We start from the raw sequence: 53840 nt of genomic DNA on the forward strand, positions 1-53840 counted from the left end.
GGACCGCCATCCCACCGCATACGGAGGAACTTCCATGGGCGACATGGACACCGCACTCAAGGAAATCATGGAGATCGACGGCGCCATCGGCGTGGCCCTCGTGGACCACACGAGCGGCATGGCGCTCGGCACCGTCGGCGGCGGCAAGGAACTCGACTTGACGGTCGCGGCGGCCGGCAACACGGACGTGGTCCGGGCCAAGCTGCGGGCGATGGAGATGCTGAACATCTCCGAGAAGATCGAGGACATCCTGATCACGCTGGACACCCAGTACCACATGATCCGCCCGCTGACGAGCCGCGCCGGCAAGGGCCTGTTCCTCTATCTGGCCCTCAAGCGCGACCGCGCCAACCTGGCCATGGCCCGCCACCAGCTCAGGCGCATCGAGAACGACCTCGACGTCTGACCGGCCCGATGCCCACGCCGGGTGGGGAGGGCCTCATCAAGCCCTCCCCACCCGGCGGCAGCCCCGTCAGTAGGGCTGTGGGTTCTTGCGGGCGGCGTTGCCGAAGGTTTCCAGCAGCACCTCGCGTTCGCCGTCGGTGAGGTTGGTGGTGATCAGTTTGCTGTGGTCGCCCATGCCGTGGAAGCGTTCGCCCAGCCGGTCGAGGTTGCCCTGGTCGGTCACCAGGAACAGCGCCGACGTGCCCTCGGTGATCTCGGTGCGGATCGTCTCCAACTGGTCCCTGGTGATGCCGGCGTCCTCGGTGGCCTTGCTGATCGCGCCGATCGCGGCGCCGGCCGCGCCGCCGATGACCGGGACCAGGAAGAGCGTGCCGGCCAGCAGGCCCCAGAGGGCGCCCCAGCCCGCGCCGCGCCAGACCGTGTCGTGGCCGTGGTGTGGCCGCTCCGGCTGGGCGGCGCCGACCGGCCAGGTGACCACCGCGTGGTCGAGCAGCTTGACCAGGCCGTCGGCCTCCGCGTCCTTGAGCTGCTCGGACGCCCGCTGTGCGCCGTCGGGGCTGTCGAACTTCCACACCGTGAAGGTCGTCATGTCGCGCTCCTCGAAGAAGACCCGGGGCTGAGGCCCATGCTCGGCGGCGCCGATGTCCGATCCCTCATCCCGGGCGGACGAAATTCCGGCGGGCCAGCGCCGCGGTCAGCAGCAGGGGCGTCGTGGCCAGGGCGAACAGCAGCGGCAGCGGCGCCGGCAGCCCGAAACCGGCGTAGAGGACGACCGCGAAGACCTCCGCGCCGAAGCCGCTGACCGACAGGACGGTCGTCCGGGCGCGGCCCGTGATCGACTCCTGGAGGCCGGTCTCCGCGCGGATCATGGCGTACTGCAGCAGGCCGAACGCGGCGGCCACCGGGACCATGCCGATCAGGTGCGGCACGAGCGCGCCGGCCGCGAGCAGGGCCGCCGAGGCGGCCACCACCAACGGCAGGGACGCGGCGTAGCGTCCGGCGAGCGCGCTTCCCGCGGCCATCGCCAGTGCGACAAGGGCATACAGCAGCGGTACGCCGGCCGTCGGCGCGCCCTTGTCGCGGGCGAGCAGCGGCAGGTACTCGTCGAGCGCGGTGAACCCGGGCAGCAGCGCGGCGACCGCCACGAGCATGATCGTGCGCCGGTCCTTCACCGCGTCGCGCAGTCCCGAGCGCAGGAGCCGGCCGTAGCCGCCGGTGTCGCTTTCGTCGCCTTCCCCCGGCGTACGCACGGCATCGGGAAGGCGGAGCGCGAGGAGACCGCCCAGGGTGACCACGACGATGCTCGCGACGCCCACCAGGGGGTAGCCGCCGAGGGCGAGCGCCGGGGTGGCCAGCAGCGTGGCGGCGAGCGTGGCGAGGATGCCGACGGTGCCGGCCCGGCCCATGACCTTGGCGTAGTCGTCCCCGGCCAGGTCGTAGACGAGCGCCTCGAGCGTGCCGGAGGCGAGCGCGCCGCCCAGCCCCCACAGCACGAAGCCCAGCGCGAAACCCGGGAAGGCCGGCCAGATCAGCCACAGTGCGTAACCGGCGGCGGTGAGCAGCTCACCGATCGCGTAGAGCCCGCGGCGGGACCAAGCGTCGGCCAGCGCGCCGGAGGGCACCTCGAAGGCGAACGAGACCACCGACCAGATCGCGAACAGCACGGAGATCTGGCTGGTGGACAGGCCCGCGTCGGCGAACAGCAGCGCGTAGACCGGGTAGAGCAGCACACCATCCGCACAGGCACGGACGGCGTAGAGAAGGCGAGATCAGCGTCGCGGTGGATGCATGGGTCCATCCTCCCGGAGCGGTCAAGCCAATTCGGCCTCGTCGGCCGCCGCCCGGCCGGACTCCCAGCCCTCCAGGCTGTCGACGCGGCTGCCGCGGGCGCGGACCGTACGCGGGAAGGAACGCGTCACCGCCTCGCGGACCCGCAGGTCCCGCCCGCGCAGCACGGGCAGCAGGTCGCCGTGCTGGGCGATCTCCTGCCGGGTGGCCCGCTCGAGGCGTTCGCCGATGCGCACCGCGTACGCGACCAGGAAGCTGCGCCGGAACGCCTTGATCCGCGCCTTGCCCTTGACCGGCTCGTCCCGCGCCATCGCCCGGTTGGCCTGCACGAGCAGCGACGTGTAGAGCAGCTCGACGCCGTCGATGTCCGCATCGAACCCGAACACGGTCGAGAAGGCCAGCTCCGGCGACCACACGGTGTGGCAGTGGTTGGCCCGGGCCACCGCGTCGAGCAGGCTGGCCTTCTCGCTCTCGTACGGATGATCCACGCCCACCCGGCGGGCGAGCGGCGTCTCGTCCGGCGCCGCGGTCAGCACCTCCTCGATGCTGTGCCGGGCGATCAGCTCCTGCGCCTTGGCCGAGAAGGCCTCGGCCTCGGCCGGGAAGTCGGTCGACTCGGCCTTGGCGAGCAGCGCCCGGACCCGCTCGAGCACCCGGTTGTCGGCGCCGCGCAGCCGTTTCCCGGGCGCGTCGCCGGGGGCCGGGATCAGCTTCTCGATCGCGGGCAGCCGGCGCAGTTCGAGCAGGAGGCTCAGGGCGGCGTCCAGGCCCTTGATGCGGTCCGGGTGACCCTTCGCGCTCGGCAGCTCCTCGACCTGCGCCCGCCATCGAGGGTCTATGTTCGGAAATTTCGTGAAATATGATCTCGCTGCGTCGGTCACCCGATGGGCCTGCAGCGGATTGCCGAGCCGAGCCACCACCCGATACAGCTCGGCCGGCTGCCACCCGCCGCGGAACAGCTGATCGACGGCCTGGGACACGGCCGCGTCGAGCTCGGCGTCCACCTCGCCGGCGGGTGCCACCGTGAGCGCGTCCAGGCCGTCCTCGTAGCTGAGATCCCCCCGCAGCACGTCCTGGATGATGGTCATCCGCCGGACTCGTCGGTCTCGGCGCCCTCGGGGACCGTGTCGTCGTCGCGGCTGTCCAGCCAGCCGTACGGCAGGGAGACCTTGCCCGGCGAGTTGACCCGGCCGCGCGGCTGGCCCAGCGCCTCGACCGGGAACGGCAGCGACGGGTCCAGCTTCTCCAGCAGGTCGTCCAGCTCGGCCAGCGACGAGATCATGGCGAGGCTGCGCCGCAGGTCACCGCCCACCGGGAAACCCTTCAGATACCAGGCCACGTGCTTGCGGAAGTCGGCGCAGCCGTGCTTCTCGTCGCCGAGCGCGTCGACCAGCAGCTCGGCGTGCCGAGACATGATCTTCGCGACCTCGCCGAGGGCCGGCAGCACCGGGCGGTAGCTCGCGCCCTGGGTGAACGCGGCCTCCAGGTCGGCGAACAGCCACGGCCGGCCCAGGCAGCCACGGCCGACGACCACGCCGTCGACGCCGGTGTGCTCGACCATGCGCAGCGCGTCCGAACCCTCCCAGATGTCGCCGTTGCCCAGCACCGGCACGTCGAGGGCCTGCTTGAGCGTGGCGATCGCGTCCCAGTCGGCGCTGCCGGAATACCGCTGCTCGGCGGTGCGCGCGTGCAGCGCCACCGCGGCGACGCCCGCCTCCTGCGCGATCAGACCCGCTTCCACATACGTCAGATGGTCGTCGTCGATGCCCTTGCGCATCTTGATGGTCAGCGGAATGCCGTACTCCCGGGCCGCCTCGACCGCCTGCCCCACGATGCGGCCGAACAGTCGCCGCCGCCACGGCAGGGCCGAACCACCACCCCGCCGCGTGACCTTGGGGACCGGACAGCCGAAGTTCAGATCGATGTGATCGGCGAGCCCGTCCTCGCCGACCAGCCGGACCGCCCGCGCGGTGACCTCGGGATCGACACCGTAGAGCTGGAGACTGCGAAAGTCCTCGTCCTCGGCGAAGGCGATCATCTTGAGCGTCTTGGGAATCCGCTCGACCAGCGCCCGAGTGGTGATCATCTCGCACACGTAGACGCCGCCACCCTGCTCGCGACAGAGCCGCCGGAACGCCACGTTGGTGATCCCCGCCATCGGCGCCAGCACGACGGGCGGGTTCACGGCGTGGTCGCCGAGCAGGAGCGGTGAAGTCACGCCCTATAGCGTGACACGCCCGGCCCGGCGACCCCGAATCGCCCGCTCGCTACCGCCCGTCCTCCCGCGCGATCAACGTATCCAGCATGCCGACGATCTGCGTAACCCCGCCCTGAACCTCAGCGACTGTCGCGGTGATCTGGTCGACCTTCCCGTCAAGCTGGTCGACCCTCCCGGTGAGGCGGTCGACCTTCCCGTCAAGCTGGTCGACCCTCCCGGTGAGGCGGTCGACCTTCCCGTCAAGCTGGTCGACCCTCCCGGTGAGGTGGTCGGTCTTATCGTCAATCCTGCCGACATCCAGGACGAGGTGGTTAACAGTGCTGGCGAGCTGATCGACTCTCCCGGTGAGGTGGTCGACCTTCCCATTGAGTTGGTCCAGCTTCTGAGTGTGTTCCGACTGCGTCTTTCCAAGGGCTTGAATGGCTTTCTTATGAGCGCGAACGCCCTCGGCGATGTCAGACAGGTCGCGCTCCTGGCTGGCGCGTAGTCCTGATTCCTGGTCCAAGCGCTCCTCCACGGCGGTTAGGCGTTGATCAAGGTCTCCAAGGGTGGGGGTCATCGACGTCTCCAGAACAGGGTAAGGGGATCAGCCCTCATACTAGCCTAGTGACTACTAGTCGCGCGATGGCCGGTGGCTGTGTGGGAGGGATTCTTCTGGCAGAGTCGGTGACGTGAGTGAGGGGTTGAGCCCGCGACGACTGGTGGTCGTGTTCGAGTCGCCGACGGCGGAGGCGATGCTGCGGTTCGCCGTGGAGGCCGGCTTTCAGTCCGTGCTCGTCGAGCCGGATCAGTCACGCCTGCAGGGGACGCCCCGGCCGCATGGCGACCTCTTCGTGCACGATCTCGACGCCGCGCACCTCGACGAGCACACCGACGTCGTGCTCAGCGACCATCACCGGGCCGAGATCGGCGAGGTGCTCAAGGCCGCGCTGGCGAGCGAAACCCGGTGGATCGGCATCCTCGGCAAGCCCACCATCGAGGGGCCGCACGTCAAGATGCTGCGCGACCTCGACGTGCCGGAGGATCAGATCGCCCGGGTGCACCGCCCGATCGGCCTCAACATCGGGGCGAGGACCCCGGCCGAGATCGCCATCGCGACCCTGGCCGGGCTCATCGCCGACCGGAACGGCCGACCGGGCGGCTTCACCTTCTGAGACTCAGCAACCCGGCAGGCGCTGGATCAGGTAGTCCTCGATCTGGGAGAGACCGACCCGCTCCTGCTTCATCGTGTCGCGGTCGCGGACCGTCACCGCGTCGTCGGTCAGGGTGTCGAAGTCGACCGTCACGCAGAACGGGGTGCCGATCTCGTCCTGGCGGCGGTAGCGCCGGCCGATCGCCTGCGAGTCGTCGAACTCGACGATCCAGCGCTTGCGCAGCAAGTCGGCCAGGCCGCGGGCCTTCGGCGACAGCTCCGGGTTGCGGGACAGCGGCAGCACCGCCACCTTGATCGGCGCGAGCCGGGGGTCGAAGCGCATGACCGTGCGCTTGTCGACGCCGCCCTTGGTGTTCGGCGCCTCGTCCTCGTCGTACGCCTCGAGCAGGAAGGCCAGCACCGCGCGGGTGAGGCCGGCCGCTGGCTCGATCACGTACGGCACCCAGCGCTCCTGCTTCTCCTGGTCGAAGTAGCTGAGGTCGACGCCGGAGTGCTTGGAGTGCGTGGTCAGGTCGAAGTCGGTGCGGTTGGCGATGCCCTCGAGCTCGGCGAACTCGCTGCCGCCGAACTGGAAGCGGTACTCGATGTCGACGGTCCGCTTCGAGTAGTGCGAGAGCTTCTCCTTGGGGTGTTCGTAGTACCGCAGGTTCGACTCGGACAGGCCGAGCCCGCGGTACCAGTTCCAGCGCTCCTGGAGCCAGTACTCGTGCCACTGCTCGTCGGTGCCGGGCTCGACGAAGAACTCCATCTCCATCTGCTCGAACTCACGCGTACGGAAGATGAAGTTGCCCGGGGTGATCTCGTTGCGGAAGCTCTTGCCGACCTGCGCGATGCCGAACGGCGGCTTCTTGCGCGCCGCGGTGGCCACGTTGTTGTAGTTGACGAAGATGCCCTGGGCGGTCTCCGGGCGCAGGTAGTGCAGGCCCTCGGCGCTCTCGGTCGGCCCGAGGTACGTCTTCATCAGGCCGTTGAACATCTTCGGCTCGGTGAAGGTGCCCTTGTTGCCGCAGTTCGGGCAGTTCAGCTCCTGCAGCGAGGAGGGCAGCGAGCCGTGCTTGGCCTCGTACGCCTCCTCCAGGTGGTCGGCCCGGAAGCGCTTGTGACAGGACTGGCACTCGGTGAGCGGGTCGACGAACTCGGCGATGTGGCCGGACGCCTCCCACACCTGGCGCGCGAGGATGACGGCGGAGTCGAGGCCGACGATGTCGTCACGCTGCTGCACCATGGTGCGCCACCACTGGCGGCGGACGTTCTCCTTCAGCTCCACGCCCAGCGGACCATAGTCCCAGGCCGAGCGGGTTCCTCCGTAGATCTCGCTGGAGGGGAAGACGAAGCCACGGCGCTTGGCCAGGCTGACGACGGCATCGATACGGTCGGCGGGCATGTTCCTCCTACGCCGGCTGGGTGTCGGCGGGGACAGCTTGGTAATGGATCCGGACGAAGTGCGAGATTACTCCCCGATCTCGCAGACCTCGAAGGCGCCCGTGGTCCGATCGGACCCCAGGTACGCCTCGAGCTGGGCACTGCTGCCGTTGTCGTAGGTGGCCTCCACCGGCATGGAGAAGGTCAGCACGTCGAACTTCCCCATCGTGTACGACCGGACGACCGGCTCCCCGGCCACCCGCCGGCGGAACTCGGCCTGGCTCTCGTCCTCCCGCGCCTTGTCGCAGAGCAGGTCGTACGCCTTGTCGTACTTTCCGTCGCGCAGCGCGTTCAGATAGCCGCTGACCGCCGCGTTCGCGTGCTCCTGGGCGGAGCTCTGGGAGGAGGCCAGCACGCCGATCATCGCGCCCAGGCCGCCGCCGCAGACCAGGACGACCACGCCGACCGCGATGCCGATGCTCAGCCCGATCCGCTTGCCTCGCCCCTCGACCGGCGGGGCCGGGAACGGCGGCTGGACGCCCGGGCCCTGCGGCGGTGCGGGAACGTGCGGCGCCGTCGTCATATCGCCAGATTAGCGCCTGGGTCGGAGTGGGAGACGGGCTGCGGCGTGGCCCAGCCGCCGCCTGGGCGCACACCCAGACGATACCTGGACCTCGCCTCGCTCCGGCCCCCACTCCGACCCAGGCGCTCGTCAGCGCCACGGCTCGGCGGCCCGGTCGCTCGGGGTCACCACCACCTCGCCGCCGGGCTGGGCGCTGGCCAGCGTCTCGAACGCGGAAGGCTCGTCGACCGACTCGGAGAGCAGCGGGGTGGCGTGCACCTTCACGTCGAAGGCGCCCAGGGCGCGCCGGTAGGCTCCCACCGACTCCCACTCGGTCACCAGCGTCCAGTGGGACGGCTCCTCGATGGCCCGGGCGAGCCGGCCGGAAAGATAGCCGGGGCGCTCGGCCAGCGCGGTGAGGGCGGCGTGCGCCCGGAGCACGAAGCCGTCCTGCGTGTCCGGCGGGACGACGAAGCGGTTGAGCACGAGCATGCGACGAGCGTACGCAGCGCGAGGAGGCGACACGGTGGCACCGTCCGAGAACCTGTTGCGCCGGCTGGCCCGGGTGAACCCGACGACGGCGTTCCTGGTGGCGCTGGTGCTGATGCTGGCCGGGCTGTTCCTCCCCGGCATCGTCGGGGCGGCGGTGCTGTTCGTGCTGGGCGCGGGGCTGGCCGCGCTGACCTACACCACCTGGGCGGTGCAGCCGCCGGCGACCCGTGCGCTACGCGTGCTCATGCTCGTGCTGCTGCTCGCCGCGGTCGTCGCGAAGGCGCTGTGAGAGCGCGACTTCTGCCGCTGGCCGCGGTTGGTCGCGAAGGCGCTGTGAAAGCGCGACTTCTGCCGCTGGCCGCGGTCGTCGCGAAGGCGCTGTGAAAGCGCGACTTCTGCCGCTGGCCGCGGTTGGTCGCGAAGGCGCTGTGCGGCGCGACTCATGCGCTTTTGACAATCATTATCATTGTCGGAGACAGTTGGCGGTATGCCCCGCGCCCTGCTAGCCGTGCTCCTGACGCTCGCCGTCGCGGCCGGTTGCGCCGGGCGGGCGTCCGCGAACGGCTTTTCCGCCGGGAAGCTCACCGTGGTCACGGCGTTCTATCCGCTGCAGTTCCTCAGCGAGCGGATCGGGGGCGACGCGGTGACCGTCACGAACCTCACCAAACCGGGCGCCGAGCCGCACGACGTCGAGCTCAACCCGCGCCAGGTCGCCCAGGTGGCGGATGCCGGGCTCGCGGTCTACCTCAAGGGCTTCCAGCCGGCCGTCGACTCGGCCGTCGCACAGGAGGCGAAGGGCCGCTCGTTCGACGTCTCCTCGGCGGTCGAGCTGTTGCCGTACACCGGCGGCGAGTCCGAGGACGGCAGCAAGGATCCGCACGTCTGGCTGGATCCGGTGCGGTTCGCCACGATCGCCGGCGCGCTGGGCGAGCGGCTGGCGCAGGCCGACCCCGCGCACGCCGCGGACTACCGTTCCCGGGCGCGAGACCTTCAAAATCAACTTCAGGACCTGCAGCGGACGTACGCCGGAAGCCTCACCACCTGCCAGCGGCACGAGATCGTCACCAGCCACGAGGCGTTCAACTACCTGGCCGGCCGCTACGGCCTGACCCAGGTCGGGATCACCGGCGTCTCCCCCGAGGCCGAGCCGTCCCCGCGCAAGCTGGCCAAGGTCGCCGCCCAGGCCCGCTCCACCGGCACCACCACGATCTTCTTCGAGACGCTGGTCAGCCCCAAGGTCGCCGAGACCATCGCGCGCGAGGTCGGCGCCCGCACCGCGGTGCTCGACCCGCTCGAGGGGCTCACCGACAAGAATGCCGACTACTTCTCCGTCATGCGCGCCAACCTGGCCGCGCTCACCACGGCATTGGGGTGTACCACATGAGCGTCGTCGACGTACGCCATCTGGCCGTGGGCTACGACGGCCGGGAGATTCTGCACGACGTCTCGCTCGCGGTGCCCGTCGGCGAGGTGGTCGCGATCCTGGGCGCCAACGGCTCCGGCAAGTCCACCCTGATCCGCACGATCCTCGGCCTGGTCCCGATCGCGCGCGGCGACATCGACCTGTTCGGCACCCCGCAGAAGAGGTTCCGGGACTGGGCCCGGGTCGGCTACGTCCCGCAGCGGCTCGGCGCCGGCTCGGGCGTGCCGGCCACGGTCGGCGAGGTGGTCGCCTCCGGCCGGCTGGCCCGGCGCGGCATCTTCCGGCCGCCGGGCGCCGTCGACAAGGCGGCGGTCCGGGCGGCGTTGACCAAGGTCGGCCTGCTCGACCGGATCGGCGACCCGGTGGCCACCCTCTCCGGCGGCCAGCAGCAGCGCACGCTGATCGCCCGGGCCCTGGCCGGCGGCCCCGACCTGCTGGTCCTCGACGAGCCGACGGCCGGCGTGGACGCGGCCAGCCAGGAGGCGTTCGCCGCGGCGCTGGGCGAGTTCGCGGCCGGCGGCGGCACGATCCTGCTGGTCGCGCACGAGCTGGGCCCGCTGCGCCCGCTGATCGACCGGGCCGTCGTGGTGCACGAGGGCCGGATAGCGCACGAGGGCATCCCGCCCGAGCCGGCCGGCCACCACGCCCTTCCCGGCCACGACCACGTCCACCCGCACGCCACCCCGGAGCAGGACAAGATCTGCGTGTCGCCGACCGACCGGATCACGGCCCGCTCATGAGCCTGTTCGAGTACGACTTCATGATCCGCGCGCTGATCGGCGCGCTGGTGATCGGGCTGGCCGCCCCGGCGCTCGGCATCTACCTGGTGCAGCGGCGGCTGTCGCTGATCGGGGACGGGATCGGGCACGTCGCGCTGACCGGCGTCGGCGTGGGCCTGCTGCTGCACCACTCCCCGGTGATCAGTGCGGTGATCGTGTCGGCGGCCGGCGCGGTCGGCATCGAGCTGATCCGCCAGCGCGGCCGCACCTCCGGCGACCTGGCCCTGGCCCTGCTGTTCTACGGCGGCATCGCGGGCGGCGTGGTGCTGGTCGGGCTCTCCGACGACAGCAGCAACGCGAACCTGATGCAGTACCTGTTCGGCTCGCTGATCACCACGTCGCCGCAGGACCTCGTGGTGATCGTCGTGCTCGGCCTGGCCGTGCTGCTGGCGATGACCGCGTTCCGGCCGGCCCTGTTCGCGGTCTGCAACGACGAGGAGTACGCCCGGGTCAGCGGCCTGCCGGTGCGCACGCTGAACATCCTGATGGCGGTGACGACCGCGGTCACGGTGACGATCGCCATGCGTACGGTCGGATTGCTCCTGGTTTCCGCTCTGATGGTCGTCCCGGTCGCCGCGGCCCAGCAGGTCACGCGCGGTTTCCGCAGCACGATGGCGCTGGCCATGGTGATCGGCCTGGGCGCGGCCGGCGCCGGCGTGGCGGTCTCCGCCGAGATCGACACCGCGCCCGGCGCCACCACGGTGCTCCTGGCGCTCGGCGCGTTCGTGGCGATCTCGCTCGGCGGCGGCGTGGCCCGAGCCCTGAGAAGTCGCGCCCACCAGCCACGCGAGGTGGAGCCGCCCGATGTCGTCCTGCAGAGCTGAGAGATAAATTGGTTGGGAACCATGACGACGACCGGTTATGAGGCCTACGAGTCGGCCGGAGAGCTGCTGCGCGCCCTCTCCGCGCCGATCCGCGTCGCGATCGTCGCCGAGCTCGGCGTCGGCGAGCGTTGCGTGCACGAGCTCGTGGCGAAGCTGGGCGCACCCCAGCCGCTGGTCTCCCAGCACCTTCGGGTGCTGCGCGGGGCCGGGGTGGTCCGCGGTGCGCGCCGCGGCCGCGAGATCGCGTACTCGCTGGTGGATGATCATGTGGCGCACATCGTCGCCGACGCCGTCAGCCATGCGCGGGAGGTCCGATCTTGAACGTTGACGCCAACGCTCAGCGCAACACCAAGCAGCGCAGCGCGGTGAGCGCCGTGCTCAACGACGTCGAGGGCTTCAACAGCGCCCAGGACCTGCACGCCCTGCTGCGCGAGCGGGGCGAGCGGGTCGGGCTGACCACGGTGTACCGCACGCTGCAGGGCCTGGCCGACGCCGGCGAGATCGACGTGATGCGCCCGCCCGGCGGCGAGCACCTGTACCGCCGCTGCAGCCAGGGCCATCACCACCACCTGGTGTGCCGGGCCTGCGGCCGGGCGGTCGAGGTGGAGGGCCCGGCGGTCGAGTCGTGGGCCGAGCGGGTGGCCGCCATGCACGGCTACACCGACGTCTCGCACACCATGGAGATCTTCGGCACCTGCCCGGACTGCTCGGTCAAGCGGTAACACCGTCCACGTGCGACGCTTCCCCCGTGAAGCTCTACGCCGAGCGGCTCCCGACCGCCATCCGTCAACTGCTCACCGACCTCGCCGTGGTGGTCTGGGTCTACCTGTGGATCCGGGCCGGCCTCTGGGTGCACGACATGGTGGAGAAACTGGCCGTCCCCGGGCAGCGGCTGCAGTCCGCCGGCGGCGGCATCGCGGACAACCTGGCCGACGCCGGCGGCAAGATCAACCGAGTGCCGCTCGTGGGCGACCAACTGGTCAAGCCGTTCAACGGCGCCGCGTCGGCGGCCCGGGCGATCGCCGACGCCGGGCGGCAACAGCAGCAGCTCGTCCACCAGAGTTCTGTGGTCCTGGCGATCGTCGCGGTCGCGGTGCCGCTCGCGCTGGTCCTGTTCCTCTGGCTTCCGTTGCGGTTGCGCTGGATGCGCCGGGCCGGGGTGGCTTCGGCCGTACGCGCGGAGCCGGCCGGGCGAGATCTGCTGGCCCTGCGGGCGCTGGCCGGGCAGCCGCTCGACGAGCTGACCCGGCTCGGCCCGGACATCGCACAGAGCTGGCGCAACGGCGACGCCGAGGCGCTCGACGCGCTGGCCGCCCTCGAGCTCAGGCGGCTGGGCCTGACCGCGTCGGGTCGTCGCCGTTGAGCGTCTCCTCCTCGAGCTCGTCGGCCTCGTCGATCCAGCCGTGCCGGTAGAGCGGGATCCCGGCCCAGAAGGTCAGGAACCACAGCGCCGCGAGGGCCCCGAGCACGATCGCGACCGGGCGGCTGAGCAGGTAGTCGACGATCAGGAAGATGCTGCTGACCATCGCGACCAGCAGGAACGCCAGCCCGCCGGTGATCATCCGGTGCGCGTAGCGGACCAGTTCCGGCTTGCGGCCCTGCCGGAACAGCGCGCTGTGGAAGGCGACCGGCGAGATCAGCATGGCGGCCGCCCCGGCGGCGGCGAGCAGTGCGACCACGTACAGGTCGCGCTGCAGCACCGAGACGCGCGGGAACCCGTTGCTGAACGGCAGGGTGAGCAGGAAGGCGAACAGGATCTGCACGCCGGTCTGCGCCACCCGCAGCTCTTGGAGCAGGTCGGCGAAGTTGCGGTCCCACCGGTGCTTCTCGGTCTCGTTCGCGAGCCGGGGCCGTTTCTCCGGTCTCATGCCGGCCGGATGCGGGCCAGCGCGCAGTCGGCGACCGACTCCGGCGCCTGCTCGGGCGCCCAGTGGCTGACCCCGCGCAACACCACCAGCTGGAAGTCGGCCTCGACCCAGTCCCGGGTGCGCAGCGCGGCGGTCCGGCCGACGACCGGGTCGTGGTCCGGCCAGATGTACGTGGTCGGCACGGTGATCACCCGCGCGCCGCCGAGGTCCGCGCCGGACAGGGCGCGGTACCAGTTCAGGCCGCCGGTCAGCCGGGCCGGGTCGGTGCGCATCGCGTCCACGTACAGCCGGGCGCGGTCGCCGATCGGGCGCAGCATCCCCTTGAGCACGGCGCCGCCGCCGGCCAGCAGGGTGCGCTCGGCGATCGGCGAGCGGAACAGGAGGGTGTAGGCGAACCGGGCGCGCTGGGTCGGGCGTACCCGCAACGCCAGCTGCAGCGCCTTGGGGTGCGGGACGGAGATGGCGGTGAGCGTGCGGACCCGGGCCGGGTGCGTCGCGGCCAGCAGCCAGCCGATCTGCGCGCCCCAGTCGTGGCCGATCACGTGCGCCGACTCGATGTCGAGGGCGTCGAGCACGGCGACGGCGTCCGCGAGCGGCTCGGTGATCCGGTAGGCGGAGACCGCGTCGGGCCGCGCGCCGGACGAATATCCGCGCTGGTCCAGGGCGTACGTGCGCAGGCCGGCGGCGTGCAGCCGGGGCAGGATCGGATCGAACTCGCGGTGATCCTGCGGGAACCCGTGCAGCAGCAGCACCGGGTCGCCGTCCGCCGGCCCGCCCTCGTACACGTCGAAGGTGAGCCCCCGCGCCTTGATCTCCATGTTGTTGATCACTCCTCCGCTGTCGCACGCCTCCGACCAGTGTTAGCGTCATCGAAGCACATGTAATCCGACAGGGGAGCGCACAGCGCTGAGAGTGCGGGGTGACCCGCAGACCCTCGTACCTGATCTGGGTAATGCCAGCGCAGGAAGCTCGGTCTTTTCTCCAGCCGCGCCGTGGCACACACGGCGCTGCGTCTCCTCCCGGTACCTAAAACTGGGAGGTCAACTCATGGCAACCACCAACACCAACCGATGGCGCACGATCGACATCGTGATCGCCTCGATCGTCGCGGTCGCGTTCGGCGTCATCTTCTGGGCGTGGGGCCTGCTCTGGAACGGGCCGCTCGCCGGCATCACCGAGCCGGTCCGCTGCGTGATCTACGGCATGTGGCTGGTCCCGGCCGTGCTCGGCGCGCTGATCGTGCGCAAGCCCGGGGCCGCCTTCTACACCCTCACCATCGCCTCGCTCGTCTCGGTCGCGATCGGCACGAGCTGGGGGTGGACCCTGGTGGTCCAGGGCCCGCTGGAGGCGCTCGGCGCCGAGCTGATCTTCGCGGCGTTCGCCTACAAGCTGTACAACCTGCCAGTGGCCATGCTGGCCGGCGCCACCGCGGGCGTCGTCGCATCGGTCTACGACGCGTTCGTCTGGTACCCGGGCTACTCCTGGGCCACCTTCCGGATCCCGTACATCCTGGTCACCGCGGCATCGTCGCTGGTGATCGCCGGGATCGGCAGCGTGCTGCTGGTCCGCGCCCTGGCCCAGACCGGTGTGCTCGACCGCTTCCCGGCGGGCCGGGCGCGCGCGCTGGTCTGATTCCTGGTTGCATCTGAATCATGAGTCGGGTCGAGTTGCGGGGTTTCGGGTGGCGGCATGCCGGCCGCCGCGCATGGGCGATCCGCGACGTCGACCTGACCATCGAGCACGGTGAACGGGTGCTCCTGCTCGGCCCGTCCGGGGCGGGCAAGAGCACCCTGCTCGCGGCGCTGGCCGGCCTGCTCCCCGACGACTCCGGCGAGGCGGCCGGCACGGTACGGATCGACGGGCTCGAGCCGCACACGGCCCGCGGCAGTACCGCTTCCGACGCCTGGTCCTCCGGACGGCGCGGAGAACCCGGGCAAGGGGTGGGCATCGTCTTCCAGGACCCGCAGACCCAGCTGGTGATGGCCCGCAGCGGCGACGACGTGGCGTTCGGGCTGGAGAACCGTGGGGTGCCGGCCGCCGCGATCTGGCCGCGGGTCAGCGACGCGCTCGACCGGGTCGGCTTCCCGTACCCGATCACCCGCTCGACCGGGGCGCTCTCCGGCGGCGAGGCGCAGCGGCTCGCGCTGGCCGGGGTGCTCGCGCTGCGGCCCGGCCTGCTGCTGCTCGACGAGCCGACGGCGAACCTGGACCCGGCCGGGGCCGAGCTGGTCCGCGAGGGAATAGCCCGCTCGCGGGACGAGGAGACCACGCTGATCGTGGTGGAGCACCGGGTGGCCGAGGCGCTGCCGCTGGTCGACCGGGTGGTGGTGCTCGAGCCGGGCGGCGGGATCCGGGCCGACGGCGCGCCCGAGGTGGTGTTCGCCGCGTACGGCGATCGGCTCGCCGCCGAGGGCGTGTGGGTGCCGGGGTTCACCATCCCGCCGCTCAAGGCCGGCGCCCCGGCCGCCGGCGAGCTGGCCCGCGCCACCGCGGTCACGGTCGGGCAGCGGCTCGCGCCGGTCTCGCTGAGCGTCGGCGCGGGCGAGGTGCTGACCGTCACCGGCCCCAACGGCGCCGGCAAGTCGACGCTGGCGCTGGTGCTGGGCGGGCTGCTCGCGCCGACCGGCGGGCAGGTCACCGCGTTCGGCGACCCGCGCCCGCCGCACAAGTGGAAGGCCACCACGCTGACCGGGCGGATCGGGTCGGTCTTCCAGAACCCGGAGCACCAGTTCGTCACCACGAAGGTGGCCGACGAGCTCGCGGTCGGGCCGCGGCGGCTCCGGCGGGGCGACGCCGAGATCCGGGAGACGGTGGACGCGCTGCTCGACCGGCTGCGGCTGACGAGGCTGGCGGAGGCTAACCCGTACACCCTCTCCGGGGGCGAGGCCCGCCGGCTGAGCGTGGCGACGGCGCTGGCCACCGCGCCGCGGCTGCTGGTGCTCGACGAGCCGACCTTCGGGCAGGACCGGCGTACCTGGATCGAGCTGGTCACGCTGCTGGCGACGCTGCGCGACGAGGGGCACGCGGTGGTGGCGGTCACCCACGACGACGAGTTCGTGCGAACGCTCGCCGACCGGACGTTCTCGCTCGGGTCGGCCCGCCTGTCCGACCCGCTCCCCCGGCGGCGCTCGTGAGCTTCGCCCTGCAACCGGTCGCCGATCCGGCCGCGCCGCTGGCCCGGCGCAACCCGGTCGCGAAGTTCGCCGCCGCGCTGCTGTTCGCGCTGCCGCTGGTCACCACGCTGGACCCGCTCACCCCGGCGCTCGCGCTGGCCGTCGAGCTGACCGTGCTGCCCCTGTTCGGCGTCCGGTACGCGGTGCTGGCCCGGCGTGCCTGGCCGCTGCTGCTGGCGGCCGCGAGCGTGCTCGTCACCCTGGTGCTGTTCGCGGCCGATCGCTCCGGCCGGCTGCTGGTCGACCTCGGGCCGTTCGCCATCACCAGCGGCGTGCTGGTCACCGCGCTCGGGCTGGTGCTGCGGCTGTTCGCGATCGCGCTGCCCGGCGTAATCGTCTTCGCCACCACCGACCCCACCGACCTGGCCGACGCGCTCGTGCAGAACGCCAAGGCGCCGGCCCGGTTCGCGGTCGGCGCGCTGGCCGCGTTCCGGCTGCTGCCGCTGCTCGGGGCCGAGTGGCAGATGCTGACCCTGGCCCGGCGGGCGCGCGGCGTGGACACCGGGATCCGCGGGTTCCCGGCGATCGCCTTCGCGCTGCTCGTGGGCGCGTTGCGGCGCGGCACCCGGCTCGCGGTGGCGATGGACGCGCGCGGCTTCGATTCGGCCGTTCCCCGTACGTACGCAAGAAGGCAGGTTTTTTCGAAGGGCGACTGGTTGCTGATCGTGGGCGCGGTCGTCCTGACCGCCGCCGTGCTCGCGACCACGGTGCTGACCGGCCAGTTTCGACCGATCACCGCATAGTCCCTAGGCTGTCCGGGTGCCTCGCCCCAGCCTGCAGTCGATGCTGACCGACGCGCGAAGCGGGGTGCTGCTGTTCGGCATCACCCCGCCGCGCCGGAGCGCCACCCAGGAGCGGATCAAGGAGATCGTGGCGGTCACCCTCGGGCGACTGTCCGCTCTGGATCTCGACGGCCTGATCCTGTACGACATCGCCGACGAGTCGGACCGGAACGCGGCCGACCGCCCGTTCCCGTATCTGCCGACCCTCGACCCGGCGGTGTTCCACGCGGAGCACCTCGGCGACTGGGAGCGGCCGGCGATCATCTACCGCTGCGTCGGCAAGTACGACGAGGACGAGTTGCGCACCTGGCTGGCCGGCGTCGACCCGGGCCGGGTGCTGAGCGTCTTCGTCGGCGCCTCGGCCGGCGACCAGCCGGTGCGCACCGACCTGCGCCGCGCCCAGCAGCTGCGCGCGGAGATCCGCCCCGAGCTACCGCTGGGCGCCGTGGTGATCAGCGAGCGGCACGCCCGCTCCGGCGACGAGCACCGGCGCATGCTGGCCAAGCAGGAGCGCGGGTGCGGCTTCTTCGTCTCCCAGGTGATCTACGACGTGGGCGGGACGAAGAACCTGATCTCCGACTACTTCTACGCCTGCCGGGAGCTGGGCCTCCCGCCCCGCCCGATGATCTTCACGCTGTCGCTGTGCGGCTCGGAGAAGACGCTGGAGTTCCTCAAGTGGCTGGGCGTGGACGTGCCGCGCTGGATGGCGAATGCCCTGCGCCACTCGGCCGACCCGCTGGAGGAGTCCTACCGGGAGTGCCTCGGCATCGCCCGCGACCTGCGGGCGTTCTGCGAGCGGCTGGGCATGCCGTACGGCTTCCACGTGGAGAGCGTCTCGATCCGCAAGGCCGAGATCGAGGGTGCGACCCGGCTGGCCGCGGAGATCGGCACCCTGCTGCGCGGCTAGGCGGCGGGTTGCAGTGAAGATAGATCGTCGGCGGTCAGCCGCACGGCGCCGGCCGCGATGTTGTCCCGCAGGTGCTCCTCACGCCCGGTCCCCGGGATGGCGAGCACGTGCGGCCCCTGATGCAGCGTCCACGCCAACCGCACCTGTTGCGGCGTGATCCCGTGCCGGGCGGCGACCCGCGCGACCGCCTCGTCGTGCTCCCCGCTCGGCCCGGCCTCACGCCCCGCCCCCGCGATGGCGAAGAAGGGCACGAACGCTATTCCCCGCTCGCCGCACACGCGTAACAGTTCGGCGTTACGCCGCAGATCAAGCGAGAAACTGTTCTGCACACAGGCGACCGGCGCGATGGCCGCGGCCTCATCCAGTTGCTCGAGCCGCACCGCGGAGAGCCCGAGGTGCCGAATGAGCCCCTCGTCCCGCATTTCCGCCAGGGCCGCGAACCGTTCCCCGATCGAGTCGGTCCCCCGGAAGACCCGCAGATTCACCAGATCCAGGCAGTCCACCCCGAGCCGCCGCAGATTCTCCTCGACCTGATACCGCAACTGCGCGGCCGTCCGAGCCTCACCCCAGGCACCATCCGGCAGGACTCCCGGCCCGACCTTGGTGCCGATCAAAACCTTTCCCGCGTACGGGTGGAGCGCGCGCCGAATGAGCTCGGTCGCATACCGAACGGGCCCGTCCCCCAACCCGAGAATCCCCCCGGGCGAGAAGTAGAAAGCCGCGGTGTCAATGTGGTCGACCCCCAGGTCAACCGCACGCCGCAAGACACGAATCGCATTGTCGCCATCCGGATCCACGGTGAGCCGCATCGACCCAAACCCCATCCGGTTGACAGCTCGATCCCCAAGCAGCCAGGTCCCCGCAGCCGACGCCTCAAGCACCGCAGCACACTACATCGCCCGCGCGATCAGTTGATCGACCCCGGCTCCGCCAGCCACCTGACCTTCTGCCCGGTAACCGCCGCGACCCGTACGAAGTCATGGTCGTAGTGCAGCAGCGTCAGCCCGTGCGCCTCCGCGGTAGCAGCGACGAGCAGATCAACCGGGCTGGCCGAACGATGCGTTCCGCGTGTCGTCATGCCCTCCTGAACGCCCTGGGCGCGCTGGACGGCCCTGTCCGGCATGACCACCCAGCAGTAGGAGCGCCGAAACACCGACTCGATCGCCTGACGATCCGTCATCGACTGGGCACCGCGCAGGACCTCCAACTCGGTGAGCGGGCAGACCGAGAGGACGCCGGCGCCGATCGCCTCCCGCCATGTCGCGCGCAATTCGCTATCGCGCACGAGACGGACGAAGGCGCTCGTGTCGACCAGGAAGCCGTTGGTCCTCATCGGCGATAGTTCCGCTTGTCGAGCAGTTCATCGAACATGCCCGTCTCGGCCATGGCCACGAGCTCGTCGAAGGCCTCGAGTCGCCGCCGACGTTGATCGAACTCGCGAAGCGCCGCGTTGACCGTTTCCTCCCGGCCGGTGGTGCCGAGGTGTTTCGCGGCGCCCGCCAGCGCGTCGTCATCCAGGTTGATGAGAACCTCGCTCATGGACGCCTCCGCCGGTCCGCCGGCATCTTCAAGCATGACGTCAGTTGTCATGAGACTAGCCTAGTCACGTGCCGGCGAGGGCCGCAATACAGGTGAAGACCAAAACCTGAGGTGGGGATCAGAACCTGTTTCGGCCATGCGGGAAGGGCAACGCCGGGGAAGGCTTGCCGAGCACCCCGGCGAGGCTGGAACGATGGGGGCATGCTGGTTGCCTTTTCCGTGACGCCGATCGGTGTGGGTGAGTCGGTGGGAGACCTCGTCGCCGAGGCGGTGCGGGTCGTGCGCGCCTCCGGCCTGCCCAACCGGACCGACGCCATGTTCACCACGATCGAGGGCGAGTGGGACGAGTGCTTCGCCGTCGTCAAGCAGGCCGTCGAGGCCGTGGCCGCGGGCGGCGCCCGGGTCAGCCTGTCGCTCAAGGCCGACGTGCGGCCCGGCGTCACCGACGCGCTCACCGCCAAGGTCGCACACATCGAACGGGCGCTGCAGGAGTGAGACGCCTGGTCATGTGGGACGTCGACTGCACCCTGCTGCGCGGCGGCGGGCTGGCCGGCCGGGCCTGGAAGGCGGCGTTCACCGAGATCACCGGGCTGGAGTGGCTGGCCGATCCGGTTTTCGGCGGGCGCACCGACATGGACATCTGCGCCGAGGTCTTCGCCGCGCACGGCGTCACCGACTGCACGCCCGAGCGGTTCTTCACCCGATACATAGAACATGTCACGAAAAATCGGCATGAGTTCGGGCAGTACGGGGCGCTCATGCCGGGCGTGCGCGCGGTGCTCAGCCGGCTCGGCGACAACCCGAACGTGGTGCAGACGCTCGTGACCGGCAACGTGCCCGAGGTGGCACTGGCCAAGGTGGCCGCCTTCGACCTCACGGACGTCTTCGACGCCGAGGTCGGCGGCTACGGCACCGACGACGCCGTCCGGGCCACCCTGGTGCGGCGCAGCCTGGAGCGGGCCGAGGCGAAGTACGGCGAGCGCTTCGCCCCGGTCGTCGTCGGCGACACCGTGCACGACGTGACGGCGGCGCTGGCCAACGACGCCTACGCGGTCGGCGTGGCCACCGGCTCGACCAAGATGGCCGACCTGGTGCTCGCCGGCGCGCACGCGGTGCTGCCGGATCTCTCCGACGTGGAGGCTACGGTGCGGATTCTGACCCTTTAGGGGGCGCCACCGGGTTGGGCAGGGCCCCGCCGAAGCGGCGGTCGCGCCCGGCGTAGAGCTCGCACGCGTACCAGAGGTGGCGGCGGTCGAAATCGGGCCAGAGGGTGTCGAGGAAGACCATTTCCGCATACGCCGACTGCCACAGCAGGAAGTTGGACGTGCGCTGCTCGCCGGACGGGCGCAGGAACAGATCCACCTCGGGTACCTCGGGATGGTACAGGTATTTCGCGATCGTCTTCTCGTTGACCTTGTCGGGGTTGAGCTTGCCGGCCGCCACGTCCCGGGCGATGGCCGCGGTCGCGTCGGCGATCTCGGCCTGGCCGCCGTAGTTCACGCAGAACTGCAGGGTGAGCGTGCTGTTGCGGCGGGACATCTGCTCGGCGGTCTGCAGCTCCTGGATCACGCTCTTCCACAGCCGCCCGGCCCGGCCCGACCAGACCACCCGCACGCCGAGGTCGACCAGCTGGTCCCGGCGGCGCCGGATGACATCCCGGTTGAAGCCCATCAGGAAGCGCACCTCTTCGGGCGATCGCTTCCAGTTCTCGGTGGAGAACGCGTACGCCGAAAGGTAGGGAATGCCCAGCTCGATCGCGCCCTCGATGGTGTCGAAGAGCGAATACTCCCCCTGCTCGTGGCCCTTGGTACGAGAGAGCCCGCGCTCCTTGGCCCACCGCCCGTTGCCGTCCATCACGAGCGCGACGTGGCGCGGCAGCGACCCCTTGGGCAGCTCGGGCGGGCGGGCCCCGGACAGGTGCGGGGTGGGCGGACGCGGCATCAGAGGGTCTCCCGTCGATCGACAAGCGGGAGCGAGCGCAGCGCCCGCTCCATGTGCCATTGCAGGTGGGCGGCGACCAGGCCGCTGCACTCGCGGCGCACCGGCGGCTCGGACGCGTCGGCGACCGGCCAGTCGCCGTCCGTGAGCGCGCTCATCAGGGCCAGTGTGGCGGGCGCCGGGTGGGCGGCGCCGGGCGGCCGGCAGTCGGGGCAGACCGCGCCGCCGGCCGGCACCGAGAACGCGGCGTGCCGCCCGGGGGCGCCGCAGACCGCGCAGTCGGCGATCGCCGGCGCCCAGCCGGCCGTGGCCATGGCCCGCAACAGATACGCATCGAGCACCAGGCTGCCCGCGTGCTCCCCGGCGGCGAGCGCCTTGAGCGCGCCCAGGGTGAGCTGGAACAGCCGCAGCGACGGCTCGCGCTCGACCGGGGTGAGCCGCTCGGCGGTCTCGGCGATCGCGCTGGCCGCCGTGTAGCGCGGATAGTCGGTGAGGAACTGCTTGCCATACAGCGCGACCGCCTCGACCTGACTGACCGAGTGCAGCGAGCTGCCCACGCCCTCGGGCGAGCCGGCCAGCTGCAGGTCGACGTGGCCGAACGGCTCGAGCCGGGCGCCGAAGCGCGACATCGTGCGCCGCACGCCGCGGGCCACCGCGCGCAGCCGGCCGTGCCGCCGGGTCAGCAGCGTGATGATCCGGTCGCTCTCGCCGAGCTTCTGCACGCGCAGCACCACCGCGTCGTCGCGGTAGAGCTGGCGGCGGTAGCCGGATCCGGTGGGCACGGAAGCCATTCTGCCCCGGCCGTACGACAAACCCTGACCCGGATCTCAGGGTCATCTAGGGGGCGGCTCAGTGAGAGGACCGATGGTGTTCCCCAGGGACCCCCGAATAGCGTCAGGGCCATGACCACGACCCTGATCCGGCGCGCCGGAGTCCTCGCCCTCATCGCCACGACGACGGCCGGCCTCAGCGGCTGCGCCGGGGTGATCGGGGCGAAGATGACCTACGACGACACCGAGAAGGGCAAGATCACCGACATCGTGCTGGCCGGCGGGGGCGGCGACGTGACGGTGACCACCGCCCCGGTGACCGAGACGACGATCCGCCGGGTGGTCCGCCAGGCGTCCAACCCCGGCACGCCGTACCAGCTGCAGGGCACGACGCTGACCCTGGACACCATCTGCGGCATGCACTGCTCGGTCTCGTACGAGATAAAGACCCCGCCCGGCGTGAAGGTACACGGCCGGCTGGGGTCCGGCGACATCCGCCTGGACAGCGTGGCCGACACCGACCTGGAGCTCACCTCGGGCGACCTCACGGTGACCAACGCGACCGGCCCGGTGCAGGTCCGCGCCACCTCCGGCGACATCCACGTCAACGACGCCAAGAGCTCGGTGAAGGTCCAGTCCACCTCGGGCGACATCGAGGCGCTCAACGCCGCCGGCCCGGTCGACGTCCGGGTCACCTCCGGCGACGTGCAGGTGTCGCTGGCCGCGCCGAACTCGGTGACCGCGCACGCCACCAGCGGCGACGTGACGGTCAACGTGCCGGGCGACGGCAAGTACAAGCTGGTGACCAGCCACGGCTCCGGCGATCTCAGCATTCAGGGGCTGGAGAACGACTCGTCCGCGAAGAATGTGATCGACGTGCGGACCGGCAGCGGGGACGTCAACGTAACCTCGGTTTCGTGAGCTTCTACCAGCCGCTGGGCGACGACCACTATGCACCGACCGAGTTCACCGAGTCCCCGTGGGACAGCGCGATGCAGCACGGCGGCCCACCCGCCGCGCTGCTCGGGCGCCTGCTCCGCCTGGACGGCCTGCGGCTGGCCCGGATCACGGTGGACTTTCTCGGGCCGATACCGCGGCGCGAGTTCCGGGTCGAGGTGTCGCCGCTCAAGCCGGGCCGGCTCACCGCGCTCAACGAGGCCCGGATGGTGGTCGACGGCCGGGTCGCGGTGACCGCCCGGGCCTGGCACATCGCGCCCGGCCCGCAGCCGCCGGTGGTGAGCGAGCCGGCGCTGCCGCCGCCGCTGCCCGAGCGGGAGGACGTCTTCGACGGCTCCTGGGGCTACGGCCGGGCGACCGAGTGGCGGATCACCAGGGGCAGCCTGAACGGCTTCGGCGAGACGCACGCGTGGACCCGGGTGCGGATCCCGCTGATCGACGGCGCGCCGATCGACGGGCAGGACCGCGCGCTGATCGTGGCCGATTCGGCGAACGGGCTCTCCGCCGAGCTGCCCTGGGACAAGTGGCTGTCGATCCCGCCGACGCTGACCGCGACCATGCTGCGCGAGACCGGCGACGAGTGGGTGCACATGGCCTGCCGCACGACCCTGAGCGACGACGGCCTGGGCCTGGCCGAGGCGACCCTGTCCGATAGTGGGGGAAAGATCGGGCAGGTCGCCCAGCCGCTACTTGTCCGAGCGCGCTAGCGCGTACGCCGGCGCCGGCGACACGGGCACCCGCCGGCGCGCTGCCCCCGGCAGCAGGGCCGGGCGCCGCCCCGCCGCGACGTCCTCGACCCATCCCACCGCCAGCACGATCAGGCACAGCAGGGCCGCCACCACGGCGAGCCGCCAGCCGATCCCGACCCAGCCGAAGATCGGCAGGCCGGACCACTCGGCGAAGCGGGCGACCGCGACGATCACCGGCACGTGCCACAGGTAGATCGTCAGGGCGCGCGCGTTCAGCACGGTCAGCACCCGGCTCGGCCGCACCATCGGCGACACCCCGAGGGCGACCAGGATGAACGCGGCCGACCAGAGCGCGTTGGCGAGCGGGATGTCGTTCAGGTCGAGCCCGCGCGGCCCCGGATGGGTCAGCGCCCACGCCGCCCCGGCCGCGGCCAGCACCCCCACCAGCCACCACCGGCGGCGTCTGAGCAGACCGTCGTGATGGGCGAAGCCCAGCAGCCAGGCCCCGCCGTACAGGGCCAGGTCGTGCAGCACCGGCGGCGGGCGCAGACCCGCGAAAGTGATCACGGCAAGCGCCCCGTACGGCACCAGAACCGAAACAAGCGGAAATTTCCGGAATGCCAGTAGCAGCACCGGCGACAGCAGCACCAGCCAAAGGAAGTCGCGCAGGTACCACATCGCGGCCAGCCCCTCGAGCCAGAACCCGGTGGCCGGCGGATCCTGCAGCGGGAAGGCCCACAGCAGCACCCGCCAGTCCCAGACCAGCCCGATCCCGAGCATCGCCGGCACCGCGACCCCGACCAGTACCCAGAGCGACGGCAGCAGCCGGTGCAGCCGCTTCTCCACCGCCCACGGTCCGTAGCGGTCGAGCGAGGCGGCCATCAGCGAGCCACCCAGAGCGAACATCACCGACATGGCCGGGAAGACGATGCTGAGCGCGGCCCAGCCGGTGGAGTGGTAGACGACCACGCGGACGGTCGCGACGGCACGCAGCAGGTCCAGGTACTGGTTACGCGTACGCATAGGACCACTGGCTTACCCAAGCCGCGACCAAGGTCACAAATCAGAGTGAATTATCCCATAATACGCAAAACTAGAAGCCCAACTTGCGCAATTGACGGGGATCACGCTGCCACTCCTTGGCCACGCGCACGTGAAGATCGAGATAAACCTTCCCGCCGAGAAGCTGCTCGATCTCTCCCCGGGCCCGGCTGCCGACCTCCTTGAGCCGGACGCCGCGCGAGCCGATCACGATCGACTTCTGGCTGTCCCGCTCCACGTACAGATCCGCGTAAATCTTGGTCAGGCCACCCTCGACGATCATCTCCTCGACCAGCACCGCGATCGAATGCGGCAACTCGTCCCGGACCCCTTCGAGCGCCGCCTCCCGAATCAGCTCGGCGATCAAAACCTGCTCCGGCTCATCGGTCAGCACGTCATCCGGATAAAGCTGCGGCGATTCCGGCAAATACTTGATCATCACGTCCACCAGATGCTGCACCTGATGCCCGGAAACCGCGCTCACCGGCACGACCTCCGCGAAATCGTGCAGCCGGCTGACCGCCAGCAAATGCTCCGCCAGCCGCCGGGAATCGACGAGATCCACCTTGGTGACCACCGCGACGACGGTCGCCTTCAATTCGGCCATCTCGGCCGAGATGAACCGGTCGCCGCGCCCCACCGGCTCGTCCGCCGGGAAACAGATGCCGATCACGTCGACCTCGCTCCACACCTCCCGCACGAGGTCGTTGAGCCGCTCCCCCAGCAATGTCCGCGGTCGATGCAGCCCCGGCGTGTCCACGAGCACGAGCTGCGCATTCTCCCGGTGCAGAATCCCCCGGATCACATGTCGCGTGGTCTGCGGCTTGTTCGACGTGATGGCAATCTTCTGCCCGATGATGGCATTGGTCAGCGTGCTCTTCCCGGCATTCGGCCGCCCCACGAAGCACGCGAATCCGGCCCGGTAAACGCCGTCCGCCGCGTCGCTCCGCGCCGCTTCCACATGCCGGTGCGCCTTCCGAGCGTTTCCCTCCATCATTTTGGGCGTACGCGTGACAGCTACCCCGCCGGTTTCCGGCCGTCCCGCTTTCTCACCAGATCGGCCCCGCTCGCCGCGCTGCCCGGTCCCGCCCGTCCGGTCTTCCCGCGGCCCGCCCCCTGAATGATGCGTCCGGGAACCGCTTTGAGCACCGCCCTGCGGCCCGGCCTCCTCCGCGCCAGCCCGCCCCGCGGCACCCGCACCCGCGCGCCCACCCGAGCCCGCGCCGGCCCGCCCCGCGGCACCCGCACCCGCGCGCCCACCCGAGCCCGCGCCAGCCCGCCCCGCGGCACCACCGGCGGAGCGCTTGGCACCGCCGGCGCCCGACCGCGCCCCGCGTCCGCCGTCGCTCGCGCTCTCGGCCCGCCGGACCGCGCGCCGCTCCTGACGCCGCAGTTCGTTGCGCTCGCCAGGGGTGAGCCGCCGCTCCGCACCCGACTTATCGCCCCCGCCGGATTTGTCGCCCCGGCCCGACTTGTCCCCCACGCCCGGCTTATCGGTCATGCCGTAACCGTGCCGAGCAGCGCGCCGGTCGGGCCGGCCACGTGAATCGGCGCGTCCCCGGACAGGTCACGCACCGCCGCGTGCCCCGCCCCGTCCAGCTCCGACGCCTCGGTGACGACCGCGGCCGCCTCGATCTTCGTTGCGCCGGACGCCGCCGCCGACGCCACCGCGAGCTGCAACGCCGTCACCGCCAGGCTCGGCAGCGCCACCGTCGCCGCGGCATAGGTGCGACCGTCCTGGTCACGTACGGCCGCGCCCTCGACCGCACCCACCCGCGCGCGTGCGCTTCTCGCCAGGGTGACCAGCTTGTTGTCCTCGGCGCTCAGCGCCGAACTGTCGGCGGTGGCGGGAGTCAGGTCAGGCATCGGCGGTCAGTCTTTCCTCGGTCTCGGTCTCGGTATCTGATTCGGCGGGCTGCTCCGGCCGCGCGACCCGGCGCACCAGCACCGAATCGATCCGGTTCCGCCGCCCGGTCGTGCCCTCGGCGACCAGGTGCAGGCCACCCACGTCGACCTCGGCCCCGGGGATCGGCACCCGTCCGAGCGTCTGCGCCAGCAGCCCGCCCACGGTCTCCACCTCGTCGGCGGGCAACTCCACACCGAAGATCTCGCCGAGGTCCTCGATCGGCAGCCGGGCGGTCACCCGCACCGCGCCGTCCTCGAGGTGCTCGACCGGGGGCCGCTCGACGTCGTACTCGTCGGTGATCTCCCCGACGATCTCCTCGAGGATGTCCTCGATCGTGACCAGCCCCGCCGTGCCGCCGTACTCGTCGACGACGATCACCAGGTGGGTGCGGGCCGACTGCATCTCCGACAGCAGGTCGTCCACCGGCTTCGACTCGGGCACGAACGTCGCCGACCGCATCAGCTCGGCCACCGCCTGCGCGGTCGCCGCCGGGTCGCCCGACTGGGTGCTCCGGATCACGTCCTTCAGATAGAGCACGCCCAGCACGTCGTCGACGCTCTCGCCGATCACCGGGATGCGCGAGAAGCCCGACCGCATGAACAGGTAGAGCGCCTGCTCCAAGGTCTTCGACGTCTCAATCCACACCATCTCGGTGCGCGGCACCATCACCTCGCGGGCGATCGTGTCACCCAGCGCGAACACCGAGTGGATCATCTCGCGCTCGCCGTGCTCCACCACGCCGCGCTCCTCGGCGAGGTCCACCAGCTCGCGCAGCTCCACCTGACTGCCGAACGGCCCCTCCGGGAACCCCTTGCCCGGAGTCACCGCGTTGCCGATCAGGATCAGCAGCGAGGCGAGCGGGTTCAGCACCTTGCCCAGCCAGCGGACCAGCGGCGCCGAGGCCCGGCCGACCGCGTACGCGTGCTGCCGACCCACCGTCCGCGGGGCGACGCCGACCACGACGAAGCTGACCACGGTCATCGCGCCCGCCGTGACCAGCGCGGCCCGCCAGCCGACCCCCCAGCTGTCCACGGCCACCAGCGCGATCAGCGTGGTCGCGGTCAGCTCGCAGATCAGCCGCAGCAGGAGCAGCAGGTTGAGGTGGCGCACCACGTCCTTGGCCACCGCGGCCAGCGCCGCCGCGCCCCGCTGCCCCTCCCGGGCCATCTCGGCGGCCCGGGCCGGCGACACCGTGGCCAGCGCCGCGTCGGCCATCGACGCCAGCCCGGCCAGGAACACCAGGGCCAGGGCAACGGAGATCAGTTGTACGTCCGGCAGGCCCGCCGAGGGCTGGCCTGCCGCGAGTAGATGAGCCGGCTCCACGGCGATCAACCGGCCTGCCGGCCGGCCCGCCACGCTTGCAGCAGGCGGTTCTGCAGCGAGAACATCTCCCGCTCCTCCTCCGGCTCGGCGTGGTCGTAGCCGAGCAGGTGCAGGGCACCGTGCACGGTGAGCAGGTGCAGCTCGTCGGCGGCCGGGTGGCCGGCCGCCACCGCCTGCTTGGCGGCCACCTCCGGGGCCAGCACGATGTCGCCGAGCAGCGCCGGCTCACCGCTGCCGGCCTCGCCCGGACCGTGGTCGACGCTGCCCTCGTCCATCGGGAACGCGAGGACGTCGGTGGGGCCGTCACCACCCATCCAGCGGTGGTTCAGCTCGGCCATGTAGTCGATGTCGACGAGCAGGATCGACAGCTCGGCGAGCGGGTTGACCCCCATCTCGTCGAGCGCGTACCGGGCCACCGCGAGGATCGCGTCGGTGTCGACCTCGACTCCCGACTCGTTGGCGATCTCGATGGACATAGGTGTGCTCTTTACCCCTTGAACTCAGCGCCTACGCCCGGACCGGCCACCGCCACTGGCGGCGCGCCCGGGCACGGCATGAACGGATGTGGCGTGTTGCTCCTGCGCCTCGTCGTACCGCGCATAGGCGTCAACGATCTCGGCGACCAACCGGTGCCGGACGACATCGGCGCTGGACAGCTCGGCGAAGTGCACGTCCTCGACATTCTGCAGGATCTCGCGAACCACCTTGAGCCCGCTGGACGTGCCGCCCGGCAGATCCACCTGGGTGATGTCGCCCGTGACCACGATCTTCGATCCGAAGCCGAGCCGAGTCAGGAACATCTTCATCTGCTCGGGCGTCGTGTTCTGCGCCTCGTCCAGAATGATGAACGCGTCGTTAAGACTCCTACCGCGCATATAGGCTAAGGGGGCGACCTCGATCGTGCCGGCGGCCATCAGGCGGGGGATCGACTCCGGGTCGAGCATGTCGTGCAGGGCGTCGTAGAGCGGGCGCAGGTACGGGTCGATCTTCTCGGTGAGGGTGCCGGGCAGGAAGCCCAGCCGCTCGCCGGCCTCGACCGCCGGGCGGGTCAGGATGATGCGGCTGATCTGCTTCGCGGTCAGCGCCTGCACCGCCTTGGCCATCGCCAGGTACGTCTTGCCGGTACCGGCCGGGCCGATGCCGAAGACGATCGTGTTCTCGTCGATGGCGTCGACGTACCGCTTCTGGCCAAGCGTCTTGGGCCGGATGGTGCGCCCGCGCCGGGAGAGGATGTTGAGGGTCAGCACCTCGGCCGGGCGCTCGGACGTGTTCTCCTCGAGCATGGTGGCGGTCCGCCGCACCGAGTCGACGGTGAGCGTCTCGCCCTTCTCGATCAGCTCGATGAGCTCGGAGAAGAGGCGTTCGGCGGTGGCGTTCTCGGCCGGGTCGCCGGTGATGGTGATCTCATTGCCGCGGACGTGCACGTCGCTGGCGAGGGTTCGCTCGATGAGCCGCAGGATTTCATCCTTGGCACCCAGCAGGTTAACCATGATCTTCGGGTCGGATACCGAGATCTTGGTCTGCACCCGCGCCGCGCCGCTGGAGCCCGCGCTGGAAGGGTTCGGCGTACCGGTCATAGGGCGGCCCGCAGGCCTCCGCCACCTGCTCTCATCTGCTGCGTCGCTGACACCGGCGACGGGTAGGAAAGGATCGTGCCATCGTATCCGGTTGGCCGGTTCGCCGCCGATGCCATTATCGGTCGCTCACTCGTCGCCGTCCCACGCCGCGCCACCGTCGAAGGTCTCCTGCACCCGGGTGAAGCGGTATGTCGCCCAGTGCATCCGGACGATCACCCCGTGCTCATCGCGGGTGAGCCGCAGCAACTCGCCGGCCTCCCGCCCGGCGACGGTCCGCAGCACGTCGGGCCGGCCGGGCAGCGGCCGGAAGACGGCCGGCGGCCGGTCGGCCGGCGACCCGGCGATCCGGGCCTGCAGCGCGCCCTCGTGCCAGGAGAAGACGAACTGGCCGCCCTCGCTCCACCACACGCCGAGCGCCGATCGGTATTCGCGGGGCGCGGGCGGCGCCGGCCGCCACGGCTTGATCTCGGCCGGGTCGGCGTCGACGGCGATCCGGAGCAGCTCGTGCACCAGTTCGTTGATCTCCCCGGCGGTGCCGGAGGAGCCGAGCACCGCGGCGCCGAGCCCGTCCGGCGCCGCGTCGCCGCGGCGACCGTAGACGCCGGCCAGGAAGCCGGGCATGGCGCCGTCGTGGCCGACGTGCACGGCCCGGCGGGCCTGCGGGGCGAGGATCAGGCCGAGGCCGAAGCCGCTGGCCCAGACCGTCTCCTCGCGGGGCGTGAGCGGCCAGCGCATCTCCTCGAGGGTGGCCGCGGCGAGCACCTTGCCGTCCGGGTCGGCGGTCTCCGGGGAGACCAGGAACGCGGCCCAGCGGGCCATGTCGGTGGCGGTGCTCCACAGCTGGGCGGCGGGGCCGACGCCGCCGAGGTCGGGTTGCGGCTCGGGGCGGGCGGCGTCGGAGTATTCGTCGACGAGGTAGCCGACCGCGGCCTGGGCCGGCCGGCCGACGGTGGTGGCGGCCAGCCCGAGCGGGGTGAGGATGCGGTCGGCGAGCAGGTCGTCCCAGGTCGTGCCGTGCAGCTTGGCTACCAGCTGGCCGAGCACGGCGAAGCCGAGGTTGGAGTAGTGGAACCGCCGGGCGTTGGGCAGCACCCGCTCGGCCTGGTCGAGCTGGGCGAGCAGGTCGGCGGCGCCCGGGGTGACCAGGGTGTCCCACACGTCGCCGGCCGGTTCGCGCTGGAAGCCGGCGGTGTGCGAGAGCAGCCGGCGCGGGGTGGCGTCGCCGTGCGCGGGCACGTCGAGGTACGCCGAGATCGGCCGGTCGAGGTCGAGCAGCCCCTCGTCGCGGGCCCGCATGACGAGGACCGCGGTGAAGGTCTTGGTGACCGAGCCGATCCGGAAGCGGGTGTCCGGGCCGAGCGGGTGGTCCGGGTTGCCGGAGTCGCCGACGGTGAGCACCCAGGGCTCGCGGTCGGCCCGGTGCAGCGCGACCGACAGGGCCGGGACGCGGCCGTCGGCCTGGGCCTTGCGGGCGGCGCGCTCGAAGCGGGCAGTGGCGCTCATCGGGGGGCCAGCATCGGGCCGAGTGGCTCGCCGCCGAGGACGTGGGCGTGCACGTGGAACACTTCCTGCCCGGCGTATTCCCCGGTGTTGAAGAGCAACCGGAAGCCCTCCATGAGCAGGCCCTCGCCCTCGGCCACCGCGGCGCAGGCGGCCAGGAGGTCGGCGGAGCCGGCCGGATCGTTCCGGGCGAGGGTGACCACGTCGGGGTGGTGCTCCTTGGGGATCACCAGGACGTGCACCGGCGCCTTCGGGTCGATGTCCCGGAACGCGAGCGTGGTGTCGGTCTCGTGCACGACCGTGGCCGGGATCTCGCCCGCGACGATGCGGCAGAACAGGCAGTTGTTGTCCACCTACGAGATCTTAGGGTGAGTGGATGGTCGACATTCAGGACGTCATCGGGCGGCTCAGCCTCGAGGAAAAAGTGTCGCTGCTGGCCGGGCAGGATTTCTGGTCGCTGCCCGCGATCGAGCGGATCGGGCTGCGGTCGCTGGTGATGTCGGACGGGCCGATCGGCGTACGCGGGACGGGCTGGGCGCCGGACGATCCGTCGGTCGCGCTGCCGAGCCCGACCGCGCTCGCCGCGGCCTGGGACCCGGCGCTGGCCGAGACGGCGGGCCGGCTGCTGGGTCAGGAGGCGCGGCGCAAGGGCGTGCACGTGGTGCTCGGCCCGACGGTGAATCTGCAGCGGACCCCGCTCGGCGGCCGGCATTTCGAGTGCTATTCGGAGGATCCGCTGCTCAGCGGCGAGATCGCGGTGGGCTTCGTGCGCGGCGTGCAGGCGCAGGGAGTGGGCACCACGGTGAAGCATCTGGTCGGCAACGACTTCGAGACCGACCGGATGGAGGTGGACGTCCGGATCGACGAGCGGACGCTGCGCGAGATCTACCTGGCGCCGTTCGAGCGGGTCGTCGCGGCCGGCGGGTGGGGCGTGATGAGCGCGTACAACGGGGTGAACGGCTCGCCGATGGCCTCGAACAGGCGGATCCAGCAGGAGATCCTCAAGGACGAGTGGGGCTTCGACGGCGTGGTCGTCTCGGACTGGCGGGCGGCCCGTTCGACGGTGGGCGCGGCGCTGGGCGGGCTCGACATCGCCATGCCGCAATTGGAGAACCCGTGGGGCGCGGCGCTGGTGGCGGCGGTCCGGTCCGGCGAGGTGCCGGAGGAGCTGATCGACGACAAGGTACGCCGGGTGCTGCGCCTGGACGCCCGGGTGGGCGCCCTCGGCACCCCGGCGGAGATCTCGGATGTGTACGACGGTGACCGGATCGCGCACGAGGTGGCGGCCCGCTCCTTCGTGCTGGCCCGCAACGAGAATTTCACGCTTCCGCTCGAGCCGGCCGCCCTGACCCGGGTGGCGGTGATCGGCGCGCTCGCGATGGACGCGCGGGTGCTCGGCGGCGGCAGCGCGCAGGTGTCCCCGCCGCACACGATCTCCCCGTTGGAGGGCCTGGCCCGCGCGCTGTCCGGAGTGGACGTCGAGTATGCCGTCGGTGCCGACCCGCGCCCGTTCCTGCCCGCCCTGCACGGCCCGACCCGGGTGACCATTGGCTCGCACTCCTTCAGCGTCGACCCCGCCGCGGTCCGCTGGATCGGCTCGCTCCCCGGCGGCCTGGACCCCGCGCGGGTCGACGGCCTCCGCCTGGAGACCACCTGCACTCCGGACGAGACCGGCCCGCACACCTTCGCGGTCTCCGGTTTCGGCACCTTCCAACTGAAGATCAACAACATGCTTGCGTACGAGGGTTCGCTGCACCCGCCGAACACCGGCCGTGCCGAGCTGCTGCTGTTGCCGCGCGAGCAACGGGTCACCGTCGAGCTGACCGCCGGCGTGCCCGCCGAGATCGTCCTCGACCAGTTCATCGCCCCCGGCGCCGCCCATTCGGTGGCCACCACCCTGGGTCACCGCCCGCCGCGCCCCGACGAGGACGGGATGATCGAGGAGGCCGTCCGGCTGGCCGCCGAGTCCGAGGTGGCGGTGGTCGTGGTCGGCACCACCGAGCAGGTCGAGTCCGAGGGCTTCGACCGCACGTCGCTGGCCCTGCCCGGCCGTCAGGACGAACTGGTCTCCCGGGTGGCGGCGGCCAACCCGCGCACGATCGTCGTGGTGAACGCCGGCTCCCCGGTCCTGATGCCGTGGTCGTCCGAGGTGGCGGCGATCCTGCTGACCTGGTTCCCGGGTCAGGAGGGCGGCGCCGCCCTGGCCGACGTCCTGCTCGGCGTGACCGAGCCCGGCGGCCGGCTGCCCACGACGTGGCCCCGGGCCGAGGCCGACTGCCCGGTCCTCGCCATCGAGCCCCGGGACGGCGTGGTCTCGTACGACGAAGGGGTCTTCGTCGGCTATCGGGGCTGGCTGCGCTCCGGCAAGGCCCCGCTCTACGCGTTCGGCCACGGGCTCGGCTACACCACGTGGACCTACGACGAGCTGGCGGTCGACGCCACCGAGGCGATGGTCACGGTGAGCAACACGGGCGCCCGCACCGGCCGCGAGGTGATCCAGGTGTACGTCTCCCCCACCACCCCCGACCCGTCCCGCCCGTCGCGTTGGCTGGCCGGCTTCGCCAACCTCGAGGCCCACCCCGGCGAAACGGTCACGGTCCGGGTCCCGCTCCCCGAGCGCACGTTCCAGCTCTGGAACAACGGCTGGCAGACCATCCCCGGCGACTACACCATCCATGCCGCCCACGCCGTCGACGACCTCCGCCTGTCGGCAACCCTGACGATCCCGGAGGAATCAGCAGCGGGACTGCCAGGCCGCCCATAGCTCGGCGTAGCGGCCGCCGGCCGCGACCAGTTCGGTGTGGGTGCCCTCCTCCAGGACCGTGCCGTGTTCGAGGACCACTATGCGGTCGGCGGTGGCCGCCTGGGTCAGGCGGTGGGCCACCAGCAGCGTGGTGCGGCCCCGGGTCGCGGCCAGCGCCGACTCCTCCAGGGCCCGGGCGCCCGCGCTGCCCGCCTCCGCGGTCGCCTCGTCCAGGATCGCCACGGCCGGGTCGAGCAGCACGAGGCGGGCCAGCGCCAGCTGCTGGCCCTGCGCGGCGGTCAGCGGATGCCCGCCCTCGCCCACCAGCGTCTGCAGGCCGGCCGGCAGCGCCGTGGCCCAGTCCAGCGCGCCGACCGTCGCCAGGGCCTGCCGGACCTCCAGGATCGACGCGGACGGGCGGGCCAGCCGCACGTCCTCGACCAGCGGGCCGGCGAAGACGTGGGTCTCCTGGCTGATCACCGCGATGACGCCGGGCGCCAGGTCGTCGACGGGGATGCCGCCGGCGTACGCCGTACCGCACTGCGGGCGCAAGATGCCCGCGGCGATGGACGCCACCGTGGTTTTCCCGGCTCCGGTGGAGCCGACCAGCGCGACCCGCTCGCCCGGTGCGACCCGCAGGGTGATCTCGCGCAGCACCGGCACCCGCTCGTCGTAGGCGAAGCACACGTGGTCGAGCTCCAGGTCGGCCTTGTCCAGCCGGATGTCGCCGGCCGGCGCGACCGGCAGCGTGCCCACGCCGACCAGCCGGGCCAGGCTCGCGCCCGCCTCCTGGATCTCGTCGAAGGTGAACAGGATCATCCCGATCGGGTTGAACAGCCGGTGGAAGAGCACGGCCGCGGCCGCCGTCTCGCCGACCGTGACCCAGCCGGCCCGGACGAACCAGAAGCCGGCCGCCAGGATCGTGGCGAGGCCGACCAGCTCAGCCCGGTTGATCCGCCCGACGAACCGGGTGAACAGGGTGAACACGCCGATCGACAGGTCCCGGGCGCGGGCCGAGGCGCCGTCGATCGCGGTCAGGTGCCGATCCTCGATCCGGTACGCGTGGACCGTCCGCACCCCTTGCAGGCTCTCCATGAGCAGTTGCGAGCGGGCCCCGATCGCCGCGCGCTCCCGGGCGTAGATCGGCGCCGAGCGGGGCAGGTACCAGCGCAGCGCGGCCAGGTAGAGGGGCATGGCGGCGAGCCCGGCCAGCCCCAGCCGCCAGTCGAGGCCGAACATGGCGGTGACGCTGAGCGTGGCCAGCAGGACCGCCGAGATGACCGTGGGCAGCACCTCGGCGGCGGCCGCCCCGATCGCGGCGACGTCGGCGCCGACCCGGGAGAGCAGGTCGCCGCGCCCGGCCCGGTCGAGCACGGTGGCCGGCAACCGCAGGGCGATGCCGACCGTCTCCTCGCGGAGCGTGGCGAGGATCCGTTCGCCGAGGCGGCTCACCAGGGCCGTGGTGACGCCCGACGCGACGCCGCCGATCAGCGCCGCGACGACCACGACGAGCGCGATCGGGAAGAGGGCGGCGGGGTGGGCGTGCTCCCGTACGAGATCGACCAGCCGGCCCAGCGCGGTCACCGGAACCACCGACGCGGTCGCGGCGACCAGCCCGACGGCGATCGTGACCGCCAGCTCGAGCCGGCGGGTCCGCAGCTGGCCGAGCAGCCAGCCGCCGGTCTGCCCGGGCGTGGCGACGGGCAGGGTCATCGCAGCACCGCCGCGCGGTATCCGGGGTCGACGGCGACCAGCGAGGCGTGCGTGCCGGTCGCGACGATCTCGCCGTCGCGCAGCACCACCACCCGGTCGGTGACCGCGAGCAGCGCCGGGCTGGTGGTGACGATCAGGGTGCCGAGCGTGGAGCCGGGGCTGTGCCGCAGGTCGCGGATGCCCCGGGCGATCGCGTGCTCGGTGACCGCGTCGACCGCGGTGGTGGGGTCGTGCAGCACCAGCAGCCGGGGCATGGCGAGCAGCGCCCGGGCCAGGGCGAGCCGTTGCCGCTGGCCGCCGGAGAGGGCGGAGCCGCGCTCGGCGATCGCGTGGTCGAGCCCGTCGGGGTGGGCGTCGACCACGTCGTCGGCGGCCGAGGCGTCGAGCACTTCATCCAGGCCGATTTGTCGCGACAGAACGATGTTTTCCCGAATCGTTCCGGAGAACAGTTCGGGGTGGTGGGGCGCGACCAAGGTGTCCGGCGAGCCGTCGTCGTACAGCAGGAGCAACTCCGACGGATCGGTCTCGACCACCACGCCGAGGCACTCCCCCGACGTCGGCAGAACCGGCGGCCCGGACAGATCGCCCGCGACCGGCGTAGCCGAGAGCACCTCCGAGATCCGATCGGCCGAGGCCCGGGCGGTCGCCACCCAGGACGGCGCCGCCGACAGCGTCCCGAACGGCTCCCCCAGGAACGCGGCCAGCCCGATCACCGTGATCAGCTCCCCCGCGCTGATCCGCCCGGTCAGCGCGAACCAGCCCGCCGCGATCGCGATCCCGCAGGCCAGCAGCGTGCTCACGGTGGTCGAGGCGGCCTGGAACCCGCCCTGGGTGCCGGCCGCGAGCAGCGTCGCCCGCAGCGACTCCCGGCTGACCGAGTGGTACCGGGCGTCCGCCGCCTCCTGCGCGCCGATGCCGCGCAGCGGCCGCAACCCGGTGACCAGGTCGGTGGCGAGCGACGAGGCGCGGCCGGCGACCTCCTGCCGGGTGGCCACCCGCCGGGTGATCAGCGGTGCCGCTCGCTGCAGCGCGATCAGCACGACCGGGGTTCCGGCCAGCACGACCAGGCCCAGCGGTACGGAGATCAGGCACAGCCCGACCGCGCTGACCGCCGTCGCGACCAGCGCCCCGATGATCCGCGGCACGTAGTCCAGCAGATAGGACGCGTGATCGGCGTCGGTGGCCGAGATGGTGAGCACGTCCCCGGTGCGCACCTCGGCGCGCGGGTCGAGCACCTTGGCGGCGACCTCGAGCCGCAGCGCGTGCGACTCGTCGGCCAGCGCCCGCATCAACTGCCGGGCCCCGGTCCGGTACGCCGTGGTCAGCAGCAGGAACAGCAGCCCGAGCAGACCCACCCACTCGGCCAGCCGGGCCAGCGACCCGGTCGCCACCGCCCGGTCGACGGTCTCCCCGATGAGGATCGGCACGGTCGCCTCGCACCCCTGGTGCAACGCGATCAGCGCGCACCCGGCCATCAGCCGCCATCGATTGCGGGCGACCGCCCGCCAGAGGATGTTCACCGCGTCCTCCCTTGCCCGGCGGCCTCTCGCAGTTGACCCCACCAACCGCCGCCAGATCAAGGGGCCGTATCCCAGAGCGGAGACGATCTAACGCTCTGTAATGACGACCACTTTGACGCAGCGTAGTTTTTTGCTATTGTCGGACAGGTCCGATTCACCCCATATGCGCGGTGGGCTCGGGCGACCGCCATGACTCTGGGTAAACACCGCCGCGAAGGGCTGCTCACCGTGACTTACGACCTCGACGAAACCACGATGCGCCGACTCGTCGCCGCGGCCCTCACCACGCACCGTGAGCGGCCCGGCCGCTTCCTGGCACTGGCCGTCGCCGCCGCCTCACCGCTCGCCGACGTCGCCCGTACGGTCGAGCGCATGGTCTTCGAGGAGACCTTCGAGATGGACGCGCAGACGATGACCACCGAATACCGCCGGTACGAGGACGACAGCCTGTTCTTCCTGGTCCTCGACCGCCGGACCGGCCTGCCGGCGGGCGCCGCCCGGGTCGTCGACGGCGGCGGCAAGACCCTCGACGACGCGCCCGCGTGCATCGACACCGACCTGTCCACGATCGTCGCCCTGCACGGCATGCACACCGGCCGGATCTGGGACTTCGCCACGCTCGCCGTGCTGCCCGCCTACCGTGGCGGCCGCTCCGGGCTGGCGGTCAGCTCGCTGCTCTACCGCACGTTCCTCAACGCGGGGCGGCTGGCCGGCGTACGCCACCTGGTCGCGATGCTGGACTACCGCGCCCACCGCAACCTCAAGCTGATCGGCGTGGAGTTCGCGCCGATGGCCGGCTCGGCGCCGTTCGACTACCTCGGCTCGCCCTCGACCGAGGCGCTGCACACGCCGTTCCCGGAGCTCATCCCCTCGATCGCCCGGCAGGCCGGCCGCCTGCGCCGGCCCGGCTCGGACTTCCGCGGCAGCATCCGGGGCCGTGGCCTGCGCAAGATGATCACCCGCCGGATCGCCGCCCGGGTGGCCGGCCAGATCTCCTCCGGCGACGGCCTCGACGCGTCGATCGTGCTGCCCGGCCTGGACCGCCGTCAGCTCGAGCGGGCCCGGTAGGTCTACGTCGCTCTACCAGCGCCCGAGGCGGGCGGAGAGCACGGAGAGCGCGGCGACACCCGCGGTGGAGGTACGCAACACCTCGCGCCCCAACCGCACCGCCACCGCCCCCGCCTCCTCGAACGCGGCCCGCTCGGCGTCGGCGATGCCGCCCTCCGGCCCGACCACCAGCACGATCTCGCCATCGGTGGGCAACTCGGCCCCGGCCAGCCGCACGGTGGCCTCCTCGTGCAGCACGAACCCGGCCGCCGCGCCGGCCAGCCGGGCCGCGATCTGCTTGGTCGAGCAGTCCGGTTCGCCGCCGACCACCGGCAGCCAGGCACGCCGGGCCTGCTTGGCGGCCTCCCGCGCGGTGGCCGCCCACTTTTCCCGGGACCTGGCCCCGCGCTCGCCCCGCCACTGCGCCACCGACCGGGACGCGGCCCAGGGCAGGATCTCGTCCACCCCGATCTCGGTCATCGCCTGCACGGCCAGCTCGCCCCGGTCGCCCTTGGCGATGCCCTGCGCCACCACCAGCCGGGGAGCGGCGGCCGCCGTGCGCTCGCGGGCGGTGACCCGCACCTCGACGGTGCCCTTGCCGACCGCGATGACCTCGGCGGTCGCGACGCCGCCGCGCCCGTCGGCGAGGATCAGCGCCTCGCCGGCGCGCAGCCGCTGCACGGTGGCGGCGTGGTGGCCCTCCGGCCCGGTCAGCGTGTAGGACGGGCCGGCGGGCAGGTCGTCGACCAGGAACAGGGGCGCGGACACCGGAGAATTATGCGCCGCCGGACCGCTGCGCCAGCACGGTGACCACCGCGAGCAGCGCGGTCACCACCGCGGCCAGGACCGCGAAGCCGACCCGCTCCCGGCTCGGGCGGCGCCGCCAGGCCAGGCCGGCCGGGCCATCGACCGGTTCCAGCACGATCTCGCTCAGCGCCGCCCCGGCGGCGCCGGCGGTCAGCCGGTCGGCCGGCCGGTGCCGCAGCAGGCCGGCCAGCACGCCGGTGAGCGGGCCGGCCCGGCGGGGCGGATCGGGGCGCTCGCCGGCGATGGCCAGCAGGGTGGCGTCGATCGTCGGGCGCGCGAACGGCGGCCGGCCCTCCACCGCGTAGTAGAGGGTGGCGCCCACCGACCACAGGTCCGACTCGGGCAGCCCGATCCCGTCGATCAGCCGCTCGGGCGCGAGGTATTTCGGCGAGCCGAGCACGATGCCGGCCGCGGCGAGCGCCCGCAGGCCGACGGTGGTGACCGCCGGGCCGAAGTCGGTGAGCATCGCCCGGCCGTCGTCGGCGATCAGCACGTTGCCCGGCTTGATGTCCAGGTGCAGCAGGCCGGCCCGGCGCACGGCGTTCAGGCCGTCGAGCATGGCCAGGCCGATCTCGGCGACCCGCAGAGGCGACAGCGGGCCGGACTCGTCGATCACGTCCTGCAGCGAGCGGGACGGGACGTACTCCATGACGATCCACGGCTCGTCGTCCGGGATCACGTCGAGGACGCGCACCACGTTCGGGTGGCGCAGCCGGGCCAGCTCCCGCGCCTCGTGGACCGTCCAGGCGAAGAACAGGCCACCCGCCTCGGGGGCGAGACCCTCCGGCAGGGCGCAGCGCTTGATCGCCACCGGCCGGTCGTCGGTGCGGTCGCGGGCCAGCCAGACCCGGCCCAGGCCGCCCCCACCGAGGGGCTTGACCAGCCAATATCGGTCGGCGACGAGCTGACCCGTCCGCACCAGGGAAGCATGCGATGTCACGCGATGAGCTCGATCCGGAGGCGCGGTGCGGACACTCCCGCACCGTACGTCATTCTCCTAAGAGAGAGCTGAAGGTGCCCGCGATTTGATCAAAAGTGGTGAGGTCCCGGGCCCAGTCCGTCCGCGGCGTCCGCCAGTCCAGGACGATGCTCTTCCGGCTCGCCGGATCGGGGATCACCACCTGCATGGCCCGCATCGTGTCGCCGCCCCGCTGGTAGGTGAACTCCCACACGGTCGCCTTCTGCCACCACACGTCGTCGGGCTGGTCCACGATCCGGATCCGGCGGTACCCGGGCAGGCCGATCGTCGACTCCTCGCCGGTCAGCATGGCCACCGGATTGAGCGGCGTCGACACCACCCGCGCGGACAACTGCGGGGTGCCGTGCGGCCCGGCCGCCGCGAACGGTCCGGACTGGCCGGCGCTCCACGACTGCGGCAGCGCCACCCGGAACTCGCCGGGCCGGACGTGCCAGACGAAGCCCTTGGGCGGCGGCGCCGGGGCGGCGACCTCCACCTGCACGGCCGAGGTGGGCGGCGGGCCGGCGGTGGGCTGCCGGCCCGGCCGGGTCACCACGAGGATCATGACCAGCGCCGCGATCAGCACGACCAGGGTGCCGGCGAGCACGACCGTCCGCCGGCCGGCCCCGCGGGACGCCGCCGGCCGACTCGCGACCGGTTCCGGAGCCGGGTCAGCCCGGGTGGAGGGCGCCGGGGCGGGCAGCGCCGGGCCGGCGGACGGCTGCCGGATCGCCGCCCGCAGCCCTTCCTCCACCGCCTCCGGGCCGAGCCGGGCCTCCGGGTCGATGCGCAGCAGGCCGGCGATCACCGGGACGAGCGCGCCGGCCCGGGCCGGCGGCTCGGGCGGGCCCTCGGTGAGCGCCAGCAGCGTCGCGGCCGTGGTGTCCCGGACGAACGGCGGATGCCCCTCGACCGCGTGGTAGAGCGTCGCGCCCAGCGACCACAGGTCCGACTCGGGCAGCGCGACCCCGTCGTACAGCCGCTCGGGCGCCAGGTATTTCGGCGAGCCCAGGATGATGCCGGCGGTGGCCAGCGCCCGGACCCCCTCGGTGGTGACCGCCGGGCCGAAGTCGGTGAGCATCACCCGGCCGTCGTCGGCGATCAGCACGTTGCCGGGTTTGACATCCAGATGCAGCAGACCCATCCGGCGTACGGCCAGCAGCGCGTCCAGCACGGCGAGGCCGATGCCGGCCACCCGGGCCGGCGGCAGCGCGCCCGACTCGTCGATCACCTGCTGCAGCGAGCGGGACGGCACATACTCCATGACGATCCACGGGTCGTCGTCGCCGGGCAGCACGTCCAGCGTGCGCACCACGTTGGGGTGGCCGACGCCGGCGAACGCCCGGGCCTCACGGACCGTCCACACCCGGAAGAGATCCTGCTCGTCCCGGGTGAGGCCGTCGGGCACGGCGCACTTCTTGAGCGCGACCAAATCGTCGCCGGCCTCGTCGTGGGCGAGCCACACGCCGCCCATGCCCCCGGCGGCGAGCGGACGCAGGAGCCGGTAGCGCTCGGCGACCCGCTGCCCCACCGTCACCATGCCGGTCACTCCGAAGATCAATGTGTGTCATTGAGCAAAGATGACCGTACTGCATGGACGCTCAGTGCGGGAGGGATCGCTCTACGGGCTCGCGCGGCTGGCGGCGTGGCGTTATGGTCGGCCCTGACTTCCTCCGTGGCGAAGCTTGGCGATGAGGCACATGCGGATACCTGGATCTGGTCGGCTCTGGCGGGCGCTGCCTCTCCTCTCTGCCGGTCTCCTCTTTTTGGCACCCTCGGCGGCACCGGCGGTCGAGCCGGTCCGCTATCAAGCGGCCCCCTCGGCGGCCGATCTGGCGATCGAGTTCGAGGCGCTGCTCGGTCAGCACTCGGTGCTCGCGGCCGACCTGATGCGCAGCCGCATCCGCGGCGACGACGACTTCGTGCAGGCCGCGAACGCCGCGCTGGGCAAGAACACGACGGCCATGACCAACCTGGTCGGCCAGTTGTTCGGCAAGGCGGCGGCCGACAAGTTCAGTCCGATGTGGTCCGAGCACATCGTCACGCTGTTCTCGTACGCGGGCGCGCTCGCGGCGCAGGACGCCGCCGCCCAGGCGGACGCGCGCAAGGAACTCGTCGAGTACGAACAGGAGCTCGGCGACTTCTTCGCGGCGGCCTCGCACGGGCGGCTGTCCCAGAAGGCGGCCCGTGGGGCGATCGTCGAGCATGTCGGACATCTGACAGCGCAGGCCGACGCGTACGCGGCCAAGGACTACGCCGGCGCCGACCAGATGTACCGGATGGGCTATCAACACACGTACGACCTCGGGCTGACCCTCGCGAACGCGCTGCTGCCCCCGGCCGACCGGGCCACCCTGCAGCAACCGCTCTGGCGGCTGCGCTCCCAGCTGGGCAAGCTGCTCGCCGAGCACGCCGCGCTGGTCGAAGACCTCACCCGCGCCGCGGTGACCCGCTCGCCCGACTTCGCCGCCTCCGGCCAGATGATCAACGGGAACACCAAGGACCTGACCGCCGCGATCGACACGCTGTTCGGGGCGGCCGCGGCCAAGCAGTTCCAGTCGCTGTGGGCCGACCACGTCGAGCAGTTGGTGGCGTATGCGAGCGCCGAGGCCGCCGGCGACACGGCCAAGCAGAACGAGGCCAGGACCGCGATGGCCGACGTCGAGAAGCGGATGGGCGCGTTCCTCTCCGGCGCCACCGGCAAGCGGATCAGCACGCCGGATGTCACCGCGGCGCTCCAGAAGCACGACATGATGCTGATGAGGCACGCCGACGCGTACGCGAACAAGGACTACGCCACCGCGCACGACGTCGCCTACGACACGTACCAGGAGATGTTCGACCTGGCCCGGACGATGGCCGACGCGTTCGGCGCGTCCGTCGCGGCGAAGCTGCCGCAGGGCGGCGCCCAGACCGGGTACGGCGGCCTGGCCGCGATCGTGGAAAAACACTGATGCCGCCGTACGCCCGGACCACGGTCCTGGCCGCGCTCGGCCTCGGGCTGCTCGCCGCGCTGGCCGGCGCCGCGCCGCCCGCCGCGGTCGGCCGCCCCGGCACTGCCGTCGTGGCCGCGCCACCGGCCGGCGACCAGGCGCCGGCCGAGGCGTTCAAGTCGGTGCGCACCTTCGACGAGGTGGCCCTGCCGGTCCGGCTGCGGATCCCGGCGCTCCAGGTGAACGCCAAGATCGAAAAGCTGGGCCTGCAGAAGGACGGCACGATCGCGGTCCCGGCCACCACCGACATCGCCGGCTGGTACGAGTACGGCCCGCGTCCCGGCCAGGCCGGGCCCGCGGTGATCCTCGGCCACGTCGACTCGACGGCCGGGCCGGGCATCTTCTTCGACCTCTACCGGGCGCGGCCGGGCACCACCATCCAGGTCGACCGGGCCGACGGCAGCTCGGCCACCTTCCGGATAACGCAGGTCACCAAGGTGCCGAAGGTGCAGTTCCCCACCGACCTGGTGTACGCGCCCACCCTGGACCCCACCCTCCGGCTCGTCACCTGCGGCGGCAGCTTCGACCGGGCTCGCGGAAGCTACCGGGACAATGTCATCGCGTTCGCCACGCCCGCCTGAGCGGGCCCACGGCCGCGTGCGGCGCTGGGGTGTCGCGGTGATCGTGCTGCTGGCCGGGCCGCTGCTCGCTCCCCCACCGGCGCAGGCCGCCGTGCCGCTGCCGGTGGCCGGCGTGCTCAGCGGCGGCGGCGAGACGACCCTGGTGGTCGACCTGAGCGCCAGCAACGGCACCGGTAAGCGCAGCGTCGAGGTCACCCTGAACGGCCAGAAGGAGAGCGCCGACCTGGTCCCGGTGATGTCCGACGGCCTGGCCGTCACGATCGTGGTGGACGCCTCCACCGCCGGCGCCGCGACCCTGCCGGCCTGGCTGAGCGCCGCCGCCCGGTTCATCCTCGAGGCGCCCACCAGCACCCAGGCCGTGGTCATCCCCGACCGCCGCCCGGCCACCCCGGCCACCGGCGCGCTGCGCGGGCCGTCCGGCGTGGTCGGCGCGCTCACCGGCATCCGCGCCGACGGCGACCGGGACACCACGGCCGCGCTGACCCTGGCCCGCTCGCAGTTCCCCCGGGTCGAGACCGGCCGCCGGGTGGTGGTCCTCTACACCTCGGCGGCGAACGCCGGCGGGACCCGCGCCGCCGATCTCGCCGACGACTTCCGCGCGGCCGGCACCATCCTCGTGGTGGTCGGCACCGCCGCGGCCAGCGGCTTCTGGTCCGACGCGGCGGCGGCGACCGGCGGCTTCTTCGCCCCGGCGAGCGAGCCGGTGGTGGTGCCCGCCCTCGATCAGGTCGAGTCCACGCTGCGCGACCGCTACCTGGTGTGCTTCGCGACCCCGCCGAAGCTGCCGGCCACCGTGAACGTCCGGATCGACACCGGCGACCTGACGCTGACCGGGGACGCCGTGGTGCCCGCGCCGGGCGCCGCCCCGGGCGGCGCCACCCGGGTGCGGAGCACGATCGTCGGGTCGATGCTGATCGCCACCGGGCTCGCGACCGTGGTGGCGATCGTCATCCTGCTGATCGCGCGCGGCCGGCGGCCCCGGCCCGCGGCCGGGCCGCCCGCGCTGACCAGCGTCTTCGTCGGCCGGGCCCGCGCGCCGCAGCCGGCCCGGGGCCGGGCGGTCGTGCCCCGGGAGCACGGCACGCCCTGGTCCTGACCACTCCCGACCGACTCAGCCCCAGTTCTGCGGGGCGGGCTGCCGGGTGGTGACGTTGATCCGGTTGAAGAAGTTCGTGGTCGCGATCCACAGCACGATCGCGGCCAGCTGCTTCTCGTCGAAGTGCTTGGCGGCCTCGTCCCAGATCTCGTCCGGCACAGCGTCCGCCCGGTCGGCCAGCCGGGTGGCGTACTCGGCCAGGGCCAGCGCGGCCCGCTCGGGCTCGGTGAAGTACGGCGTCTCCCGCCACACCGGAACCGCGAAGAGCCGGTCGTCGCTCTGGCCGGCCTTGCGCATCGCCCGGGCGCCGGAGTCGACGCACGGCCCGCAGCCGTTGATCTGGCTGGCCCGCAGGTGGACGAGCTCCAGCACGACCGGGTCCAGGCCGGCCGAGTGCGCCGACTTGTAGAGAATGTTGACCGCCTTCACGGTGTCCGGCATCAACGCGGTGGGGTTCTCGAGACGAGCAGTCATCGTCTTTCTCCTTCGATTTCGCCGGCGCCGTCACATCGGCGCGCTCTGGTTCGTCGGTGGGTAGACGAAGGCCGTACGGCGAATGTGACCGATGTGGCATAAGCCACAAAGGGGGCGGGACAACGATGGACAACGTGGTGCTGGCGGATCAGTTCGAGGCGAACCGGCCGCGGTTGCGGTCGGTGGCGCTGCGCATGCTGGGCAACACCGCCGAGGCCGACGACGCGGTGCAGGAGGCCTGGCTGCGGTTGAGCCGCAGCGGCGGCGACGAGGTGGCCAACCTCTCGGCCTGGCTGACCACCGTGGTCGGCCGGGTCTGCCTGGACATGCTGCGGTCGCGGACCGCCCGCCGCGAGGACGAGTACGCCGCCGAGCAGCCGGCCGCCGCGGCGAGCCCCGAGGAGCAGGCCATGCTGGCCGACTCGGTCGGCCTCGCGTTGCTGGTGGTGCTGGACACGCTGACCCCGGCCGAGCGGCTCGCCTTCGTGCTGCACGACATGTTCGCGGTGTCGTTCGAGGAGATCGCGCCGATCGTCGGCCGCTCGCCGGACGCGGCCCGCCAGCTCGCCAGCCGGGCCCGTCGCCGGGTACGCACCACCCCGAACGCGGGCACGCCCGCCGACCGCCGGGTGGTCGACGCGTTCCTGGACGCCTCCCGCGGCGGCGACCTGGGCATGCTGCTCGCCCTGCTCGACCCGGACGTCGAGATGCGGATCGGGCCGGTCAGCCAGCAGCGCGGCGCCGACGGGGTGGCGCGCTTCTTCGCCGGCCGCGCGCAGGCAGCCCGCCCGGCCCTGCTCGACGGCGCGCTCGGCATCGCCGTGGTGCTCGAGGGCGCGGTCAAGGTCGCGCTGCGGGTCACCATCGTGGACGGCCTGATCACCGTGCTGGACGCGATCACCGACCCGACGCAGCTCGCCGCGTTGAACGTCGAGGTGCTACAGGACTAGAACGATCCGCCCGTTCGTGTCGCCGGCGGCCTGGCGTGCCCAGGCCTCGGCGACGTCGGCGAACGGCACCAACTCGTGCGCGACGGTCAGCCGGCCGGCGGCCGCGAACGACGCCACCTCGCCCAGCGACTCGGCCCGCTGCGCCACCGAGAGCGCGTTGTTGGTGTAGCCGAGCACCCGCAGCGAACCGCTGCGCAGCGTCGCCGAGTCGATCGGCGCGGTCGGCGCGGCCGTGCTGCCCAGGTTGACCAGCCGGCCGCCGGGGCGCAGCACCCGCAGCGCGGCCGCGGCCGGCACCCCGAAGACCGGGTCGAGCACCAGGTCGGCCGGCCCGGTGGCGACCCGCAGCCGGTCGGCGAGTGAGACCGGGTCGTCCTCCGGGAGCAGCCGGACGGCCTCCTCGGCGCCGAGCCGGATGGCCCGCTCGAGCGCCGCCACCGAGCGGGACACGGCGATCACCCGGCCCGCGCCGGAGAGCAGGGCGAGCTGGATGGCGGCCTGCCCGACCACGCCACCGGCGCCGAGCACCACCACGGTCTCCCCGGGCGTCAGCCCCCCGGTACGGGTCAGCGCCGAGTGCGCCGCCACCGCGGAGAGCCCGAGCGCCGCGATCAGCGGCAGCGGCACCCCGCGCGGCAGTGGCACGACATCCACGTACGGCACCGACACGGCCGCCGCCATGCTCCCGTCACCGGGCCGCATCCCGGCCGAGGTGGCGAACCACACCGGCGTGCCGTCGTCGCGGTACCCGGCGCCCTGCACCCCCGGCACGTACGGCGTGGCCGGCACCCCGAAGTAGCTGGTGCCGGTCGCGCAGAGCAGGTCGAGCGGGGTGATCGGCGCGGCCGCCACGGTGATCGGCACCTCGCCCGCGCCCGGCACCGGCGCCGGCCGCTTCTCCAGCGCCGGGGGCCGGCCACAGATCCGCAGCACGGCCGCCGGGATCATGTCGCGATGTCCGGGTAGGGCAGCGCGAAGTGAGCCATCCGCGCGCCGTACGCCTTCTGGTATTCCAGCGGCTCGGTGTTGTCCCGCTCGAACATCGCGATGAACAGGGTGAGCGTGAGGAACGGGTGCGCGCCCAGCTCGAACAACTTGCAGTGATCATGCTCGACCAGCGCCGTGCGTTCCTCGTCCGTGAAGCGCTGCCACGTGCTGGCCTCGCCGGTGACGCAGTTGAGCACGGCGTTCGCGCGTTCCGCCTCCCACCAGCTGACCATCTCGCCCGGCGAGTCCCGGTAGCGTTCGACCAGGGATGGGTCGCGGTCCACCGTGTACAGGAACTTGTTCAGCAGGTACTTGCTCATGCCGGCGCTCCGTTCGGGTACCAGGTGAAGTAAGCCTCCATCGTGTGGAAGAGGTCAAGGGTGTCGACGTAATCGGCCTTCGCCCCGGCGCCCGCGACGCCCATCATCAGCATGAAGTCCATGAAGCCGTGGGTGGCGTTGCCCGGCGCGTGCAGGCTCTCCAGCGACACCTCGCGCAGGCAGTTGTCCAGGTCGCCGGTGGCGATCCACTCGACCGCCCGCCGGTCGAACTCCGGGTCCGGCCCGTGCGGCCCGAACTGCCGCGGGCCGCCCAGCTCGAGCGACAGGTGCCCGGTGCCGATGACCGCGACGCGGAGATGCGACGGCCACTCCTCGACGATGCGGCGGATGGCCTCGCCCAGCTGTACGAACCGCTTCGGTTGCGGCAGCGGCGGCGCGAAGATGTTCGTGTAGATCGGCACGATCGGCAGGTCCGCCTCGGGCCGCAGCGTGATGATCGGGCAGGTGACGCTGTGGTCGATCCGCAGCTCGTTGCTGAACGCCAGGTCGAAGCCCGAGTCCAGGCCGGCCCGCAGGATGTGCGCGGAGAGGTCCTCCTGGCCCTTGAGCAGCATCCGCGGCAGGCCGAACTCGCGCTCCTCGTTGTACCAGTTGGCGTCGTAGAACGGCGCCTTGCCGACCAGGAACTGCGGCATGTTGTCCAGCCACAGCTGGTGGAAGTGATCGGAGCCGACCATCACCAGCACGTCCGGGTTCGCCCGGGTCAGCGTCTCCCGGAACGCGGTGATCTTCCGGACCCACTCGTCGGCGAACGGCGGCCGGTCCTCGCCGGTGGAGGTGCTGGCCCGGTAGTAGAACGGATGGTGGGTGGAGGCGATGACCGCGACGATGCTGGCCATAGTCAGTCCTCTCGGGGTTCGTAGACGGCGTTCCGGTCGACGGTCAGGTAGATCTGGTTCGCGATCGGCCGGCGGCGCTCCTCGGCCAGCTGGCCGAGCAGCCCGGCGGCCCGGGCCAGCAGCGCGAATCCGCGCAGCAGGTCGGTCGGCAGGCCCAGGTCGGCCAGCGCGGCGCCGCAGACGCCGGCGCCGTTCAGCGGGAGCCGCCTGCCGAGCACCTGCGGGTGCACCCGGCCGATCGCCTCGAACAGCCGCAGGTGCGGGCCGCGCAGGCCCTCCTCCTCCGCGATGGCGATCAGCACCGGCGTGCGCGGGTCCTGCTCCTTGTGCACCGGGTGGCCCAGGCCGGGGACGAACCGCTTCTCCTCGCGGGCCCGGCGCACGGCGGCCAGCGCGATCGCGTCGTAGTCCCGGTCATCGCCGGCCGCGGCCGGGGTGTCGTCTTCGGCGCCGGCCGCGGCCAGGGTGTCGGCGAGGAACTTCCCGCAGTCCTCGGTCACGCCGAGGAAGCGCGAGCCGCCGCCGAGCAGGCCGGCGGCGAGGGCGCCCTGCAGCGAGTCGGGGGCCGAGAGGTAGGTGAGCCGGGCCGCGATCGCGGTGGGCGTGAAGCCGTGGTCGGCCAGCGCCACCAGCACCGCTTCGAACAGCCGCACCTCGCCCGGCGTCGGCCGCCGCCCGGCGACCAGCCAGAACGCAAGCTCGCCGAAGCCCACCTTGCCCATCAGGTCGGCCGCCAGGTCCTGGCCGAGCAGGGAGATCGAAGAGGCGGTGGACGTGCCCAGCCCGGTCGGGAAGCTCAATTCTGACGAAGCCACGCGCGGATCTCCTCACCGTGTTCGTCGAGTCCCGGCGGCGGCAGCTCGTACGCCGGTGGGGTCTCGGAGAAGGTGATCGGGTTGCGGACGCCGGGAACGCCGCCGGCGGAGATCACCGGATCCAGGCCGAGCGAAGAAGCGAACGCCACGCCGCCGTCGATCGTGTTGATCGGCGCGCACGGCACGCCGGCCGCGATCAGGTCGTCGAACCACTCCTGCCTGCCCCGCTTGGCGAGCCGTTCCACCAGGATCGGGCGTAGCTCCGCGCGGTTCGCCGTACGGTCCTGGTTGCGGGCGAAGCGCGGGTCGGACGGCAGGTCGGGCAGGTCGAGCACCTGGCACAGCTTGCGGAACTGGCCGTCGTTGCCGGCGATCACGATGAGCTCGCCGTCGGCGGTGGGCAGCGGCTCGTACGGGAAGAGGCTGGGGTGCGCGTTGCCCATCCGGAACGGGACCGTGCCCCCGGCGACGTACCCGCTGGAGTGGTTGACCAGGCCGGAGAGGGCCGACGAGAGCAGGTTGACCTCGACGTGCTGGCCGCGCCCGGTGGCGGCACGATGGTGCAGGGCGGAGAGAATGCCGATCGTCGCGTGCATCCCGGCCATCACGTCGAACACCGAGATCCCGGCGCGGTACGGCGGCCCGTCGGCGTCGCCCGTCAAGCTCATCAGCCCCGAAATAGCCTGAACCATCAGATCATATCCGGGCAGATCGGACCCGGCCCCGGACCCGAAGCCGCTGATGCTTGCGTAAATGATCTTCTCGTTGAGCGACAACACGGACGCATAATCAAGCCCGAAGCGGGCCAGACCCCCCGGCTTGAAGTTCTCGATCATCACGTCCGCCCGCGCGGCCAGCGACCGCGCAAGCTCTTGATCATCGGGGTCCTTCAAGTTCAGCGCAATAGACCGCTTATTCCGGTTTATCCCGAGATAATAGGTCGAGACGCCGTCACGGACCGGTGGCATCCAGGTCCGGGTGTCGTCCCCACCGGGCCCCTCCACCTTGATCACCTGAGCACCGAGGTCGGCCAGCAGCATCGTCGCGTACGGCCCGGCCAGGATCCGGGAGAAATCGGCCACCAGCAGACCGTGCAAGGGACCCTGCGCCATCATCACCGCCCGTTCTGCGGACACTCGTCCGCCAAGTCAGCTTGCGCTGTGGGAGCAGGACTGTCAACAACGTCGGCTCGGCTTATTGACCCCGGGCGTGACCCGGCGCACACTGGCGCCACTCGCCCTGCCCGCTCTGCGGACAGTGGTCCGGAAACCGTGAAAGGATGGGCGATGAGCGACAGCGACCGGCCGGTGATCTTCCGAAACGGCCTGGTTCTCACCCTGGACGACGCGCACACGGTGCTGCCCGGCGCCGACGTGCTGATCATTGACGGCCGCATCGCCGAGGTCGGGCCGGGCCTGACCGCGCCCGAGGGCGCCGTCGAGATCGACGCCACCGGCGGCATCGTGATGCCCGGCATGGTCGACACGCACCGGCACATGTGGCAGACCGCCATGCGCGGCTACGGCGCCGACTGGACCCTCACCCAGTACTTCGTCTGGTACTACCTCGAGTCCGGCAAGCTCTTCCGCCCCGAGGACATCTACGCCGGCAACCTGCTCGGCGCGCTCGAGGCGATCGACTCCGGCGTCACCACCACCGTGGACTGGTCACACGGCCTGCAGACCACCGACCACGCCGACGCGGCCGTGGACGCGCTCGAGGCGGTGCCGGGCCGGTTCGTGCTCGCCTACGGCAACATCCAGCAGGGCCCGTGGGAGTGGTCGACCTCCGACGCGTTCCACGACTTCTACCGCCGCCGGATCGACGGCGGCAAGCTGGCCGGCTTCCAGCTCGCGTTCGACATCCCCGGCGACCCCGCGTTCCAGGAGAAGGCGGCCTTCGAGGTGGCCCGCGACCTGGGCGTCTCGGTCACCACGCACGCCGGCGTCTGGGGCGTCACCACCGACGACGGCATCCGGCTGATGTACGAGAACGGCTTCATGACCCCGGGGACGGTCTACGTCCACGCCGCCTCGCTCAGCAGCGACTCGTACCACCGGATCGCCGCCACCGGCGGGTCGGTGTCGGTCTCCACCGAGAGCGAGCAGAGCGCCGGCCAGGGCTACCCGCCCACCTGGCAGCTGCGCAAGCACGACGTGCCGGTGTCGCTGTCGATGGACACCAGCGTGTGGTGGAGCGGCGACCTCTTCTCGGCGATGCGCACCACGCTCAGCGCCGACCGGGTCCGCGAGCACCAGGAGGCGCACGGCAAGAAGGAGACCGTCACCCACCACCAGCTGCGCGCCGAGCAGGTCGTGGACTGGGCCACCCGGGGCGGCGCCAAGGCGCTCGGCCTGGACTCCTCGATCGGCGCCCTCACCCCGGGCCGCCAGGGCGACGTCGTGCTGATCAAGAACGACGCGTCGCCGGCCATGTTCCCCGTGCTCAACCCGTACGGTCACGTGGTCTTCCAGGCGCAGCGCGGGGACGTCGACACCGTCGTGGTCGGCGGCAAGGTGGTCAAGCGCGACGGCAAGCTGGTCGGCGCGGACGTCGCCGCGGCCCGTGCCAAGGTCGCCGCCACGGTCGACTACCTGCGCGAGACACTGGGCGAACAGGCCTGGGAGCGCGGCATGAACCCGGAGATCCCCGAGGCCCGCGTCCTGCACAACCCCTACCAGTACACCAAGTAGGGTTCCCCGTCATGACCGACTGCACCGAGCGGCACCCAGCCGGACATAACGACGGCCTCGCAGGCGAGGGCCAGGAGGGCATGACAAAGGTGACTCAGCAATGACCGACAGCGGAAGGGGCGCGGGGCCCGATTTCATCGAGGCGCTCGCCCGCGGCCTCGACGTCCTGCGCTCCTTCCGCCCCGGCACGCCCGCGATGACGCTGAGCGAGATCGCCGGCGAGACCGGCCTCGCCCGCCCCACGGTCCGGCGCATCCTGATCACGCTGGAGGCGCTCGGCTACGTCCGGGCCGCCGAGCGGGGCTATGCGCTGACCCCGCGCGTGCTGGAGCTGGGCATGGCGTACGTGAACGCCCTGAGCATGTGGGACGTCGCCCGCCCGCACATGGAGAAGCTGGTCGCCCAGACCAACGAGTCCACCTCGATGGCCCAGCTCGACGGCGGCGACATCGTGTACGTGGCCCGGGTCGCGGTTTCCAAGATCGTCACCCTGGCCGTCACCATCGGCACCCGCTTTCCCGCCCCCGCGACCTCGATGGGCAAGGTCCTGCTGGCCGCCCTCCCGCCCGCGGCGCTGCCGGCCGTGCTCGCCGAGCCGTCCCGCTCCGGCATCACCCCGCGCTGGCAGCCGTCGGCCACCGACCTGGAGGCCGCGCTCCGCGAGGTGCGGGCCAAGGGCTGGGCGCTCGCCGATCAGGATCTGGCGCCCGGCATCCGCTCGATCGCGACCGGTGTGCGCGACGGCGACGGCACCGTGATCGCCGCGATCAACGTGACCGTGCACGCCGCGGAGACCTCGGTGGAGACCCTGCTCGAGGAGCATCTGCCCAGGCTGCTTCGCACCGCCGCGGACATCGGCCACGACTGGTCGCTGACCGCCGCCGTCCCCGCGGTAACCGTCTGACCGCCCGACGTGCGGATCCGGCCGCCCGATGCCACAGTTGACATTGTGAAGACGGTGGACGATCTCTTCGAGCCCCCGCCCGACCGCTGGGGCCTGCGCGGCGATCCGTGGGTCTGGCAGGCCATGCGCGATCACCTGGCCGGTTCCTACCTGCCGCCCACCCTCGGTGAGGTCGAGGCGATGCTCTACACGGCCTTCAACCGCCTGGTCGCCGTCGACCTGGCCACCGAGACCGAGCCGTCGGTGTTCCGCGAGGAGTTCGCCCACGGCGGCATGTCCTCCGGCAGCATCCACCTGGAAACCTGGCGCGTCGAACTGATCCCGCTCCTGATCGAAAGAGCCAGAACCAAGATCTAAACCATTCCGGCGTACGCGTGCGACAGGTCCCCGGTCGACAACGCGACCGCCTGCAACAAAAGGCCGTGGACGCGCCTCTCGCGGGTAGTTGTGGCCGGGCCTATTCGGCCCTGCGCAGAAGCCGGAAGTCGCGCCGGCGCAACAGCCTCAGCACCCACGCTGCCGGATAGCCGAAGGCGCGCAACCCCTCCGCGGCCGGCAGCACGTCGATCCGGTCGATCGCGAAGACCCGCCCGCCGGCCACCACCTCACAGCGGCCGGCCGCCTCGACGTTGCGATACCAGGACACGTCCGGCCCATAGGTCAGCTCGGCCACGAAGTCGTCGCCGAGCCGGGCCAGCAGCAGCGGCGTCTCATACCGGCGGCCCGTCTTCCGGCCCACGTGCCGAACCAGCGCCAACGGCCCGACCCCGGCCCGCGCCATCGGCGTCGTGACCCGGTTGAGCGTGTTCTTGAGCAGCCACAGCCACCCACGCCGAACCCGCCACGCCGGCCCCCGCCGCCCGCTCACCACACCACCCGCGAACGCCCCGGCCTCATCGCTCGGCCCGCACATGCTCGACGAAGCCGGCGCGGTCGACGTCTGGGCACTCGGAGCCCGCACGGTCAGCGCCCGGGCACTCGGAGCCCGCATGGTCAGCGCCCGCCTGCCCCCGGTCGGCGCCCAGATGCTCGGGGGCGGCGCACGGCGAGCCGGCGGCAGTTGCGACGACGGCTTGGCCGGGGGCGGCGTCGTCCACCGCGGCCGCCTCGGAGATGGCTCGGTCGAGGGCCGTGGCGAACTCGGGGGACGACGCCTCGACGAGCTGCCGGGAGATCTGCCGCAGCTGCTCGACCTGCTCCGGCGTGATCGCGTCGAAGACCAGGCGCCGGGCCTCGCGCACATGGTCCGGCGCGGCCGCCGAGAGAACGGCGAACCCTTTCTCGGTGAGCATCGCCTCGGTGCAACGGACCTCGCTGCTGTGTACCACGCGCCGCACCCAGCCCTGCCGTTCCAACCGGCTCACCGCGTGCGACAGGCGCGACGCCGAGCCGCCCGCGAACAG

Annotated in this window: 62 protein-coding genes and 1 riboswitch (1 of these 63 cut by a window edge); of the genes, 26 read left to right on the forward strand and 36 right to left on the reverse strand. The window is 71.9% G+C overall.

Annotated features, from left to right (window positions below):
- Positions 1-34: 34 nt before the first annotated feature.
- On the forward strand, positions 35-406 hold the full coding sequence (locus tag IH26_RS0124245; RefSeq protein WP_030438521.1) for a hypothetical protein: 372 nt from the start codon (positions 35-37) through the stop codon (positions 404-406).
- Between the two features lie 66 nt (positions 407-472).
- Here IH26_RS0124245 and IH26_RS0124250 read toward each other — a convergent pair whose 3' ends face one another.
- From IH26_RS0124250 to IH26_RS0124270, 5 genes are all read right to left on the reverse strand, one after another.
- Positions 473-994 carry a DUF1269 domain-containing protein gene (locus IH26_RS0124250; RefSeq protein ID WP_030438522.1) on the reverse strand — a complete coding sequence of 174 codons (522 nt, stop codon included), beginning with the start codon at positions 992-994 and terminating at the stop codon, positions 473-475.
- A 64-nt stretch (positions 995-1058) separates the two neighbouring features.
- Positions 1059-2135: an MFS transporter gene (locus tag IH26_RS0124255; RefSeq protein WP_030438523.1), complete on the reverse strand. Its 1077-nt coding sequence runs from the start codon at positions 2133-2135 to the stop codon at positions 1059-1061.
- Positions 2136-2216: 81 nt separating this feature from the next.
- On the reverse strand, positions 2217-3281 hold the full coding sequence (locus tag IH26_RS0124260; protein WP_030438524.1) for a DUF2786 domain-containing protein: 1065 nt from the start codon (positions 3279-3281) through the stop codon (positions 2217-2219).
- Positions 3278-4411, reverse strand: a complete 1134-nt coding sequence (dusB, locus tag IH26_RS0124265) for a tRNA dihydrouridine synthase DusB (RefSeq protein WP_030438525.1) — start codon at positions 4409-4411, stop codon at positions 3278-3280. The genes IH26_RS0124260 and dusB overlap by 4 nt, the downstream gene beginning before the upstream one ends.
- 49 nt (positions 4412-4460) lie before the next feature.
- Positions 4461-4970 carry a hypothetical protein gene (locus IH26_RS0124270; RefSeq protein WP_030438526.1) on the reverse strand — a complete coding sequence of 170 codons (510 nt, stop codon included), beginning with the start codon at positions 4968-4970 and terminating at the stop codon, positions 4461-4463.
- Positions 4971-5082: 112 nt separating this feature from the next.
- Between IH26_RS0124270 and IH26_RS0124275 the strand changes: the two genes are divergently transcribed.
- Positions 5083-5565, forward strand: a complete 483-nt coding sequence (locus tag IH26_RS0124275) for an XdhC family protein (protein WP_245665462.1) — start codon at positions 5083-5085, stop codon at positions 5563-5565.
- 3 nt (positions 5566-5568) lie between these two features.
- Here the strand turns inward: IH26_RS0124275 and IH26_RS0124280 are convergent, their stop codons facing one another.
- The 3 genes from IH26_RS0124280 to IH26_RS0124290 form a co-directional block, all read right to left on the reverse strand.
- Positions 5569-6948, reverse strand: coding sequence for a glycine--tRNA ligase (locus tag IH26_RS0124280; protein WP_030438528.1), 1380 nt, complete (start codon positions 6946-6948; stop codon positions 5569-5571).
- Between the two features lie 66 nt (positions 6949-7014).
- A complete protein-coding gene (locus tag IH26_RS0124285; RefSeq protein WP_030438529.1) occupies positions 7015-7509 on the reverse strand; it encodes an Rv0361 family membrane protein in 495 nt (164 codons plus the stop codon).
- A gap of 129 nt (positions 7510-7638) precedes the next feature.
- A complete protein-coding gene (locus IH26_RS0124290) occupies positions 7639-7980 on the reverse strand; it encodes an antibiotic biosynthesis monooxygenase family protein (protein ID WP_030438530.1) in 342 nt (113 codons plus the stop codon).
- Between the two features lie 34 nt (positions 7981-8014).
- On the opposite strand from IH26_RS0124290, the gene IH26_RS0124295 reads away from it, so the two are divergent.
- From IH26_RS0124295 to IH26_RS0124325, 7 genes are all read left to right on the forward strand, one after another.
- Positions 8015-8269: a DUF6703 family protein gene (locus IH26_RS0124295; protein ID WP_030438531.1), complete on the forward strand. Its 255-nt coding sequence runs from the start codon at positions 8015-8017 to the stop codon at positions 8267-8269.
- A gap of 198 nt (positions 8270-8467) precedes the next feature.
- The gene (locus IH26_RS0124300; protein WP_030438532.1) at positions 8468-9364 is read left to right on the forward strand and encodes a metal ABC transporter substrate-binding protein; all 897 of its coding nucleotides are present in this window, start codon (positions 8468-8470) and stop codon (positions 9362-9364) included.
- The gene (locus IH26_RS0124305) at positions 9361-10143 is read left to right on the forward strand and encodes a metal ABC transporter ATP-binding protein (protein WP_030438533.1); all 783 of its coding nucleotides are present in this window, start codon (positions 9361-9363) and stop codon (positions 10141-10143) included. The genes IH26_RS0124300 and IH26_RS0124305 overlap by 4 nt, the downstream gene beginning before the upstream one ends.
- Positions 10140-11006 carry a metal ABC transporter permease gene (locus IH26_RS0124310; RefSeq protein WP_030438534.1) on the forward strand — a complete coding sequence of 289 codons (867 nt, stop codon included), beginning with the start codon at positions 10140-10142 and terminating at the stop codon, positions 11004-11006. The genes IH26_RS0124305 and IH26_RS0124310 overlap by 4 nt, the downstream gene beginning before the upstream one ends.
- Before the next feature lie 21 nt (positions 11007-11027).
- The gene (locus IH26_RS0124315; protein WP_030438535.1) at positions 11028-11327 is read left to right on the forward strand and encodes an ArsR/SmtB family transcription factor; all 300 of its coding nucleotides are present in this window, start codon (positions 11028-11030) and stop codon (positions 11325-11327) included.
- Positions 11324-11728 (forward strand): Fur family transcriptional regulator, encoded by a 405-nt coding sequence (locus IH26_RS0124320; protein WP_034215893.1) that lies wholly within the window; start codon positions 11324-11326, stop codon positions 11726-11728. The genes IH26_RS0124315 and IH26_RS0124320 overlap by 4 nt, the downstream gene beginning before the upstream one ends.
- Before the next feature lie 26 nt (positions 11729-11754).
- Complete coding sequence (locus IH26_RS0124325; RefSeq protein WP_030438537.1) at positions 11755-12369, forward strand: hypothetical protein; 615 nt, start codon at positions 11755-11757, stop codon at positions 12367-12369.
- On the opposite strand, the gene IH26_RS0124330 is transcribed toward IH26_RS0124325, so the two are convergent.
- Both IH26_RS0124330 and IH26_RS0124335 read right to left on the reverse strand, forming a co-directional pair.
- The gene (locus IH26_RS0124330) at positions 12329-12874 is read right to left on the reverse strand and encodes a DUF6328 family protein (protein WP_030438538.1); all 546 of its coding nucleotides are present in this window, start codon (positions 12872-12874) and stop codon (positions 12329-12331) included. The two genes, IH26_RS0124325 and IH26_RS0124330, sit on opposite strands and share 41 nt — an antisense overlap.
- Complete coding sequence (locus IH26_RS0124335; RefSeq protein ID WP_030438539.1) at positions 12871-13692, reverse strand: alpha/beta fold hydrolase; 822 nt, start codon at positions 13690-13692, stop codon at positions 12871-12873. The genes IH26_RS0124330 and IH26_RS0124335 overlap by 4 nt, the downstream gene beginning before the upstream one ends.
- A gap of 62 nt (positions 13693-13754) precedes the next feature.
- A riboswitch (TPP riboswitch) is annotated at positions 13755-13859 on the forward strand.
- Between the two features lie 62 nt (positions 13860-13921).
- Here IH26_RS0124335 and IH26_RS0124340 point away from each other — a divergent pair.
- Genes IH26_RS0124340 through IH26_RS0124355 form a run of 4 tightly spaced genes read left to right on the forward strand, consistent with a single transcriptional unit; the run spans position 13922 to position 17736 of the window.
- Positions 13922-14506, forward strand: a complete 585-nt coding sequence (locus IH26_RS0124340; RefSeq protein ID WP_030438540.1) for an ECF transporter S component — start codon at positions 13922-13924, stop codon at positions 14504-14506.
- Positions 14507-14526: 20 nt separating this feature from the next.
- Positions 14527-16008 carry an ABC transporter ATP-binding protein gene (locus IH26_RS0124345; RefSeq protein WP_030438541.1) on the forward strand — a complete coding sequence of 494 codons (1482 nt, stop codon included), beginning with the start codon at positions 14527-14529 and terminating at the stop codon, positions 16006-16008.
- Positions 16005-16790 (forward strand): energy-coupling factor transporter transmembrane component T family protein, encoded by a 786-nt coding sequence (locus tag IH26_RS0124350; protein WP_030438542.1) that lies wholly within the window; start codon positions 16005-16007, stop codon positions 16788-16790. Before IH26_RS0124345 ends, IH26_RS0124350 begins: the two co-directional genes overlap by 4 nt.
- 16 nt (positions 16791-16806) lie before the next feature.
- Complete coding sequence (locus IH26_RS0124355) at positions 16807-17736, forward strand: methylenetetrahydrofolate reductase (RefSeq protein WP_245665464.1); 930 nt, start codon at positions 16807-16809, stop codon at positions 17734-17736.
- Here IH26_RS0124355 and IH26_RS0124360 read toward each other — a convergent pair.
- The 3 genes from IH26_RS0124360 to IH26_RS0124370 form a co-directional block, all read right to left on the reverse strand.
- The gene (locus tag IH26_RS0124360; protein WP_211268744.1) at positions 17733-18560 is read right to left on the reverse strand and encodes an aldo/keto reductase; all 828 of its coding nucleotides are present in this window, start codon (positions 18558-18560) and stop codon (positions 17733-17735) included. The two genes, IH26_RS0124355 and IH26_RS0124360, sit on opposite strands and share 4 nt — an antisense overlap.
- An 83-nt stretch (positions 18561-18643) precedes the next feature.
- Complete coding sequence (locus tag IH26_RS0124365) at positions 18644-19069, reverse strand: PIN domain nuclease (protein WP_030438545.1); 426 nt, start codon at positions 19067-19069, stop codon at positions 18644-18646.
- Positions 19066-19326, reverse strand: coding sequence for a type II toxin-antitoxin system VapB family antitoxin (locus tag IH26_RS0124370; RefSeq protein WP_245665465.1), 261 nt, complete (start codon positions 19324-19326; stop codon positions 19066-19068). Before IH26_RS0124370 ends, IH26_RS0124365 begins: the two co-directional genes overlap by 4 nt.
- A 150-nt stretch (positions 19327-19476) precedes the next feature.
- Here IH26_RS0124370 and IH26_RS0124375 point away from each other — a divergent pair, with 150 nt between their 5' ends.
- Both IH26_RS0124375 and IH26_RS0124380 read left to right on the forward strand, forming a co-directional pair.
- Positions 19477-19770: an MTH1187 family thiamine-binding protein gene (locus IH26_RS0124375; protein WP_030438547.1), complete on the forward strand. Its 294-nt coding sequence runs from the start codon at positions 19477-19479 to the stop codon at positions 19768-19770.
- Positions 19767-20441: an HAD family hydrolase gene (locus IH26_RS0124380; RefSeq protein WP_245665467.1), complete on the forward strand. Its 675-nt coding sequence runs from the start codon at positions 19767-19769 to the stop codon at positions 20439-20441. The genes IH26_RS0124375 and IH26_RS0124380 overlap by 4 nt, the downstream gene beginning before the upstream one ends.
- Here IH26_RS0124380 and IH26_RS0124385 read toward each other — a convergent pair.
- Entirely contained in the window at positions 20416-21216 is an 801-nt protein-coding gene (locus IH26_RS0124385; protein ID WP_030438549.1) for an isoprenyl transferase, read from the reverse strand. The genes IH26_RS0124380 and IH26_RS0124385 overlap by 26 nt on opposite strands.
- On the reverse strand, positions 21216-22004 hold the full coding sequence (gene recO / locus IH26_RS0124390) for a DNA repair protein RecO (RefSeq protein ID WP_030438550.1): 789 nt from the start codon (positions 22002-22004) through the stop codon (positions 21216-21218). Before recO ends, IH26_RS0124385 begins: the two co-directional genes overlap by 1 nt.
- Before the next feature lie 111 nt (positions 22005-22115).
- Between recO and IH26_RS0124395 the strand changes: the two genes are divergently transcribed.
- Both IH26_RS0124395 and IH26_RS0124400 read left to right on the forward strand, forming a co-directional pair.
- The gene (locus IH26_RS0124395; protein WP_030438551.1) at positions 22116-22904 is read left to right on the forward strand and encodes a DUF4097 family beta strand repeat-containing protein; all 789 of its coding nucleotides are present in this window, start codon (positions 22116-22118) and stop codon (positions 22902-22904) included.
- The gene (locus tag IH26_RS0124400; RefSeq protein ID WP_030438552.1) at positions 22901-23647 is read left to right on the forward strand and encodes a thioesterase family protein; all 747 of its coding nucleotides are present in this window, start codon (positions 22901-22903) and stop codon (positions 23645-23647) included. The genes IH26_RS0124395 and IH26_RS0124400 overlap by 4 nt, the downstream gene beginning before the upstream one ends.
- Here the strand turns inward: IH26_RS0124400 and IH26_RS0124405 are convergent.
- From IH26_RS0124405 to IH26_RS0124440, 8 genes are all read right to left on the reverse strand, one after another.
- Entirely contained in the window at positions 23627-24652 is a 1026-nt protein-coding gene (locus IH26_RS0124405; RefSeq protein ID WP_030438553.1) for an acyltransferase family protein, read from the reverse strand. The two genes, IH26_RS0124400 and IH26_RS0124405, sit on opposite strands and share 21 nt — an antisense overlap.
- A 70-nt stretch (positions 24653-24722) precedes the next feature.
- Positions 24723-25667, reverse strand: a complete 945-nt coding sequence (gene era / locus IH26_RS0124410) for a GTPase Era (protein ID WP_245665478.1) — start codon at positions 25665-25667, stop codon at positions 24723-24725.
- Between the two features lie 500 nt (positions 25668-26167).
- Positions 26168-26536 carry a hypothetical protein gene (locus tag IH26_RS0124415; protein WP_030438555.1) on the reverse strand — a complete coding sequence of 123 codons (369 nt, stop codon included), beginning with the start codon at positions 26534-26536 and terminating at the stop codon, positions 26168-26170.
- On the reverse strand, positions 26529-27899 hold the full coding sequence (locus IH26_RS0124420; protein WP_030438556.1) for a hemolysin family protein: 1371 nt from the start codon (positions 27897-27899) through the stop codon (positions 26529-26531). The genes IH26_RS0124415 and IH26_RS0124420 overlap by 8 nt, the downstream gene beginning before the upstream one ends.
- 5 nt (positions 27900-27904) lie before the next feature.
- Positions 27905-28375 carry an rRNA maturation RNase YbeY gene (gene ybeY / locus IH26_RS0124425; protein WP_030438557.1) on the reverse strand — a complete coding sequence of 157 codons (471 nt, stop codon included), beginning with the start codon at positions 28373-28375 and terminating at the stop codon, positions 27905-27907.
- Positions 28376-28399: 24 nt separating this feature from the next.
- On the reverse strand, positions 28400-29476 hold the full coding sequence (locus IH26_RS0124430) for a PhoH family protein (protein WP_030438558.1): 1077 nt from the start codon (positions 29474-29476) through the stop codon (positions 28400-28402).
- Between the two features lie 126 nt (positions 29477-29602).
- On the reverse strand, positions 29603-30979 hold the full coding sequence (locus IH26_RS0124435; protein WP_030438559.1) for a serine hydrolase domain-containing protein: 1377 nt from the start codon (positions 30977-30979) through the stop codon (positions 29603-29605).
- The gene (locus IH26_RS0124440) at positions 30976-31329 is read right to left on the reverse strand and encodes a histidine triad nucleotide-binding protein (RefSeq protein ID WP_030438560.1); all 354 of its coding nucleotides are present in this window, start codon (positions 31327-31329) and stop codon (positions 30976-30978) included. The genes IH26_RS0124435 and IH26_RS0124440 overlap by 4 nt, the downstream gene beginning before the upstream one ends.
- Positions 31330-31352: 23 nt before the next feature.
- Here IH26_RS0124440 and IH26_RS0124445 point away from each other — a divergent pair, with 23 nt between their 5' ends.
- Entirely contained in the window at positions 31353-33740 is a 2388-nt protein-coding gene (locus IH26_RS0124445) for a glycoside hydrolase family 3 protein (protein WP_030438561.1), read from the forward strand.
- Here IH26_RS0124445 and IH26_RS0124450 read toward each other — a convergent pair.
- Both IH26_RS0124450 and IH26_RS0124455 read right to left on the reverse strand, forming a co-directional pair.
- Entirely contained in the window at positions 33711-35432 is a 1722-nt protein-coding gene (locus IH26_RS0124450; RefSeq protein WP_030438562.1) for an ABC transporter ATP-binding protein, read from the reverse strand. The genes IH26_RS0124445 and IH26_RS0124450 overlap by 30 nt on opposite strands.
- Positions 35429-36952 carry an ABC transporter transmembrane domain-containing protein gene (locus IH26_RS0124455; protein WP_030438563.1) on the reverse strand — a complete coding sequence of 508 codons (1524 nt, stop codon included), beginning with the start codon at positions 36950-36952 and terminating at the stop codon, positions 35429-35431. Before IH26_RS0124455 ends, IH26_RS0124450 begins: the two co-directional genes overlap by 4 nt.
- Positions 36953-37141: 189 nt before the next feature.
- Between IH26_RS0124455 and IH26_RS0124460 the strand changes: the two genes are divergently transcribed.
- Positions 37142-38020, forward strand: coding sequence for a hypothetical protein (locus IH26_RS0124460; RefSeq protein WP_084599037.1), 879 nt, complete (start codon positions 37142-37144; stop codon positions 38018-38020).
- Between the two features lie 12 nt (positions 38021-38032).
- Here IH26_RS0124460 and IH26_RS0124465 read toward each other — a convergent pair whose 3' ends face one another.
- From IH26_RS0124465 to IH26_RS56060, 3 genes are all read right to left on the reverse strand, one after another.
- A complete protein-coding gene (locus tag IH26_RS0124465) occupies positions 38033-38767 on the reverse strand; it encodes a 16S rRNA (uracil(1498)-N(3))-methyltransferase (protein ID WP_030438565.1) in 735 nt (244 codons plus the stop codon).
- Positions 38768-38774: 7 nt separating this feature from the next.
- Positions 38775-39725: a serine/threonine-protein kinase gene (locus tag IH26_RS0124470; RefSeq protein WP_051808454.1), complete on the reverse strand. Its 951-nt coding sequence runs from the start codon at positions 39723-39725 to the stop codon at positions 38775-38777.
- Between the two features lie 70 nt (positions 39726-39795).
- Positions 39796-41325 (reverse strand): serine/threonine-protein kinase, encoded by a 1530-nt coding sequence (locus tag IH26_RS56060; protein WP_051808455.1) that lies wholly within the window; start codon positions 41323-41325, stop codon positions 39796-39798.
- A gap of 205 nt (positions 41326-41530) precedes the next feature.
- Here IH26_RS56060 and IH26_RS0124480 point away from each other — a divergent pair, with 205 nt between their 5' ends.
- Genes IH26_RS0124480 through IH26_RS0124490 form a run of 3 tightly spaced genes read left to right on the forward strand, consistent with a single transcriptional unit; the run spans position 41531 to position 44434 of the window.
- Complete coding sequence (locus IH26_RS0124480; RefSeq protein ID WP_030438568.1) at positions 41531-42718, forward strand: hypothetical protein; 1188 nt, start codon at positions 41531-41533, stop codon at positions 42716-42718.
- The gene (locus tag IH26_RS0124485; RefSeq protein ID WP_030438569.1) at positions 42718-43338 is read left to right on the forward strand and encodes a class F sortase; all 621 of its coding nucleotides are present in this window, start codon (positions 42718-42720) and stop codon (positions 43336-43338) included. The genes IH26_RS0124480 and IH26_RS0124485 overlap by 1 nt, the downstream gene beginning before the upstream one ends.
- A 37-nt stretch (positions 43339-43375) precedes the next feature.
- On the forward strand, positions 43376-44434 hold the full coding sequence (locus tag IH26_RS0124490; RefSeq protein ID WP_157437368.1) for a vWA domain-containing protein: 1059 nt from the start codon (positions 43376-43378) through the stop codon (positions 44432-44434).
- Positions 44435-44449: 15 nt separating this feature from the next.
- Here IH26_RS0124490 and IH26_RS0124495 read toward each other — a convergent pair whose 3' ends face one another.
- A complete protein-coding gene (locus tag IH26_RS0124495; protein ID WP_030438571.1) occupies positions 44450-44908 on the reverse strand; it encodes a carboxymuconolactone decarboxylase family protein in 459 nt (152 codons plus the stop codon).
- Positions 44909-45033: 125 nt separating this feature from the next.
- Here IH26_RS0124495 and IH26_RS0124500 point away from each other — a divergent pair, with 125 nt between their 5' ends.
- Positions 45034-45858 carry a sigma-70 family RNA polymerase sigma factor gene (locus IH26_RS0124500; RefSeq protein WP_030438572.1) on the forward strand — a complete coding sequence of 275 codons (825 nt, stop codon included), beginning with the start codon at positions 45034-45036 and terminating at the stop codon, positions 45856-45858.
- Here the strand turns inward: IH26_RS0124500 and IH26_RS0124505 are convergent.
- The 5 genes from IH26_RS0124505 to IH26_RS0124525 are packed head-to-tail and all read right to left on the reverse strand — an operon-like array spanning position 45847 to position 49976.
- Complete coding sequence (locus IH26_RS0124505) at positions 45847-46806, reverse strand: quinone oxidoreductase family protein (protein WP_030438573.1); 960 nt, start codon at positions 46804-46806, stop codon at positions 45847-45849. The genes IH26_RS0124500 and IH26_RS0124505 overlap by 12 nt on opposite strands.
- Positions 46803-47165, reverse strand: a complete 363-nt coding sequence (locus IH26_RS0124510; protein ID WP_030438574.1) for a hypothetical protein — start codon at positions 47163-47165, stop codon at positions 46803-46805. The genes IH26_RS0124505 and IH26_RS0124510 overlap by 4 nt, the downstream gene beginning before the upstream one ends.
- Positions 47162-48025, reverse strand: coding sequence for a DODA-type extradiol aromatic ring-opening family dioxygenase (locus IH26_RS0124515; RefSeq protein WP_030438575.1), 864 nt, complete (start codon positions 48023-48025; stop codon positions 47162-47164). Before IH26_RS0124515 ends, IH26_RS0124510 begins: the two co-directional genes overlap by 4 nt.
- A gap of 2 nt (positions 48026-48027) precedes the next feature.
- Positions 48028-48840, reverse strand: a complete 813-nt coding sequence (locus IH26_RS0124520; protein WP_030438576.1) for a citryl-CoA lyase — start codon at positions 48838-48840, stop codon at positions 48028-48030.
- A complete protein-coding gene (locus tag IH26_RS0124525) occupies positions 48822-49976 on the reverse strand; it encodes a CaiB/BaiF CoA transferase family protein (protein WP_245665469.1) in 1155 nt (384 codons plus the stop codon). Before IH26_RS0124525 ends, IH26_RS0124520 begins: the two co-directional genes overlap by 19 nt.
- Before the next feature lie 150 nt (positions 49977-50126).
- Here IH26_RS0124525 and IH26_RS0124530 point away from each other — a divergent pair, with 150 nt between their 5' ends.
- The 3 genes from IH26_RS0124530 to IH26_RS0124540 all read left to right on the forward strand — a co-directional run bounded on the left by IH26_RS0124530 (position 50127) and on the right by IH26_RS0124540 (position 52794).
- Complete coding sequence (locus tag IH26_RS0124530) at positions 50127-51533, forward strand: amidohydrolase family protein (RefSeq protein WP_030438578.1); 1407 nt, start codon at positions 50127-50129, stop codon at positions 51531-51533.
- A 100-nt stretch (positions 51534-51633) separates the two neighbouring features.
- On the forward strand, positions 51634-52437 hold the full coding sequence (locus IH26_RS0124535) for an IclR family transcriptional regulator domain-containing protein (RefSeq protein ID WP_030438579.1): 804 nt from the start codon (positions 51634-51636) through the stop codon (positions 52435-52437).
- A 45-nt stretch (positions 52438-52482) separates the two neighbouring features.
- A complete protein-coding gene (locus IH26_RS0124540) occupies positions 52483-52794 on the forward strand; it encodes a hypothetical protein (RefSeq protein WP_051808456.1) in 312 nt (103 codons plus the stop codon).
- A 100-nt stretch (positions 52795-52894) separates the two neighbouring features.
- On the opposite strand, the gene IH26_RS0124545 is transcribed toward IH26_RS0124540, so the two are convergent.
- Together IH26_RS0124545 and IH26_RS62215 are read right to left on the reverse strand one after the other, a co-directional pair.
- Entirely contained in the window at positions 52895-53305 is a 411-nt protein-coding gene (locus tag IH26_RS0124545; RefSeq protein ID WP_030438581.1) for a nitroreductase family deazaflavin-dependent oxidoreductase, read from the reverse strand.
- Positions 53306-53330: 25 nt separating this feature from the next.
- Positions 53331-53840 carry the 3' portion of a MarR family winged helix-turn-helix transcriptional regulator gene (locus IH26_RS62215; protein WP_211268742.1) on the reverse strand. 210 nt of this gene lie beyond the right edge of the window, so the window shows 510 of its 720 coding nt (coding positions 211-720); its start codon lies beyond the right edge, outside the window; its stop codon occupies positions 53331-53333.

It is taken from the genome of Actinoplanes subtropicus, assembly GCF_000721705.1.
Lineage (GTDB): Bacteria > Actinomycetota > Actinomycetes > Mycobacteriales > Micromonosporaceae > Actinoplanes > Actinoplanes subtropicus.

Excerpts from the sequence above, each read along its gene's own strand:
- IH26_RS0124360 (WP_211268744.1), bottom strand. The coding sequence starts at position 18,560 with ATGGGGTTTGGGTCGATGCGGCTCACCGTGGATCCGGATGGCGACAAT.
- IH26_RS0124535 (WP_030438579.1), top strand. The coding sequence starts at position 51,634 with ATGACCGACAGCGGAAGGGGCGCGGGGCCCGATTTCATCGAGGCGCTC.
- IH26_RS0124345 (WP_030438541.1), top strand. The coding sequence starts at position 14,527 with ATGAGTCGGGTCGAGTTGCGGGGTTTCGGGTGGCGGCATGCCGGCCGC.
- IH26_RS0124515 (WP_030438575.1), bottom strand. The coding sequence starts at position 48,025 with ATGGCCAGCATCGTCGCGGTCATCGCCTCCACCCACCATCCGTTCTAC.
- IH26_RS0124460 (WP_084599037.1), top strand. The coding sequence starts at position 37,142 with ATGACTCTGGGTAAACACCGCCGCGAAGGGCTGCTCACCGTGACTTAC.
- IH26_RS0124250 (WP_030438522.1), bottom strand. The coding sequence starts at position 994 with ATGACGACCTTCACGGTGTGGAAGTTCGACAGCCCCGACGGCGCACAG.
- IH26_RS0124290 (WP_030438530.1), bottom strand. The coding sequence starts at position 7,980 with ATGCTCGTGCTCAACCGCTTCGTCGTCCCGCCGGACACGCAGGACGGC.
- IH26_RS0124450 (WP_030438562.1), bottom strand. The coding sequence starts at position 35,432 with ATGACCCTGCCCGTCGCCACGCCCGGGCAGACCGGCGGCTGGCTGCTC.
- IH26_RS0124415 (WP_030438555.1), bottom strand. The coding sequence starts at position 26,536 with ATGCCTGACCTGACTCCCGCCACCGCCGACAGTTCGGCGCTGAGCGCC.
- IH26_RS0124245 (WP_030438521.1), top strand. The coding sequence starts at position 35 with ATGGGCGACATGGACACCGCACTCAAGGAAATCATGGAGATCGACGGC.
- IH26_RS0124285 (WP_030438529.1), bottom strand. The coding sequence starts at position 7,509 with ATGACGACGGCGCCGCACGTTCCCGCACCGCCGCAGGGCCCGGGCGTC.
- IH26_RS0124500 (WP_030438572.1), top strand. The coding sequence starts at position 45,034 with ATGGACAACGTGGTGCTGGCGGATCAGTTCGAGGCGAACCGGCCGCGG.
- IH26_RS0124435 (WP_030438559.1), bottom strand. The coding sequence starts at position 30,979 with ATGAGCGCCACTGCCCGCTTCGAGCGCGCCGCCCGCAAGGCCCAGGCC.
- era (WP_245665478.1), bottom strand. The coding sequence starts at position 25,667 with ATGATGGAGGGAAACGCTCGGAAGGCGCACCGGCATGTGGAAGCGGCG.
- recO (WP_030438550.1), bottom strand. The coding sequence starts at position 22,004 with ATGGCTTCCGTGCCCACCGGATCCGGCTACCGCCGCCAGCTCTACCGC.
- IH26_RS0124405 (WP_030438553.1), bottom strand. The coding sequence starts at position 24,652 with ATGCGTACGCGTAACCAGTACCTGGACCTGCTGCGTGCCGTCGCGACC.
- IH26_RS0124315 (WP_030438535.1), top strand. The coding sequence starts at position 11,028 with ATGACGACGACCGGTTATGAGGCCTACGAGTCGGCCGGAGAGCTGCTG.
- IH26_RS0124510 (WP_030438574.1), bottom strand. The coding sequence starts at position 47,165 with ATGAGCAAGTACCTGCTGAACAAGTTCCTGTACACGGTGGACCGCGAC.
- IH26_RS0124340 (WP_030438540.1), top strand. The coding sequence starts at position 13,922 with ATGGCAACCACCAACACCAACCGATGGCGCACGATCGACATCGTGATC.
- IH26_RS0124495 (WP_030438571.1), bottom strand. The coding sequence starts at position 44,908 with ATGACTGCTCGTCTCGAGAACCCCACCGCGTTGATGCCGGACACCGTG.
- IH26_RS0124485 (WP_030438569.1), top strand. The coding sequence starts at position 42,718 with ATGCCGCCGTACGCCCGGACCACGGTCCTGGCCGCGCTCGGCCTCGGG.
- IH26_RS0124370 (WP_245665465.1), bottom strand. The coding sequence starts at position 19,326 with ATGACAACTGACGTCATGCTTGAAGATGCCGGCGGACCGGCGGAGGCG.
- IH26_RS0124375 (WP_030438547.1), top strand. The coding sequence starts at position 19,477 with ATGCTGGTTGCCTTTTCCGTGACGCCGATCGGTGTGGGTGAGTCGGTG.
- IH26_RS0124430 (WP_030438558.1), bottom strand. The coding sequence starts at position 29,476 with ATGACCGGTACGCCGAACCCTTCCAGCGCGGGCTCCAGCGGCGCGGCG.
- IH26_RS0124310 (WP_030438534.1), top strand. The coding sequence starts at position 10,140 with ATGAGCCTGTTCGAGTACGACTTCATGATCCGCGCGCTGATCGGCGCG.
- IH26_RS0124300 (WP_030438532.1), top strand. The coding sequence starts at position 8,468 with ATGCCCCGCGCCCTGCTAGCCGTGCTCCTGACGCTCGCCGTCGCGGCC.
- IH26_RS0124395 (WP_030438551.1), top strand. The coding sequence starts at position 22,116 with ATGACCACGACCCTGATCCGGCGCGCCGGAGTCCTCGCCCTCATCGCC.
- IH26_RS0124335 (WP_030438539.1), bottom strand. The coding sequence starts at position 13,692 with ATGGAGATCAAGGCGCGGGGGCTCACCTTCGACGTGTACGAGGGCGGG.
- IH26_RS0124260 (WP_030438524.1), bottom strand. The coding sequence starts at position 3,281 with ATGACCATCATCCAGGACGTGCTGCGGGGGGATCTCAGCTACGAGGAC.
- IH26_RS0124280 (WP_030438528.1), bottom strand. The coding sequence starts at position 6,948 with ATGCCCGCCGACCGTATCGATGCCGTCGTCAGCCTGGCCAAGCGCCGT.
- IH26_RS0124330 (WP_030438538.1), bottom strand. The coding sequence starts at position 12,874 with ATGAGACCGGAGAAACGGCCCCGGCTCGCGAACGAGACCGAGAAGCAC.
- IH26_RS0124445 (WP_030438561.1), top strand. The coding sequence starts at position 31,353 with ATGGTCGACATTCAGGACGTCATCGGGCGGCTCAGCCTCGAGGAAAAA.
- IH26_RS0124270 (WP_030438526.1), bottom strand. The coding sequence starts at position 4,970 with ATGACCCCCACCCTTGGAGACCTTGATCAACGCCTAACCGCCGTGGAG.
- IH26_RS0124530 (WP_030438578.1), top strand. The coding sequence starts at position 50,127 with ATGAGCGACAGCGACCGGCCGGTGATCTTCCGAAACGGCCTGGTTCTC.
- ybeY (WP_030438557.1), bottom strand. The coding sequence starts at position 28,375 with ATGTCCATCGAGATCGCCAACGAGTCGGGAGTCGAGGTCGACACCGAC.
- IH26_RS0124505 (WP_030438573.1), bottom strand. The coding sequence starts at position 46,806 with ATGATCCCGGCGGCCGTGCTGCGGATCTGTGGCCGGCCCCCGGCGCTG.
- IH26_RS0124385 (WP_030438549.1), bottom strand. The coding sequence starts at position 21,216 with ATGCCGCGTCCGCCCACCCCGCACCTGTCCGGGGCCCGCCCGCCCGAG.
- IH26_RS0124365 (WP_030438545.1), bottom strand. The coding sequence starts at position 19,069 with ATGAGGACCAACGGCTTCCTGGTCGACACGAGCGCCTTCGTCCGTCTC.
- IH26_RS0124305 (WP_030438533.1), top strand. The coding sequence starts at position 9,361 with ATGAGCGTCGTCGACGTACGCCATCTGGCCGTGGGCTACGACGGCCGG.